Source organism: Pseudomonas sp. TMW22090 (genome assembly GCF_022496665.1).
Lineage (GTDB): Bacteria > Pseudomonadota > Gammaproteobacteria > Pseudomonadales > Pseudomonadaceae > Aquipseudomonas > Aquipseudomonas gregormendelii.
Genome location: NZ_SCFH01000002.1, coordinates 114,032 through 169,848 on the forward strand (window position 1 = coordinate 114,032; position 55,817 = coordinate 169,848).

The 55,817-nt window shown below is 61.1% G+C and carries 53 protein-coding genes, 1 tRNA gene and 1 riboswitch (2 of these 55 running past the window's edge); of the genes, 28 read left to right on the top strand and 26 right to left on the bottom strand.

Annotated elements, in window-relative coordinates:
- Positions 1-170, bottom strand: the beginning of a protein-coding gene (locus tag EQV97_RS06575; protein WP_201149744.1) for a hypothetical protein. It extends 274 nt beyond the left edge of the window; 170 of the gene's 444 nt are visible here — the first part of the coding sequence; it begins with the start codon at positions 168-170; its stop codon lies beyond the left edge, outside the window.
- Positions 171-518: 348 nt separating this feature from the next.
- Positions 519-619: riboswitch (guanidine-I (ykkC/yxkD leader) on the top strand.
- A gap of 61 nt (positions 620-680) precedes the next feature.
- Here EQV97_RS06575 and EQV97_RS06580 point away from each other — a divergent pair.
- The 13 genes from EQV97_RS06580 to EQV97_RS06640 all read left to right on the top strand — a co-directional run bounded on the left by EQV97_RS06580 (position 681) and on the right by EQV97_RS06640 (position 15,601).
- Positions 681-1,748: a putative urea ABC transporter substrate-binding protein gene (locus tag EQV97_RS06580; protein WP_122837805.1), complete on the top strand. Its 1,068-nt coding sequence runs from the start codon at positions 681-683 to the stop codon at positions 1,746-1,748.
- Positions 1,749-1,763: 15 nt separating this feature from the next.
- Complete coding sequence (locus tag EQV97_RS06585; RefSeq protein ID WP_201149742.1) at positions 1,764-2,579, top strand: ABC transporter permease; 816 nt, start codon at positions 1,764-1,766, stop codon at positions 2,577-2,579.
- Entirely contained in the window at positions 2,576-3,364 is a 789-nt protein-coding gene (locus EQV97_RS06590) for an ABC transporter ATP-binding protein (RefSeq protein WP_122837803.1), read from the top strand. Before EQV97_RS06585 ends, EQV97_RS06590 begins: the two co-directional genes overlap by 4 nt.
- Before the next feature lie 12 nt (positions 3,365-3,376).
- On the top strand, positions 3,377-4,102 hold the full coding sequence (locus EQV97_RS06595) for an urea amidolyase associated protein UAAP1 (RefSeq protein ID WP_201149740.1): 726 nt from the start codon (positions 3,377-3,379) through the stop codon (positions 4,100-4,102).
- An 11-nt stretch (positions 4,103-4,113) separates the two neighbouring features.
- Entirely contained in the window at positions 4,114-4,755 is a 642-nt protein-coding gene (locus tag EQV97_RS06600) for an urea amidolyase associated protein UAAP2 (protein ID WP_240888711.1), read from the top strand.
- 278 nt (positions 4,756-5,033) lie between these two features.
- Entirely contained in the window at positions 5,034-8,666 is a 3,633-nt protein-coding gene (uca, locus tag EQV97_RS06605) for an urea carboxylase (protein ID WP_240888712.1), read from the top strand.
- Between the two features lie 26 nt (positions 8,667-8,692).
- The gene (gene atzF / locus EQV97_RS06610) at positions 8,693-10,465 is read left to right on the top strand and encodes an allophanate hydrolase (protein ID WP_240888713.1); all 1,773 of its coding nucleotides are present in this window, start codon (positions 8,693-8,695) and stop codon (positions 10,463-10,465) included.
- Positions 10,466-10,637: 172 nt separating this feature from the next.
- The gene (locus EQV97_RS06615) at positions 10,638-12,137 is read left to right on the top strand and encodes a sensor domain-containing diguanylate cyclase (protein ID WP_240888714.1); all 1,500 of its coding nucleotides are present in this window, start codon (positions 10,638-10,640) and stop codon (positions 12,135-12,137) included.
- Entirely contained in the window at positions 12,130-12,348 is a 219-nt protein-coding gene (locus tag EQV97_RS06620) for a cysteine-rich CWC family protein (RefSeq protein ID WP_122837797.1), read from the top strand. Before EQV97_RS06615 ends, EQV97_RS06620 begins: the two co-directional genes overlap by 8 nt.
- A 31-nt stretch (positions 12,349-12,379) precedes the next feature.
- Entirely contained in the window at positions 12,380-13,072 is a 693-nt protein-coding gene (locus EQV97_RS06625; protein ID WP_240888715.1) for a pseudouridine synthase, read from the top strand.
- A 314-nt stretch (positions 13,073-13,386) separates the two neighbouring features.
- The gene (locus EQV97_RS06630) at positions 13,387-14,271 is read left to right on the top strand and encodes an alpha/beta hydrolase (RefSeq protein WP_045058799.1); all 885 of its coding nucleotides are present in this window, start codon (positions 13,387-13,389) and stop codon (positions 14,269-14,271) included.
- 165 nt (positions 14,272-14,436) lie between these two features.
- A tRNA-Gly gene (locus EQV97_RS06635) sits at positions 14,437-14,510 on the top strand.
- A 362-nt stretch (positions 14,511-14,872) separates the two neighbouring features.
- On the top strand, positions 14,873-15,601 hold the full coding sequence (locus EQV97_RS06640) for a class I SAM-dependent methyltransferase (protein WP_122837795.1): 729 nt from the start codon (positions 14,873-14,875) through the stop codon (positions 15,599-15,601).
- Between the two features lie 105 nt (positions 15,602-15,706).
- On the opposite strand, the gene tam is transcribed toward EQV97_RS06640, so the two are convergent.
- Both tam and EQV97_RS06650 read right to left on the bottom strand, forming a co-directional pair.
- A complete protein-coding gene (gene tam / locus EQV97_RS06645; RefSeq protein WP_240888716.1) occupies positions 15,707-16,477 on the bottom strand; it encodes a trans-aconitate 2-methyltransferase in 771 nt (256 codons plus the stop codon).
- A gap of 75 nt (positions 16,478-16,552) precedes the next feature.
- Positions 16,553-16,699, bottom strand: a complete 147-nt coding sequence (locus EQV97_RS06650; RefSeq protein ID WP_163019358.1) for a hypothetical protein — start codon at positions 16,697-16,699, stop codon at positions 16,553-16,555.
- A 175-nt stretch (positions 16,700-16,874) separates the two neighbouring features.
- On the opposite strand from EQV97_RS06650, the gene EQV97_RS06655 reads away from it, so the two are divergent.
- The gene (locus EQV97_RS06655; protein ID WP_122837793.1) at positions 16,875-17,285 is read left to right on the top strand and encodes a low affinity iron permease family protein; all 411 of its coding nucleotides are present in this window, start codon (positions 16,875-16,877) and stop codon (positions 17,283-17,285) included.
- A 48-nt stretch (positions 17,286-17,333) separates the two neighbouring features.
- Here EQV97_RS06655 and EQV97_RS06660 read toward each other — a convergent pair whose 3' ends face one another.
- The 4 genes from EQV97_RS06660 to yiaY all read right to left on the bottom strand — a co-directional run bounded on the left by EQV97_RS06660 (position 17,334) and on the right by yiaY (position 21,292).
- Complete coding sequence (locus EQV97_RS06660; RefSeq protein WP_122837792.1) at positions 17,334-17,837, bottom strand: DUF4142 domain-containing protein; 504 nt, start codon at positions 17,835-17,837, stop codon at positions 17,334-17,336.
- A gap of 167 nt (positions 17,838-18,004) precedes the next feature.
- The gene (locus EQV97_RS06665; protein WP_240888717.1) at positions 18,005-19,354 is read right to left on the bottom strand and encodes a GGDEF domain-containing protein; all 1,350 of its coding nucleotides are present in this window, start codon (positions 19,352-19,354) and stop codon (positions 18,005-18,007) included.
- A 19-nt stretch (positions 19,355-19,373) separates the two neighbouring features.
- Complete coding sequence (locus EQV97_RS06670) at positions 19,374-20,012, bottom strand: LysE family translocator (RefSeq protein ID WP_240888718.1); 639 nt, start codon at positions 20,010-20,012, stop codon at positions 19,374-19,376.
- Between the two features lie 131 nt (positions 20,013-20,143).
- Positions 20,144-21,292 carry an L-threonine dehydrogenase gene (gene yiaY, locus EQV97_RS06675; RefSeq protein WP_225570112.1) on the bottom strand — a complete coding sequence of 383 codons (1,149 nt, stop codon included), beginning with the start codon at positions 21,290-21,292 and terminating at the stop codon, positions 20,144-20,146.
- Between the two features lie 156 nt (positions 21,293-21,448).
- Here yiaY and EQV97_RS06680 point away from each other — a divergent pair, with 156 nt between their 5' ends.
- On the top strand, positions 21,449-22,468 hold the full coding sequence (locus EQV97_RS06680) for a DUF4917 family protein (protein WP_122837788.1): 1,020 nt from the start codon (positions 21,449-21,451) through the stop codon (positions 22,466-22,468).
- A 103-nt stretch (positions 22,469-22,571) separates the two neighbouring features.
- On the opposite strand, the gene EQV97_RS06685 is transcribed toward EQV97_RS06680, so the two are convergent.
- Positions 22,572-23,117, bottom strand: coding sequence for an XRE family transcriptional regulator (locus EQV97_RS06685; RefSeq protein ID WP_240888719.1), 546 nt, complete (start codon positions 23,115-23,117; stop codon positions 22,572-22,574).
- Between the two features lie 108 nt (positions 23,118-23,225).
- Between EQV97_RS06685 and EQV97_RS06690 the strand changes: the two genes are divergently transcribed.
- Both EQV97_RS06690 and EQV97_RS06695 read left to right on the top strand, forming a co-directional pair.
- Positions 23,226-24,008, top strand: coding sequence for an aldolase (locus EQV97_RS06690; RefSeq protein ID WP_240888720.1), 783 nt, complete (start codon positions 23,226-23,228; stop codon positions 24,006-24,008).
- A 29-nt stretch (positions 24,009-24,037) separates the two neighbouring features.
- Entirely contained in the window at positions 24,038-24,925 is an 888-nt protein-coding gene (locus tag EQV97_RS06695; RefSeq protein WP_240888721.1) for a dihydrodipicolinate synthase family protein, read from the top strand.
- A gap of 143 nt (positions 24,926-25,068) precedes the next feature.
- On the opposite strand, the gene EQV97_RS06700 is transcribed toward EQV97_RS06695, so the two are convergent.
- The 3 genes from EQV97_RS06700 to EQV97_RS06710 all read right to left on the bottom strand — a co-directional run bounded on the left by EQV97_RS06700 (position 25,069) and on the right by EQV97_RS06710 (position 26,413).
- On the bottom strand, positions 25,069-25,413 hold the full coding sequence (locus tag EQV97_RS06700) for a YegP family protein (RefSeq protein ID WP_240888722.1): 345 nt from the start codon (positions 25,411-25,413) through the stop codon (positions 25,069-25,071).
- A gap of 98 nt (positions 25,414-25,511) precedes the next feature.
- The gene (locus tag EQV97_RS06705; protein WP_045060258.1) at positions 25,512-25,817 is read right to left on the bottom strand and encodes a ribbon-helix-helix domain-containing protein; all 306 of its coding nucleotides are present in this window, start codon (positions 25,815-25,817) and stop codon (positions 25,512-25,514) included.
- Between the two features lie 14 nt (positions 25,818-25,831).
- Positions 25,832-26,413: a DJ-1/PfpI family protein gene (locus EQV97_RS06710; protein WP_225570115.1), complete on the bottom strand. Its 582-nt coding sequence runs from the start codon at positions 26,411-26,413 to the stop codon at positions 25,832-25,834.
- A gap of 374 nt (positions 26,414-26,787) precedes the next feature.
- Between EQV97_RS06710 and EQV97_RS06715 the strand changes: the two genes are divergently transcribed.
- Positions 26,788-27,678: a DMT family transporter gene (locus EQV97_RS06715; protein ID WP_240888723.1), complete on the top strand. Its 891-nt coding sequence runs from the start codon at positions 26,788-26,790 to the stop codon at positions 27,676-27,678.
- A gap of 97 nt (positions 27,679-27,775) precedes the next feature.
- Here the strand turns inward: EQV97_RS06715 and EQV97_RS06720 are convergent, their stop codons facing one another.
- The 4 genes from EQV97_RS06720 to EQV97_RS06735 form a co-directional block, all read right to left on the bottom strand.
- Positions 27,776-28,990, bottom strand: coding sequence for an SAM-dependent methyltransferase (locus tag EQV97_RS06720; protein ID WP_240888724.1), 1,215 nt, complete (start codon positions 28,988-28,990; stop codon positions 27,776-27,778).
- Between the two features lie 97 nt (positions 28,991-29,087).
- Positions 29,088-29,705 carry a TPM domain-containing protein gene (locus EQV97_RS06725; protein WP_122837779.1) on the bottom strand — a complete coding sequence of 206 codons (618 nt, stop codon included), beginning with the start codon at positions 29,703-29,705 and terminating at the stop codon, positions 29,088-29,090.
- 28 nt (positions 29,706-29,733) lie between these two features.
- The gene (locus tag EQV97_RS06730) at positions 29,734-30,483 is read right to left on the bottom strand and encodes a TPM domain-containing protein (protein ID WP_122837778.1); all 750 of its coding nucleotides are present in this window, start codon (positions 30,481-30,483) and stop codon (positions 29,734-29,736) included.
- 31 nt (positions 30,484-30,514) lie between these two features.
- Positions 30,515-31,123, bottom strand: a complete 609-nt coding sequence (locus EQV97_RS06735) for a LemA family protein (protein WP_045061101.1) — start codon at positions 31,121-31,123, stop codon at positions 30,515-30,517.
- 237 nt (positions 31,124-31,360) lie between these two features.
- On the opposite strand from EQV97_RS06735, the gene bglX reads away from it, so the two are divergent.
- On the top strand, positions 31,361-33,652 hold the full coding sequence (bglX, locus tag EQV97_RS06740) for a beta-glucosidase BglX (protein ID WP_122837777.1): 2,292 nt from the start codon (positions 31,361-31,363) through the stop codon (positions 33,650-33,652).
- 123 nt (positions 33,653-33,775) lie between these two features.
- Here the strand turns inward: bglX and EQV97_RS06745 are convergent, their stop codons facing one another.
- The 5 genes from EQV97_RS06745 to EQV97_RS06765 form a co-directional block, all read right to left on the bottom strand.
- The gene (locus tag EQV97_RS06745; protein ID WP_240888725.1) at positions 33,776-34,933 is read right to left on the bottom strand and encodes a phosphatidylserine/phosphatidylglycerophosphate/cardiolipin synthase family protein; all 1,158 of its coding nucleotides are present in this window, start codon (positions 34,931-34,933) and stop codon (positions 33,776-33,778) included.
- Between the two features lie 5 nt (positions 34,934-34,938).
- A complete protein-coding gene (locus EQV97_RS06750) occupies positions 34,939-35,529 on the bottom strand; it encodes a YceI family protein (RefSeq protein ID WP_122837775.1) in 591 nt (196 codons plus the stop codon).
- A gap of 205 nt (positions 35,530-35,734) precedes the next feature.
- A complete protein-coding gene (locus EQV97_RS06755) occupies positions 35,735-36,064 on the bottom strand; it encodes an amidase (RefSeq protein WP_122837774.1) in 330 nt (109 codons plus the stop codon).
- Complete coding sequence (locus EQV97_RS06760) at positions 36,061-37,155, bottom strand: serine hydrolase (protein WP_240888726.1); 1,095 nt, start codon at positions 37,153-37,155, stop codon at positions 36,061-36,063. Before EQV97_RS06760 ends, EQV97_RS06755 begins: the two co-directional genes overlap by 4 nt.
- A 366-nt stretch (positions 37,156-37,521) precedes the next feature.
- Complete coding sequence (locus tag EQV97_RS06765) at positions 37,522-38,394, bottom strand: acyl-CoA dehydrogenase family protein (protein WP_122837772.1); 873 nt, start codon at positions 38,392-38,394, stop codon at positions 37,522-37,524.
- A 154-nt stretch (positions 38,395-38,548) separates the two neighbouring features.
- On the opposite strand from EQV97_RS06765, the gene olsB reads away from it, so the two are divergent.
- Positions 38,549-39,304 carry an L-ornithine N(alpha)-acyltransferase gene (gene olsB, locus EQV97_RS06770; RefSeq protein ID WP_045061028.1) on the top strand — a complete coding sequence of 252 codons (756 nt, stop codon included), beginning with the start codon at positions 38,549-38,551 and terminating at the stop codon, positions 39,302-39,304.
- The gene (locus tag EQV97_RS06775; RefSeq protein WP_122837771.1) at positions 39,304-40,095 is read left to right on the top strand and encodes a lysophospholipid acyltransferase family protein; all 792 of its coding nucleotides are present in this window, start codon (positions 39,304-39,306) and stop codon (positions 40,093-40,095) included. The genes olsB and EQV97_RS06775 overlap by 1 nt, the downstream gene beginning before the upstream one ends.
- A gap of 119 nt (positions 40,096-40,214) precedes the next feature.
- On the opposite strand, the gene EQV97_RS06780 is transcribed toward EQV97_RS06775, so the two are convergent.
- Positions 40,215-40,793, bottom strand: coding sequence for an ACP phosphodiesterase (locus tag EQV97_RS06780; protein ID WP_240888727.1), 579 nt, complete (start codon positions 40,791-40,793; stop codon positions 40,215-40,217).
- Positions 40,794-40,964: 171 nt separating this feature from the next.
- On the opposite strand from EQV97_RS06780, the gene EQV97_RS06785 reads away from it, so the two are divergent.
- Genes EQV97_RS06785 through EQV97_RS06795 form a run of 3 tightly spaced genes read left to right on the top strand, consistent with a single transcriptional unit; the run spans position 40,965 to position 43,539 of the window.
- Complete coding sequence (locus EQV97_RS06785) at positions 40,965-41,267, top strand: metalloregulator ArsR/SmtB family transcription factor (protein ID WP_122837770.1); 303 nt, start codon at positions 40,965-40,967, stop codon at positions 41,265-41,267.
- A 33-nt stretch (positions 41,268-41,300) separates the two neighbouring features.
- Positions 41,301-42,467 (top strand): MFS transporter, encoded by a 1,167-nt coding sequence (locus EQV97_RS06790; protein WP_045061032.1) that lies wholly within the window; start codon positions 41,301-41,303, stop codon positions 42,465-42,467.
- Between the two features lie 22 nt (positions 42,468-42,489).
- Positions 42,490-43,539, top strand: a complete 1,050-nt coding sequence (locus EQV97_RS06795; protein ID WP_122837769.1) for an alkene reductase — start codon at positions 42,490-42,492, stop codon at positions 43,537-43,539.
- A 244-nt stretch (positions 43,540-43,783) separates the two neighbouring features.
- On the opposite strand, the gene emhR is transcribed toward EQV97_RS06795, so the two are convergent.
- Positions 43,784-44,416, bottom strand: coding sequence for an efflux system transcriptional repressor EmhR (emhR, locus tag EQV97_RS06800; protein ID WP_122837768.1), 633 nt, complete (start codon positions 44,414-44,416; stop codon positions 43,784-43,786).
- A 264-nt stretch (positions 44,417-44,680) separates the two neighbouring features.
- Here emhR and EQV97_RS06805 point away from each other — a divergent pair, with 264 nt between their 5' ends.
- The 4 genes from EQV97_RS06805 (at position 44,681) to EQV97_RS06820 (ending at position 52,096) form a co-directional block, all read left to right on the top strand.
- A complete protein-coding gene (locus tag EQV97_RS06805; protein ID WP_122837767.1) occupies positions 44,681-45,838 on the top strand; it encodes an efflux RND transporter periplasmic adaptor subunit in 1,158 nt (385 codons plus the stop codon).
- A gap of 3 nt (positions 45,839-45,841) precedes the next feature.
- The gene (gene emhB, locus EQV97_RS06810; protein ID WP_122837766.1) at positions 45,842-49,006 is read left to right on the top strand and encodes an efflux RND transporter permease subunit EmhB; all 3,165 of its coding nucleotides are present in this window, start codon (positions 45,842-45,844) and stop codon (positions 49,004-49,006) included.
- Positions 49,003-50,463: an efflux RND transporter outer membrane subunit EmhC gene (gene emhC / locus EQV97_RS06815; protein WP_122837765.1), complete on the top strand. Its 1,461-nt coding sequence runs from the start codon at positions 49,003-49,005 to the stop codon at positions 50,461-50,463. Before emhB ends, emhC begins: the two co-directional genes overlap by 4 nt.
- A 373-nt stretch (positions 50,464-50,836) precedes the next feature.
- Positions 50,837-52,096: an OprD family porin gene (locus EQV97_RS06820; RefSeq protein WP_122837764.1), complete on the top strand. Its 1,260-nt coding sequence runs from the start codon at positions 50,837-50,839 to the stop codon at positions 52,094-52,096.
- 135 nt (positions 52,097-52,231) lie between these two features.
- On the opposite strand, the gene pcaC is transcribed toward EQV97_RS06820, so the two are convergent.
- The 4 genes in view from pcaC to EQV97_RS06840 are tightly spaced (at most 45 nt apart) and all read right to left on the bottom strand, a layout consistent with a single transcriptional unit that may run on beyond the window.
- The gene (gene pcaC, locus EQV97_RS06825; RefSeq protein ID WP_045061037.1) at positions 52,232-52,624 is read right to left on the bottom strand and encodes a 4-carboxymuconolactone decarboxylase; all 393 of its coding nucleotides are present in this window, start codon (positions 52,622-52,624) and stop codon (positions 52,232-52,234) included.
- A gap of 10 nt (positions 52,625-52,634) precedes the next feature.
- Positions 52,635-53,426, bottom strand: coding sequence for a 3-oxoadipate enol-lactonase (gene pcaD / locus EQV97_RS06830; protein ID WP_225570123.1), 792 nt, complete (start codon positions 53,424-53,426; stop codon positions 52,635-52,637).
- An 11-nt stretch (positions 53,427-53,437) separates the two neighbouring features.
- Positions 53,438-54,802, bottom strand: coding sequence for a 3-carboxy-cis,cis-muconate cycloisomerase (locus EQV97_RS06835; RefSeq protein ID WP_201149574.1), 1,365 nt, complete (start codon positions 54,800-54,802; stop codon positions 53,438-53,440).
- A gap of 45 nt (positions 54,803-54,847) precedes the next feature.
- A protein-coding gene (locus EQV97_RS06840; RefSeq protein ID WP_122837761.1) for an MFS family transporter crosses the window boundary here: on the bottom strand, positions 54,848-55,817 show its 3' portion. It continues 335 nt past the right edge of the window; the window shows 970 of its 1,305 coding nt (coding positions 336-1,305); the start codon falls outside the window, past its right edge; its stop codon occupies positions 54,848-54,850.

A 55,817-nucleotide genomic window follows, 5' to 3' on the forward strand; every position in this document is an offset into this window, starting at 1 on the left:
CCGCCGCCTCCCGAGTAGTAAGTGCCGCCGGAATAGTAGGCAGGCGCGGGCGAGGTATAGACCTCGGAACTGTAATAGCTGCCTCCTCCATCGGAATAGGGCACGCAGGCGCCCACTGATAATCCCAACGCAGCAATCAGAAGAATTCGCAGTTTTATTCGAGAGAGCATGGCGGCCTCCTGGACCGCGAGTGAGCCACACCAGCGACGCTGGCAGGCGACAGTCAATTATTCGGTGACTGTCGATAGATCAGACATCGATTCCGGAATCTGGTGCGGTCTTGCAATACGTTGAAACATCTCGCCGATGAAAGGTTCTTCATCTATCTCCTGCCCTTTAACCGGCACCACCACGATCCATTGCGGTGCACCGCCGCACCATCACAATGCGCACACCTATCCCCTCCCCTGCATGAAATCCGGCAGAACCCCGGCCCAGAGCGGTCGGGCCGACTTGGCACGGCTCTCGCTTTAACAACCTCGTGCAGGAGTCATCACAGGTTCGCGGCACCACAATTTGCAATGGCTGACTAGGGTTCCGGCTCGCTAAGGCGAGTGGCTGGTCCGAGAGTTGGCGACCTCCAGTTGAGGTTACACGGCGGGACAAAAGCCCGGGAGACAAGCCACCGTTCGCGGTGCCGCGTTGCCTCCTGTCCGCCCATGATCAACTGGAGAACCACCATGTCCCAGCCTCGTTTACCCGTTCTGTTCGCCGCTGCCTTCGCAGCCATCGTGAGTTTCTCTTCCCAGGCCGCGCAAAAAGACCACTTCAGCGTCTGCTGGACCATCTACGCCGGCTGGATGCCTTGGGAATACGCAGGCAGCCAGGGCATCGTCGATAAATGGGCGAAAAAGTACGGCATCAAGATCGATGTGGTACAGCTCAACGACTACGTCGAATCCATCAACCAATACACCGCTGGCCAGTTCGACGGCTGCACCATGACCAACATGGACGCGCTGACCATCCCGGCAGCCGGCGGCGTCGACAGCACCGCGCTGATCGTCAGCGACTTCTCCAACGGCAACGACGGCATCGTGCTCAAGGGCGATGGCAAGAAAGTCTCCGACCTCAAGGGCATGGACGTCAACCTGGTAGAGCTGTCGGTATCCCACTACCTGCTGGCCCGCGCGCTGGACTCGGTGGACCTCACCGAGAAGGACCTGAAAGTGGTCAACACCTCCGACGCCGACATCTCGGCCGCATTCAACACCGATCAAGTCAATGCAGTGACCACCTGGAACCCGATGCTCTCGGACATCAAGGCAAAACCCGGCGTGAGCGAGGTCTTCAACTCCAGCCAGATCCCCGGCGAAATCATGGACATGATGGTCGTCAACAGCGCCACCCTCAAAGACAACCCGGCCCTGGGCAAGGCCCTGACCGGCGCCTGGTTCGAAGTCGTCGAGTTGATGAACCAGAAAAACGCCGCAGGCAAAACCGCGCTCGAACATATGGCCAAATCGTCCGGCACTGACCTGGCCGGTTTCCAGGCGCAACTGGACACCACCAAACTGTTCGCCACACCCCGGGAAGCACTCGACTTTGCCACCAGCAAACAACTGCCGGAAACCATGCGCAAGGTCGCTGAGTTTTCCTTCCAGCACGGCTTGCTCGGCGAAGGCGCCAAGGACACCAGCGCCGTCGGCATGGCCTTCGCCAATGGCGTGACCAGCGGTGACAAGGCCAACCTCAAGCTGCGTTTCGACCCGACCTATGTACAGCTGGCCGCCGACGCCAAGCTGTAACCAGGAGGACTGGCCATGCGCCTGATCAATCGTCACCCGGACCGCCCGAGTCGCCTTTTGCTGGTGATCCTGCCGTTCGCCCTGGTGCTGTTTGCCTACTTCATGGGCTCGGCCGAGCGACTGGCGGAAAACCCCAACGACAAGCTGCTGCCCAGCGCCGTGCAGATGACCGACGCGGTAAAACGCCTGGCGTTCAACGCCGACGCCCGCACCGGGGACTACCTGCTGTGGCAGGACACTGCATCGAGCCTGCGCCGCCTGGCCATCGGCCTTGGCATCAGCGCGCTGGCCGGCCTGTGCCTGGGAATTGCAGCCGGGACCCTGCCGCTGTTCGGCGCGCCGTTATCCCCACTGCTGACGGTGCTGTCGATGGTGCCACCGCTGGCGATACTGCCCATTCTGTTCATCGTGTTCGGGCTCGGAGAACTGTCCAAGGTGATGCTGATCGTCATCGGCATCACCCCCTGCCTGGCCCGTGACCTGGAACAGCGCGCCCGGGAAATTCCGCTGGAACTGCTGATCAAGGCCCAGACTCTCGGCGCTTCAACCTGGACCCTGATGCTGCGGGTGGTGCTGCCGCAATTGCTGCCGCGCCTGCTGATTTCCTTGCGACTGATGCTTGGCTCAGCCTGGTTGTTCCTGATCGCCGCCGAAGCCATCGCCTCGACCGATGGCCTCGGTTACCGCATCTTCCTGGTACGCCGCTACCTGGCGATGGACGTGATCCTGCCGTATGTGGTGTGGATCACCCTGCTCGCCTGGTTGATGGACTGGGGTCTCAAGCACCTGACCCGGCGCGCATTCCCCTGGTATGAAGGGGCACGGGCATGAGCTTTATCAGCGTAAAAAACGTCTGGCAGCAATATGCCGACCAGGTGGTGCTCGAAGGCCTGAACCTCAGGGTCAACGAAGGTGAATTCTGCACCCTGGTAGGCGCTTCAGGCTGCGGCAAGTCGACCTTCCTGCGCCTGCTGCTGGGCCAGGAACGCGCCAGTCGCGGCGAAATCCTGCTCGATGGCCAGGCCCTGGCCGGCGAACCGGATTCGAGTCGTGGTGTGGTATTCCAGCGGTACTCGGTATTCCCCCACCTGACGGTGCTGGACAACGTCGCACTCGGCCTTGAACTGCCGCACTCGCCGTTGTTCGGGCGATTGTTCGGCAGCGCAAAAAAAGAAGCCCGCGAACACGCCTCGGTGCTCCTGCACAAGGTGGGCCTCGGGCATTCGCTGGACAAGTACCCGGCGCAGCTGTCCGGCGGCATGCAACAACGGCTGGCCATCGCCCAGGCACTGATCATGAAACCGCGTGTGCTGCTGCTCGACGAACCGTTCGGCGCCCTCGACCCGGGCATCCGCAAGGACATGCACGGCCTGCTGCTGGAGCTGTGGCGTGAGACGCAACTGACGGTGTTCATGGTCACCCACGACCTGTCCGAAGGTTTCAGCCTGGGCACCCGCCTGCTGGTGTTCGACAAGGTTCGCGTCGACCCGCACGCCCCCGGCGCCTATGGCGCACGCATTACCTACGACATCCCTTTGAACAGCGACCGCCGCGTCCATCGCGCCGCCGTCGACGCTTTGCCGGCATCGCTGGCAGGCACGCTTGGAATCGCTTAGAGGAATTAGCACATGACTGACTCGACTCAACTGTTCCCCATATTCGCCGAAGAAACCCTGCCAGGCGGCGGCCACCGTTCGTTCATCCTCAAGCGCGGCCAACTGCTGCGCCTGACCGACCTGCGGGGCGGCGCCAACGTCAGCCTGACGCTGCTCAACGCCAACGAGAAAAGCGAACGCCTGAGCCTGCCCGACAGCCTCAAATGCCAGCACACCGCCAAGCTTACCAACGGCCATTGCCTGTACTCGGACATGGGCCGCGTACTCGCGGCCATCACGGCCGACACCTGTGGCTGGAGCGACAGCCTCGGCGGCGTGCTGTGCGCTGAAGAAGTCGCGCAAAAATACGGTGCAGGCCGCTATCAGGAACTGCGCAATGGCTTCTTCCGCAATGGCACCGACAACCTGCTGGTGGAGCTGGGCAAATGGGGGCTGGGCCTGTCCGACCTGCTGATGACCCTCAACCTGTTCAGCCGGGTGAACGTTGACGAGGCCGGGGCTTTTCACTTCGTGGCCGGCAACTCCAAAGCGGGGGACTACATCGAGCTGTATGCGCCGATGGACACGCTGGTGGTGCTGACCGCCCTGCAACATCCGATGGACCCGGCACCCGATTATGCGCCCCAACCCCTGAAGCTCAGCTGGATGAACGCCGACGCCAGCGTCGCCGAACACTGCCGCACTTCGCGCCCGGAAAACGAGCGCGGCTTCATCAACACCGACCGCCTGTTCGCCTGAGGATCGCTGCCATGTCACTCGCTATCGCCACCCCGCAACAGCTCCCTGAAACGGCGGTCTACCGCGCCACCATCCCGGCAGGCGAACCTTTCCTGCTGGAGGTCAAGGCCGGCCAGACCCTGCGCATCCTTGACCTTGAGGGTAACCAGGCGGTCGACACCTTGTTCTACAGCCTCGCCAACCCCAGGGAGCGATACGACGTACAGCGCACTCTGCGCCGGCAGAACAGCGTCTACCTGGGCACCGGGAGCGTGCTGTATTCCAACCTCGGCAGGCCGATGCTGACCATAGTCACCGACACCTGCGGCCGTCACGACACCCTCGGCGGCGCCTGCGCGCAAGAGAGCAACACCGTGCGCTACGCCCTGGAGAAACGCTACATGCACAGCTGCCGCGATAACTACCTGCGGGCCTGCGCTCACGACGGCCGCTTGAGCAAGGGTGATATCGGGCCAAACATCAATTTTTTCATGAATGTGCCGGTGACGGCGGACGGCGGCTTGACGTTTGAGGACGGCATTTCAGCGCCGGGCAAGTACGTTGAACTGCGCGCAGAGATGGACGTGATCATGCTGATCTCCAACTGCCCGCAACTGAACAACCCGTGCAATGCCTACAACCCGACTGCGGCGCAGGTGCTGGTATGGAACTGAAAATGAAGCAGTTGCGCAAATGGCTGTTCGCCCTGTGCCAGGCCCGTTCAGGCCAGTGCCTGAAAAAGTGAGAACGCCATAGCCCCTGAGGGAGCGGGCTTGCCCGCGATAGCGGTGGGTCAGTCGGCATCGATGTTGGAGTGCCGGCCTCATCGCGGGCAAGCCCGCTCCCACAGTGAACGATGGTGTTCTGAAGAAAATTGAATCTGCAGTCGGGGACGACCCCGGCGCCTGTCGAAAAACTGCGGGACGGCCCGCATCCCCTCCAGGGGTTTGCCATGTTCGAAAAAGTCCTGATTGCCAACCGTGGCGCCATTGCCTGCCGAATCCTGCGCACCCTGCGCGAGCTGAAGGTCAAGGGCGCGGCCGTTTACTCCGAAGCCGATGCCGCCAGCCTGCACATCCTGCAGGCCGACGAAGCGCACAGCCTGGGTGAAGGCGCTGCCGCCGGCACCTACCTCGTCGTCGAGAAAATCCTCGCCATCGCCAAGGCCAGCGGCGCCACGGCAATCCATCCCGGCTACGGCTTCCTTTCGGAAAACGCCGCATTCGCCGAGGCCTGTGAAGCCGCGCACATCGCATTCATCGGCCCCACGCCCGAGCAACTGCGGGTGTTCGGCCTCAAGCACACGGCGCGGGCACTGGCCCGCAAGCAAGGTGTGCCGATGCTCGAAGGTACCGAGTTGCTCGACAGCCTCGACGATGCCCTGCTTGCCGGCGAACAGGTGGGCTACCCGGTAATGCTCAAAAGCACGGCCGGTGGCGGTGGCATCGGCATGCGTGTCTGCCGCAGCGCCGCCGAGTTGAGCGAATCCTTTGAAGCGGTCAAACGCCTGGGCCAGAACAACTTCAGCGACGCCGGGGTCTTCATCGAGAAGTACATCCAGCGCGCCCGACATCTCGAAGTCCAGGTGTTTGGCGATGGTCGCGGTGAAGTGCTGGCACTGGGTGTACGCGACTGCTCGGTGCAGCGCCGCAACCAGAAAGTCCTCGAAGAAACCCCTGCACCCAACCTGCCTGAAGGCATGGCTGACGAGCTCTGCGCAGCGGCTATCAAGCTGGCGAAGGCGGTCAACTATCGCAGTGCCGGCACTGTGGAGTTCGTCTTCGATAGCGCAGACCAGCGCTTCTATTTTCTCGAAGTGAACACCCGCCTCCAGGTGGAACATGGCGTCACCGAACAGGTGTGGGGCGTCGATCTGGTGCGCTGGATGATCGAACTGGCGGCCGGTGATCTGCCGCCGCTGAGCGAGTTGAGCCGCAGCTTGCAGCCTCAGGGTCACGCGATTCAGGCGCGGCTGTATGCCGAAGATCCCGGCCGGGACTTTCAACCGAGCCCTGGCTTGCTCACCACCGTGAACTTCCCGGTCGCCGACGGCAAACACCTGCGTATCGACACCTGGGTCGAAGCCGGTTGCGAGATTCCACCCTACTTCGACCCGATGATCGCCAAGGTCATCTGCTGGGCGCCGAGCCGCGAAGAAGCGGCCGGCGATCTGCATCGAGTCCTGGGCGACAGCCAGCTCTACGGCGTGGAAACCAACCGCGATTACCTGCGCCAGATCCTGCTCGACGCGCCGTTCGCCAGCGGTCAGCCGTGGACCCGTTGCCTTGAAAACCTGGTGTATCAGGCCAACACCTTTGAGGTGCTTAACGCCGGTACCCAAACCAGCGTGCAGGACTATCCCGGACGTCTTGGCTACTGGGCGGTGGGCGTGCCGCCTTCAGGGCCGATGGACAGTCGCGCACTGCGCCTGGGCAACCGCTTGCTGGGTAACGACGAAGGTGCCGCGGCCCTGGAAATCACCATGAGCGGGCCGCTGCTGCGCTTTAATTGCGATGCCGTGGTGGCGGTCACCGGGGCGGCAATTCCAATGACCTTGAACGCAGAAGCGGTGGCGATGAACACCACGCTGCTGATCCCGGCCGGATCCACCCTGAGCCTCGGCACAATAGCCGGCGCAGGTGCTCGCAGCTATCTGTGCCTGCGGGGCGGGCTGCAGGTTCCGGACTACCTGGGCAGCAAAAGCACCTTCACCCTCGGCCAGTTTGGCGGCCACGGCGGTCGGGCATTACGCGCAGGCGATGTGCTGCACGTGCCGACGCTGCAGGAGCGCAGCACTGGCATTACCCTGCCCGAAGCACAGCTCGGCGAGTTGCCCGCCGTCCGGAAAATTCGGGTGATCTACGGGCCCCACGGCGCCCCGGAATATTTCACCGAGCAATACATCGGCACGTTCTTCGCGACTCAGTGGGAAGTGCACTTCAACTCCAGCCGCACCGGTGTGCGCCTGATCGGGCCCAAGCCTGAATGGGTACGTGCCGACGGTGGCGAGGCGGGCCTGCACCCCTCGAACATCCATGACAATCCGTACGCCATTGGCGCGGTGGATTTCACCGGCGACATGCCGGTCATCCTCGGGCCGGACGGGCCGAGTCTGGGCGGCTTCGTTTGCCCGGTGACCGTGATCGAGGCGGACCTGTGGCAGCTTGGGCAGCTCAAGGCCGGAGACAAAGTGCAGTTCCACCCCGTCGATGTCCAGACCGCCCGCTATCTCGCCTGCAAATGGGATACCTGTGGGAGCTGGCTCGCCCGCGATGGGGCTCGACCAGACACCGCATCAACTTCATCGCTGGCAAGCCAGCTCCCACAGGGCCTTATGTCGCCTGTGGTGTTGGAGTTGGGTGAGGGGGATACGCGGTTGGTTGCAAGGTTGTCGGGGGATACGCATCTGCTACTGGAAATCGGCGCGCCCGAGCTCGACCTGGTGCTGCGCTTCCGCGGCCACGCCCTCATGCAAGCCCTGGAAAGCAAACACCTGCATGGCGTGATCGACCTGACGCCCGGCATCCGCTCGCTGCAAGTGCACTACCAACCCGAGCAATTGCCCCTCGCCGATCTGCTGGGCATCGTTGCCGGCGAATGGGACGCCGTGTGCGCCGCCAAGGACCTGCAAGTGCCCTCGCGCATTGTCCACCTGCCCTTGTCCTGGGACGATCCAGCGTGCCAGTTGGCGATCGAGAAATACATGACCACCGTGCGCAAGGATGCCCCATGGTGCCCGAGCAACCTGGAGTTCATCCGCCGCATCAACGACCTGCCAAACCTCGACGAAGTGCAGCGCACGGTGTTCGACGCCAGCTACCTGGTGATGGGCCTGGGCGACGTGTACCTGGGCGCTCCCGTGGCCACCCCGCTGGACCCCCGCCATCGCCTGGTGACCACCAAGTACAACCCTGCGCGCACCTGGACCGCGGAAAATTCCGTCGGTATCGGCGGCGCCTACATGTGTGTCTACGGCATGGAGGGCCCTGGCGGCTACCAGTTCGTCGGCCGCACGTTGCAGATGTGGAACCGCTATCGCGAAGTCGCCGCATTCGATGGCAAACCCTGGTTGCTGCGCTTCTTCGACCAGATCCGCTTCTACCCGGTCAGCGCCGAAGAACTGCTGGGCATCCGGCGGGATTTTCCCTTGGGTCGCTTCGAGCTGACCATCGAGCACAGCCAGTTGAACCTTGCTGACTATCAGGATTTCCTCGCAAAGGAAGCACAGACCATCGCGGCGTTTCGCGCTCAGCAGCAAGGCGCATTCAGCGCCGAGCGCGAACGCTGGATAGCCAGCGGCCAGGCGCATTTCGACAGCGACGAGCCGGCCCCGCCAGTGACCGAGGACGCGGCGCTGGCCAGCGGCGAAATGAGCGTCGACAGCCATATCGCCGGCAACCTCTGGCAGGTTCAGGTCGAGGCCGGCAGCCGGGTTCAGGCCGGTGATGTGCTGGTGATCCTGGAGTCGATGAAGATGGAAATCCCGCTGCTCGCGCCGATGGCCGGCATCGTTCGCGAGGTCCGCGTGCAACCGGGTTCGCCGGTGCGCGCCGGACAACGCGTGGTGGTACTGGAACTCGACTGAATCCATTTTGCAAAAGGACTGACAGCATGAACATCAACCTGCAACTCGACGCCCTGCGCACGGCCTACCGCGACGGCAGCCTCACCCCTCGTCAACTGCTTGCGGGTCTGCGCGACAAGGCCGCAGCGCTGAACCCGGATTATCACCTGTTCATCCATTTGCTCAGCGCCGACGAGCTCGAACCTTACCTTGCCGCACTCGACGGTCGCGATATCGAGAGCCTGCCGCTGTACGGCGTGCCGTTCGCGATCAAAGACAACATCGACCTGGCAGGCATCCCGACCACCGCTGCGTGCCCGGCGTTTGCCTATGTGCCGGAGCGCTCGGCGACCACCGTCGAGCAGTTGCTGGCGCTGGGTGCGATTCCCCTGGGCAAGACCAATCTCGATCAGTTCGCCACCGGCCTCAATGGTAGTCGCTCGCCTTATGGAGCCTGCCCCAACAGCGTGTTGTCGGAGTATCCATCGGGCGGTTCCAGTGCCGGGTCTTCGCTGGCGGTCGCCCTGGGTGTGGCGAGTTTCGCGTTGGGTACCGACACGGCGGGCTCCGGACGCGTGCCGGCCGCACTGAACAATCTGGTGGGGATGAAAGCCACCAAAGGCTTGATCTCCACCGCAGGCGTAGTCCCGGCCTGTCGCACCCTCGATTGCGTCACCACTTTCACTGCTACCGCCCGGGAAGCCAGCCAGCTTTTGGCGCTGACCGCGCAGCTGGACCCACGGGATGCGTACAGCCGCAGCAATCCGCTTTGGAATGACGGCTCGGCATTCGGTACTGCGGGCCCGTTCCGCTTCGGCGTGCCGCGAGCGCAGGATCTGCAGTTCTTCGGTTGTCCTGAAGGGCCGCTGCTGTTCGGTGATGCCATCGACCGCCTCAAGGCGCTGGGTGGCGAGGCGGTCGAGCTGGATCTGTCGCCCTTTCTCGAAGCGGCGCGCCTGCTCTATGAAGGCCCCTGGGTCGCCGAGCGCTACAGCGTGGCCGGGGAATTGATGGAGCGCAATCCAGAGGCGGTGCTGCCGGTCATCCGCGCGGTGTTGGCCAAGGCGCCTGCGGTAGATGGCGTGCAAACCTTCCGCGCGCAGTACCGCCTGCAAGCCTTGAAAGCACTTTGCGACAAGGCGCTGGAAAACCTCGACTGCGTTCTTACCCCGACCATCGGCCGTCCTGTGACGTTGGCCGAACTGCATGCCGAACCGGTACAGCGCAATTCGGAGCTGGGGTACTACACCAACTTCATGAACCTGCTCGACTACGCCGCCGTGGCCGTGCCCAGCGCCTTCATGGGCAATGGCCTGCCCTGGGGCGTGACGCTGTTTGGCCGGGCGTTCACCGATCAGTACCTGCTAAGCGTGGCCGAGGGTTTCCAGCATCCCGACGAGGCCTCCACGCCCGCCCCGGTCGCCCGCAATGATCGCGCCAGGCTGGTGGTGTGCGGTGCCCACCTGGACGGGCTGGCGCTCAACTGGCAGCTCAAGCGCCGGGGAGCGACGCTGGTCGAGACCACTTTCAGTTCAGCGGACTATCGCCTGTACGCATTGGCCGGTGGCCCACCGTTTCGCCCGGGCATGGTGCGGGTCAAGGACGGCGGCGCGGCCATCGCAGTGGAGGTCTGGGAGTTGCCGAGCAGCGAACTGGGCTCGTTCCTCACCGGCATCCCGGCCCCTTTGGGCCTGGGTAAAGTGCAGTTGGCAGATGGCCGTTGGGAGAGCGGATTTATCTGTGAAAATTATGGCCTGGAAGGCGCAGTCGACATCAGCCATTTTGGCGGATGGCGTGCGTATCTGACCGATCGGCAGTGACCTCACGCTTCGCGAGCAAGCCCGCTCTTGCAGGAGCAAGGCTTGCCCGCGATGACAGCCTCCCTGCCACCACCCGTCCTGATCCTTACCAATTCACCCTGCAAATCCCACAGTTATTTCCCCGCAGTGCCTTTAGAATGTTTTGCACCGGATCATTGCCAACGGAATTGTCATGCCGCCTCGCTCGCCGCTGTATTCGCAACGTTCATTGGTGCTCACCCTGATCGCCTTGCTCGGCGCCGGCTTCCTGGCCACGTCCTTGCTCAGCTATTACGCCTCGCGCGCGTCGATCCGCGACAGCATCGTCAACACCGAGCTGCCGCTGACATCGGACACCGTCTACTCGGAAATCCAGAAAGACCTGGTCCGGCCGATCCTGATTTCCTCGATGATGTCCCGCGACACCTTCATGCGAGACTGGGTGGTGGACGGCGAGCAGAACCCCGAGCAGATGACCCGCTACCTCAATGAAGTGATGACGCACTACGGTGCCTACACCGCGTTTTTCGTCTCCAACGCCAGCCTCACCTACTACCATGCCAAGGGCGTGCTCAAGCAGATCAAGGTCACCGAGCCCCGCGATGCCTGGTACTTTCGCGTGCGCGACATGGCCGAGCCCTACGAGATCAACGTCGATCCGGACCTGGCCAACAAGGACAACCTGACCTTCTTCATCAACTACAAGGTCTATGACTACAACAACCGGTTCATCGGCGCGGCAGGCGTCGGCCTGACCGTCGATGCGGTGATCAAGCTGATCGACCGCTACCAGCAGCGCTATCAACGCAGCGTGTACTTCGTCGACACCTTTGGCCGCCTGGTGCTGACCGGCGCAGAAGGCGGCCCCCAAGGCGCGCACATTGGGCAGACCCTGAGCGAACTCGACAGCATGAAGAGTCTCGTCAGCCAACTGCCCAAACCCAACAGCGGCAGCTACGAGTACTCGGTCCAGGGCGAGGGCCATTTCCTCAACGTGCGGTTTATTCCGGAGCTCAACTGGTACCTGTTCGTCGACAAGCGCGAAGACGGAGCACTGAGCGAAATTCGCCATTCGCTGTACCTCAATTTGCTGATCTGCCTGCTCGTCACCCTCATCGTGCTGGCCCTGCTGAACCGTGTGATCAAGCGCTACCAGAGCCGCATCCACGCCCAGGCCACCCTCGACAGCCTGACCGACCTGCCCAACCGCCGCGGCTTCGATCTGCTGGCCGCGCAAGCCATGCATGAAGCGCAGCGCGAGCCGAAACCCCTGACCGCGTTACTGCTCGACCTGGACCACTTCAAGGCATTGAACGACACCTATGGCCACCTCGCAGGCGACCAGGTGCTGATCGGCTTTGCCCGGGACCTGGAAAGCTGCCTGCGCCATTCCGACATCGTCTGCCGCTGGGGCGGCGAAGAGTTCATTGTGTTGCTCAAAGACACCGATGGCGAGACTGGCCAGATGATCGCCGAGAAAATCCGCCGGCACGTCGAGCAGCAGGACTATGCCTATAACGGTCATTCGCTGAAGCTGACCGTGAGCATCGGCCTTACCACCCTGCAACCTGACGACACCTTGCACACATTGCTGTCCCGGGCGGATCATGCGATGTATCGGGCCAAGCAAACCGGCCGCAACCGCACCTGCATGCTGTCCCACTCAAGCAGTCCACACACCGTTCATGAATAAACCAGATACCTGTCCGGCCTGCGGTGCGCCCAACGACTGCACCCTGGCCGACCCGCTCACCGCCGCTCGGGCCTGCTGGTGCTACGGCGTCAGCATCGACCCGGCAGTGCTTGAAGCCTTGCCTGCCGAACTGCGCAACGCCACCTGCCTGTGCCCACGCTGCGCCGGCGTCGAGGCGCAACTGCAAGCGGGCGCCCGGCCGATCACGTAAGATACGCGGCCTTTTCCTGCCGACGCCCCTCATGCGTGTAGACCGTTTCCTCAGCAATCTGCCGTGCTTCAACCGCAAGCAGGTGCGCCTGTTGCTGGTGGAAAAACGCGTGCGCATCGATGGCAGTATCGTCAGCGACCCGCACGCCGAAGTCCGCGAGTTCAGCCGGGTCGAAGTCGATGGCGAGGTGTTGCAGCCTGGCAAGCCCGTGCGTCACTACATGCTGCACAAACCCCCTGGCTGCGTCAGCGCCACCCGCGACCCGGAGCACCCGACCGTCCTCGACCTGATCCACGAGCCGGACAAGGAGGACCTGCACATCGCCGGTCGCCTGGACTTCAACACCACCGGCCTGATGCTCATCACCAACGACGGCAGCTGGTCGCGGCGCCTGACCCAGCCCCAGACCAAACTGCCCAAGGTCTATTACGTCGAGACCGAGCAACTGATCGGCCCCGAATATGCGCGCAAGTTTACCGAGGGCCTGTACTTCGCGTTCGAAGACCTGACCACCCTGCCCGCCAACCTGGAGGTGCTTGGCCCCAGGTCGGCGCGCCTGAGCATTGTCGAAGGTCGTTATCACCAGGTGAAGCGCATGTTCGGCCACTTCGACAACAAAGTGCTGCGCCTGCACCGCGAGCGCATGGGTCCGCTGGTGCTCGACAGCTCGTTGAACCCGGGGGAATACCGCCCGCTGACCGCCCAAGAGATCGAAATGATCTAAGCGGGCTACCGCTGAGCAGAAGTTGTCGAACAATTTACCAAAGGCACTTGCGCGATGCCTTCGCCCCTGCTTGAATCAGGTCGTCAGCCGAAATGTGACTGACGAGTCACAACATACTTCTAAGAAACTTTTTGCCGGTTAGTGAACCCTCAGGTTCCGCCTCAGACCAGCAAACTGCCCGCCAATAATAATACCCGTCGACCTGCCTTACCGGATCGACATGGGCCTCGCAAAATTCCAGGCATATGCCTACCTGTCACAAAGCTCGTGCAATCTCATTTGCGCGCATACCCGCTTGCCAGGAGTCTTATGACATGAGGCCAGAAATCGCTGTGCTGGATATACAAGGTCAGTATCGGGTTTACACGGAGTTCTATCGCGCAGACGCCGCAGAGAAGACCATCATCTTGGTCAACGGCTCGATGGCCACGACTGCGTCGTTTGCACAAACCGTGAAAAACCTGCATCCGCAGTTCAACGTGGTCTGCTACGACCAGCCCTACGCGGGCAAGTCGAAGGCCCACAACCTGCACGAGAAATTGCTGACCAAGGAAGTCGAAGGGCAGATCCTGCTGGAGCTGATCGATCACTTCGCCGCCGAACACGTGCTGTCGTTCTCCTGGGGCGGCGCCGCCACCCTGGTGGCGCTCGCGCAGCAGCCACGGCGCATCGAAAAAGCCGTGATCAGCTCGTTCTCCCCGGAGATCAATGCGCACATGCTCGACTACCTCGAGCGCGGCATCGACTACCTCGGCAGCCGTGACGGCGACCGCGTCGGCAACCTGGTCAACAGCACCATCGGCAAGCACCTGCCAACGCTGTTCAAGCGCTTCAACTACCGCCACGTCAGCAGCCTGGCCGAGCACGAGTACGGGCAAATGCACTTCCACATCAGCGACCTGCTCAACAGCGACCGCCAGTGCTTCCTCAAAGCGTCAGAGAAGATCAAGGTGCCGGTGCTGTTCATGAATGGCGAATGGGACGAATACACCGCCGCCGACGGCGCGCAACTGTTCGCCAACCACGTGCAGCACAGCACCTTTACCACGCTGGAGGCGACCGGCCACTTCCTCGACATGGAACACAAGGCTGCCTGCCGCGACAGCCGCAACGCCCTGCTCGGCTTCCTCAAACCCGCGCAACATGAAAGCCGAACCCGTTACCACTACGTCCAGGATCACCATGCACTGGCAATCTGAAACAGAGTCATCGCGAGCAAGCCCCTCCCGCTTTGCAGGAGCAAGGCTTGCCCGCGATTGACCGCCGCATGTTGTTTTTGAACGGTTTCACCTGTACTAAAGCCTTGCACTTAAAGAAAAACTTCATTTCCGCGCGCACATCTGGTACAAAGTCAGCCGCTCTGAGCGGGTGTCGTATAATGGCATTACTCCAGCTTCCCAAGCTGATAACGAGGGTTCGATTCCCTTCACCCGCTCCACTCAGATTTCGCTCTCACGTCGGTTGTTGACGGGGGATGCACGGAAAGAAAAAAAAACCGGCCTTGATGGCCGGTTTTTTTGTTTCTGAGTTTGTTCCAAGCAGTGTTACTGGAACTATGAGTGCTTCTCTTGCAGACAGACTTCACGCTGTGCTCAATTAAGGGCGCTAACCGTTGACGTTCGGGTTCAGGAATACGAGCGCTCAAGTGGAAATTCATAGGCAACCTAAGGCGATTCCCCTTCCCACTATAGTATGCGGCACGGTTTGACCGGGTCTGCGCCGGCAGATGTAGCGCATTGCCATCTCGCCGACGGATGCACCAGCCGCCCGTGCTCACCAACGCGACAGAGCAGCTCGAACATGACTCAAAACATCTACGACGATCACGAATTTTTCCAGGCTTACAGCCAGTTGGGCCGCTCGGTCGGTGGCCTGGATGCCGCACCGGAGTGGCCTGCCCTCAAAGCGCTGCTGCCACCCATGACAGGCCTGAAGGTGGTGGACTTGGGGTGCGGTTATGGCTGGTTCTGCCGCTGGGCCAGTGAACAAGGCGCAGCTCGTGTGCTGGGGCTCGACGTCTCGGAAAAAATGCTCGAACGGGCCCGTCAGACTACCAGCGGCGCCACCGTGCAATACGCCCGCGCCGACCTGGAACACCTTGACCTGCCAGCCGCGCAATTCGACCTGGCCTACAGCTCGCTGGCGCTGCACTACATCAAGGATCTGCCAGCACTATTCGCCACGATTCACGCAGCGCTGAAACCCGGCTCGCGTTTCGTCTTCTCGATTGAACACCCGATCTTCATGGCGCCGCGCAACCCTGGCTGGCTGACCGACAGCGAAGGCCACAAGCGCTGGCCGGTGGACAGTTATCAACGCGAAGGCGAACGGGTCACCAACTGGCTGGCCGATGGCGTGATCAAGCAGCATCGAACCATCGGCACGTTGCTGAACACGCTGATCGCAGCGGGATTCAGCATCAGCCACGTCAATGAATGGGGCCCGAGCGACGCCGATGTGGTGGCGCTGCCGGCGCTCGCGGAAGAACGAGAGAGACCGATGATGATGCTGGTGGCTGTGGAGCGCTGACGAGCTCGCCGAATCACGACTCCCCCTGTAGGAGCAAGCTTTGCTCCCACAAGAGTCAGATCCAGATTTGCTCACAGTGGATTCAGGTCCGGAGAACCTGGCGCACTACCGGGTCGCGACAATAAACAACCGCGGAAACGGCAGCAGTACTGATCCATCTTCCAGCGCCGGATAAGCCTGCTCGACGCCCGCCAGATACTCCTGCAGAAAAGCTTCGCGTTCTTTCTCGTTCAGAGGCTCGAGGAAGGGTCGCAAACCACTGCCCTTGAACCACTCGACGACCCCCGAAGGCCCCGCAGTCAGGGGGTGATGATAAGTGGTCAGCCAGACGTCGACCCTTGAACAGTGCGGGCGCAGCACGGCGTAATAATCGCTGGCGCTGGCGACCTCGGTGCGTTGCGCGGCAGCCCCGGCCAGCTTTTTTGTCCACGGCCCCGTCGCAGCCACCTCTCGCATCAAGCGGTGAGATGGCTGGTTGAGCGTGTCGGGCATCTGCACCGCCAGGCTGCCACCCGGCGCCAGTTTGTCCACCAACGCGGGCAACAATGAGGCGTGATCGGGCAACCACTGCAACACTGCATTGGCGAAAATCACATCGAACGGACCGGTCTCGCTCCACTGATCGATGTCGGAAACATCGAACCGCACTTGGGGCAAGCGCTTGCGTGCGGCTTCGATCATGTCGCTGGAACTGTCCAGCCCGCGCAATGTGGCGTGGGGAAAGCGCTCCACCAGCAGCTCCGTGGAGTTGCCCGGACCGCAGCCGATATCGATGGCCGAATGCACATCCCCTGGCGGTAGCGCGGCCAACAGGTCGCGGGCGGGACGCGTGCGCTCATCTTCAAAAGCGACGTATTGTCTGGCAGACCAACTCATTGCGTTCTCCTGTAGGTGCGAAAGGGCCAGGCACAAGCTTCACGGCAAATTCGCACCCACAAAAATAGCACGAACCTATTTGTCCGCAGCCTCCTTGTCCTGCATCTGCACCGAAGACTTGGTGCCATCAGTGTTGTCCCGGGTTTCGTTATCGGAATTATCAAAGCAGCCTTGCAGGGCGAACAGGCAGCAGGAAAGGCAGAGGGTGCGCAGGATGTTCATGGGGGTGCTCCAACTCTAATGGGTTTAACTAGTGACTCTCCAGAGCGGGCAAAGGTTGCGACTGTCACGATCAACGTCGAGCGTGGCTTTTTTTGACTCGAGTAAAATGTAAGCAGAATTTTCCACGTGCCGGTGCTGTCACAAATTCAAGTGCACCCCAATAAGGAATCCGGCAATGAAATTCGCAAAAATCTCGCAGAAGCTCGCTCTGTGGGCCGGCAGCCCCAAGACGTTCATGGCGGCCTTGATCCTGATATTCCTCTGGGGCTTGAGCGGTCCGATATTTGGCTACAACGATACCTGGCAGCTGGTCATCAATACGTCCACCACGATTATCACCTTCCTCATGGTGTTCCTGATCCAGAACACGCAAAACCGTGACACCGACATTCTGCACCTGAAAATCGACGAGTTGCTGCGGGTCAACAAGGAAGCGCAAAACGCCATGTTGGGCCTCGAATTACTCGACCTGAAACAACTGGAAGCCTTGCGCAAACACTATCGGGCCATGGGCGAAAAAGACGTCCACGCCCTCCAAGGGCTGGCTGCGGCGAGCAAGCGCAAACAAGACCTGAACGAATGCTGAGCAAAAAAAACGGCGCCTGTGATGGGCGCCGTTTTGCGTTACTGGAAGTTATCGACTGGCTTGCAGGGCCCTGGCCATCTGTAAGTGATTCTGCAACTTGGGCAGAGTCTCTTCGGCAAACGCCTTGATTTCCGGTACCTGCGTGGACTGCGCCTGTTGCTGCAGTTGCTGGATGGCTTCTTCAGTAGTTTTCACCTGACTGGCCGCATAGGCCTGATCGAACGAAGCGCCGTCCTGCACCTCGGGCATCAGGGCCTTGGCTTTATCCACCACCACTTCCCGTGGCGCCACCGGCAAGTCCAGCTGCTTGGCTATCTTGGCCAGATGCTGGTTAGCGGTGGTGCGGTCGTTGATGACCACGATGGTGTAGTCCTTCACCTCCTTGGATTCGGTTTTCTGGTGCGCCAGGCGGCTGGCCTCGATGTCGGCCATGCCTTTGGCCGACGCATCGTTGATGAATTCGGCGGGTGACTGGGCGAAGGCATGGGTGGCAAACAACCCCAGTAACGTGGCAAAACTGATAGTGCGTAAACGGGTGGCCATCCGGCTCATGGTCGCGCCCTCCTCTTGAAGAATTCAAGCGCGAGCTTTCGCTCCCGCCTCTGGATGATGACTGCGGCAGACAGCAGCCCGCATCACATAGGAAGTTCAAGAGCTTGAAAGGTTTAGTAAAGCTGACGCCAGTGCGACGAACGGTGGCCAATACTGAGCGCTCAGGCTCAGACATCCAGGCGACGGCGATCTCTACGCTTGGCGCCGTACATCGCTTCGTCAGCATGGCGCAGCAGCTGCGACTCTTCGCTGCCATGCTCGGGGTAACGCGCGATGCCGATGCTGGTCTGGATGCTCATACCATGTCCGTCAAGGCGAAGGGGCTGAGCCAGCACCTGGCGTATATTAGCCGCCACCCGCTCGGCGTCTTGCCCGGCATCAATACGGTGCAGCAGCACGACGAACTCGTCTCCGCCCATGCGGGCCACTGTGTCCGAACCGGTTACGCAACTCTTGAGTCGATGGGCCACCGCCTGCAACAGCAGGTCACCAATGGCGTGACCATGGGTATCGTTGACTTCCTTGAAGCGATCCAGATCGACATACAGCAAGGCCATTCGGCCGTCATTGAAATGCGCCGCTGTCAGCGCGGTCTTCAGGCGCTCGCGTAACAGGGTGCGGTTGGGCAACTGGGTCAGGGCGTCATGCCGGGCCATGTGATGCAAACGCGCGTGCAGTTGCTTGCGTTCAATTGCTGTTGCGACCTGGGCGCAGACGAAATGCAGCAGTTCCTGGTCCTGTTCGGTGTAACGCAGGCCGTCCGGGCCGCTTTTGACCAGTACGGCGCCGATGGTGCCGTTCTGCGAGCTCAACGGCACACCCAGCCAGCACGGCGAATCCTGGCTCGACACCAGCGCTTCAAAGCCTGCCGCCGCAGTGTGTTGCCCGGGTGTCAGCAACAGCGGCTGGCCGCTGCGAATGACCTCAGTGCACAGACGCTCGGTCACCGCTCCCGGCAGATCAGGCGAACACCCTGCTTCATCGACGTGATAAGGAAATTGCAACGGTGCGCCATGCTCGTCGCACAGGGCCACGGTGAAATTCAGCGCCGGCAGCCATTCACCAATGATCGAGTGGATGCGCTTGAACAATGCCAGCAAATCTTCAGCCGCGTGGGCGGCCTCGGAAATCGCGTAAAGCGCGGCTTGTCGGGACTCGGCCTGCTTGCGCCCGGTAATGTCGCGGGCCACGGCGATGCGCAGCTGATCGACTTCAGACCAGCGCGCCGACCAGAGAAGGTGCACGACGCGGCCATCCTTGCGCACGTAGCGATTTTCGAAATTGAGTTTGGGCTCGCCGCCCATGATTTCCCGTGCGGCGTCCAGGGTGCGCTGCCGATCGGCCGGGTGTACCAGGTCGATCATCCGCTGGCCGATCAGCTCGTCGGCGGTATAGCCAAACACCTGTTCGCAGGCCGCGCTGATGAATACGAAGGTACCTTGCTTGTCGACGGCGCAAACCGCGTCCAGCAGCAGATCGATGTAACTCGCCAGGGGCGCGGAATTTCTGCTTGCCATGATGCTCCGGCGATTCGCCTCAAGTCCTGTCAGTCACCAGCCCGGGCAATGCATGCGCCAGGGCATTGATGGCGAAACCGATAAACATCACGCCACACAACCGGGTGATCAATAACTCATGGCGTTGGTACAAGGTCCGCACCTGACGGGCACCGACGATGCCAATGAGGATAGCGTAGGCTACCATGCCGCCGAGAAAACTCAGCACGATCAACCAGGGCAGCATCGACCAGTTGAGCAACTCTGCCCGGCTGGACAACAGCGCGGTGAATGTTGCCACCGCCACCGGATACGCCTTGGGATTGGTCAGCCCGAACATGATGCCGTGCCAGAACGGCTGCCGCGCCGCGCCCTGGGGCGCCTCGCCACTGCCACGCCTGGCCCGCACTGCGCGCCATCCGAGCCAGAACAGATACAGCCCGCTGAGCACGCCCAGCACGTCGAACGCGGTGCTGCCGATCTCCCGGGCACCCACTATGGCGATCAGTGCTGTACTGCACCAGACCACATCCCCGAGCAAATGCCCACACAAAAAACCTGCCCCGGCCCGCCGCCCTCGCGCTGCACCGATGCCAAACACCGCCAACACACCGGGCCCTGGTGTAATGCCGTAGATAAAACCCGAGGCGAGAACGGCCATGAGCAACGATGGGGTCATCGGTAAATCCTTTGAACGACGGGGTGACTGCACGCCAGTCTATCTCAGGTCTCGGGGCAGCCAATGTATTCTTCGTCGATACGCTCTCCTGTGGGGGCTCTGCGAGCCCCTGCACCCGGCCGAAAAACAACTTAAAACGCGCTGCGGAAAATCTCCTCGATCTGGCGCTGATCCGCTGGGCGCGGGTTGGTCAGGCCGCAGGCGTCTTTGAGGGCGTTGGTAGCCAGGATCGGGATGTCGCTGAGTTTGGCACCCAGGTCGCGCAGGCCGGCGGGGATCTCGACGTCACGCGCCAGGGTGCGGATCGCGGCGATGGCGGCCTGGGCGCCCTCCTCCGGACTGAAGCCGCGGATATCGGCGCCCATGGCGTGGGCCACGTCGGTCAGGCGGTCGGCGCAGACCAGCGCGTTGAAGCTCTGCACGTGAGGCAGCAGTACGGCATTGCAGACGCCATGGGGCAGGTCGTAGAAACCGCCCAACTGGTGGGCCATGGCGTGGACGAATCCCAAGGACGCATTGTTGAACGCCATGCCCGCGAGGAACTGCGCGTACGCCATGTTTTCCCGGGCCGCCAGGTCGCTGCCGTCGCGTACGGCCAGACGCAGGTTGTTGCTGATCAGGGTGACCGCTTTGAGCGCGCAGGCATCGGTGATCGGGTTGGCAGCGGTCGACACGTAGGCTTCGATGGCGTGGGTCAATGCGTCCATGCCGGTGGCTGCCGTGAGGCTCTTGGGCATCGCGACCATCAGCGCCGGGTCGTTGACCGACAGCAGCGGTGTAACGTTGCGGTCGACGATGGCCATTTTTACGTGACGGGATTCGTCGGTGATGATGCAGAAGCGGGTCATCTCGCTGGCGGTGCCGGCAGTGGTATTGATGGCGATCAGCGGCAGTTGCGGCTGGCTGGATTGATCAACGCCTTCATAGTCGCGGATCTGCCCGCCGTTGGTGGCGCACAGGGCGATGCCCTTGGCGCAGTCATGGGGCGAACCGCCGCCCAGCGACACCACGAAATCACACCGGCTTTCCTTGAGCAGGCCAAGGCCCAGTTCGACGTTGGCGATGCTCGGGTTCGGCTTGGCGCCGTCAAAGATCACCGACTCGATGTCCAGCTGCGCCAGCCTCCCGGCGATCATGCCGGCGACGCCGGCCTTGGCCAACCCGGTATCGGTGACGATCAGGGCCTTGCGAAACCCGTACTTGCCAATGGCAACCATGGCTTCGTCAAGGCAGCCGATGCCCATGATGTTCACGGCGGGGATAAAAAATGTGCTGCTCATGAGCCAATCTCCTGACAGGGGCCGAGCCGGTGATACCGACCCAGCGGGTACCCACAGGATCGACCCATCGGTGATGCGCTAACTTGATCTGGCTCAACGTCGGGTCGTGATAAAGTCACCGCCCATCAGACCTTTTGCTTCGAGACTCTCACCGCAATGACCGATTTCCAGGATGTTGATGCCCAACTTGAAGACTGGAATGCCTTGCGCGCCACCGCCACGCTTGATGGCCTGCTGGTGGGCAATGGCGCCAGTCGCGCCGTGTGGGATGATTTTGGCTATGACTCGCTGTTTGAAAACGCCCGCACGGTTGAAGAAAAACCCTTGAGCCAATCCGAGCTGAGCGTATTCGACGCGTTGCAGACCCGCAGTTTCGAACAGGTCCTCAGCGCGCTGAAAACCACCAGCCGGGTGAACAAGGCCCTGGCGGTGAGCTCCGCCGCCCCGCGCAATCGCTACTACGCAATCAAGGAAGCGCTGATCAACACCGTGCATGCGGTGCATATTCCCTGGCGCCTGATCGTGCCTGCCACACTGGCTGCCATCAGTCAGGAGCTGGGCCGATACCGGACGGTGTTCACCACCAACTATGATCTGCTCAACCACTGGGCGATCCAGCACCAGCCAGATGCGATCAGCGACCTGTTCCAGGGCACCGAGCCACGCTTTGACCTGAGTACCGCGGCCACGGACAAAACCCGCTTGCTGTACCTGCACGGCGGCCTGCACCTGGTACGCAACCAGGACGGCACGGCGCGCAAACTGATGACGACCGAGGGCACGTTGCTGGGCAGTTTTGCCATCAACAACACGATCAAGACCCTCGACGACGTGCCACTGTTCGTGAATGAGGGACAGTCCCAGGACAAGCTCAGGACCATCCGCAGCTCGGACTACCTGTCGTTCTGCTATGACCAGCTACTGGGGCATGGCGAGGGTTTGTGCATTTTCGGGCATGCGTTGGGCGAGCAGGACAACCACATCATCCAGGCGCTGCGCCAGGCGCAACCCCAGGTGGTGGCGATTTCGATTTATCCGCGCAGCAAGGCTTTTATCCAGCACCAGAAGCGGCATTACGCGAAGGTGTTCGAGGGGACGGGGTCAGCGTTGCGGTTCTTTGATGCCAAAACGCATGCGTTGGGCAGCCCCAAGCTCACCGTACCGGTGGAGGTTTAGCGCTGGGGCGGCCGACGCCATCGCGAGCAGGGCAAACTCCCACAAGGTGAGCGTATCCCCGTGTGGAAGCGAGCCTGCTGACGATGGCGTCAGCGCGGCTGACTCATTCTTCGTTGCTGTGCACCACCACCACCAGCAACTGCGCCTGAACCTCGCCAACCGAGCGAATCCGGTGCGGTTTCTGCGAGTTGAAGTGCAGCGCATCACCGCGATCCAGCAACACGCGCTCGTTCATGAAATCCACTTCTACCTGCCCTTCATGGACGAATAGAAATTCCTCCCCCGTATGTTCCTTGAACGCCTTGTCAACGAACTCGGGCGGTGGATAGATGATGAACGGCAGCAGGCTACGCTCACTGACCTGACGGGCCAGCACCGCATAACGCGGACTCTGGTCATTGGCGGCCAGGGATTGGCGCTCGTTGCTGCGTACCAGGCTGTAGCTGTCGAGGCTGACATTGTCTTCCGAGAACAGCTCCTCGACTTTCACGTTCAGCGCCTTGGCCAGTTTCAACGCGGCCGCGATCGAGGGCGTATTCAATCCGCGCTCGACTTTCGACAGATAACTCTTGGTCATGCCGGATTTTTCCGCCAGCGACTCCAGGGTCACCCCAAGTTTCTTTCTCAACAATTTCAATCGGATAGACATGCGCAGCGATTAATCCATCAAGGAGGCAACGATTTACCCTTGCCAATGACACAAGGTGTCATATAGCATCTTTCGTGTCATTTTAATGAACTGACCGAGGACACGCTCATGGCCAAGACATTAGCATTACCCAAAGAGCAACTGGTCAAGCAGGCGCTGACCCAGATGCAAAATACCCTGGCCGATAATACGTGGACCGACCGGCAAAAGCTGGCCATCACCTGCCGAATTCTGTTCGAGAACGGTCACGACTCAGGTCTTGCCGGGCAAATCACCTCGCGTGGCCCAACCCCAGGCACTTACTACACTCAACAGCTGGGCCTTGGCTTCGACGAAATCACCGCGAGCAACCTGTTGCTGGTCAACGAGGACCTTGAGGTGCTGGAAGGCCATGGCATGCCCAACCCGGCGAACCGTTTCCACAGCTGGGTGTACCGCGCGCGGCCTGACGTTAACTGCATCATCCACACACACCCGACCCACGTCGCGGCGCTGTCGATGCTGGAGGTGCCGCTGCAGATCTCGCACATGGACCTTTGCCCGCTCTACGACGACTGTGCATTTCTCGAGGGCTGGCCGGGCGTGCCGGTCGGTAACGAAGAAGGCGAACTGATTGCCGGAGCCCTGGGCGACAAACGCGCGATCCTGCTTTCCCACCATGGCCAGTTATCCACCGGAACGACCATCGAGGAGGCCTGCGTGATCGCCCAACTGATCGAGCGCGCGGCGAAGCTGCAATTGCTGGCGATGAGTGCCGGGACCATCAAACCGATCCTGCCGCATCTAGGCCGTGAAGCCCACGACTGGATCTCCAGGCCCAAACGCCACGCGGCAGCATTCAACTATTACGCCCGGCAGAACCTGCGCCAACACGCCGATTGCCTGAACTGAACCTGCTCAATTCGATACGGAGAAACAGCATGTCGACCCCAACCATTCACGGCATCATCGGCTACACCATCACACCTTTCGGCGCCAACGGCGAAGGCGTTGATCTCGACTCACTGGGGCGCTCCATCGACCGCCTGATTGACGCTGGCGTCCACGCGATAGCACCTCTGGGCAGCACCGGCGAAGGCGCCTACCTGAGTGATGCCGAATGGGATCAGGTCAGTGAGTTCAGCATCAAGCATGTTGCCAGGCGCGTGCCCACTGTGGTCAGCGTATCCGACCTGACCACCGCCAAAGCAGTGCGCCGTGCGCGGTTTGCCGAAGCCCAGGGTGCGGACGTGGTGATGGTATTGCCGGCGTCCTACTGGAAACTGAGCGAAGAGGAAATTCTCTCCCACTATCGCGCGATCGGCGAAAGCATTGGCGTACCGATCATGCTGTACAACAACCCGGCCACCAGTGGCACCGACATGTCGGTGGACCTGATCCTGCGAATCTTCAACTCCGTGGAAAACGTGACCATGGTCAAGGAGAGCACTGGCGACATCCAGCGCATGCACCGCCTGCAAATGCTCGGCGAGGGGCAGGTGCCGTTCTACAACGGATGCAATCCGCTGGCCCTCGAAGCTTTCGCGGCAGGTGCCAAAGGCTGGTGTACGGCAGCGCCGAACCTTATTGCGCAGCTTAATCTGGATTTGTACGAGGCTGTTCTGGCCAATGATCTGGACAAGGCGCGCAAGCTGTTCTACCGCCAGTTGCCGCTGCTGGACTTCATTCTCAAGGGTGGGTTGCCGGCGACTATCAAGGCAGGATTGCGTGCGACCGGGCTGGAAGTGGGTGATCCACGGTTGCCAGTGTTTGCGCTGGCTGAAGCGGGTGTCGGTCAGTTGACGGCGTTATTGAAAGAATTGAGCTGATCCGGACAGTCCACACCTACCCCGTGGGAGTGAGCCGGCTCGCGATGGGGCCTGACAGTCAACATCGATGTTGGATGTTATGGCCTCATCGCGAGCAGGCTCACTCCCACCGGGGGATGTGTATCGGGTTTGAGGGAGGGTGATCAGAGCACCGGCAAAGTCTTGTCCTTGATCACCGTGCTCGGGCCATTGGCCTTGACGCTGGCGATGCCTTTTTCCAGTGCCGAAGCGTTGGCGTAGGATTCGCTGCTGCCGATGACCTCGTGATTGCCGGCCTTTAGATTGAAGTAAGGATGGCCTTCTTTGGTGGTCTTCCTTTCGTAGCGTTCTTCCAGCGGGCTGTTGCTCTGCACTGCCGCAATGCCTTTGTCGGCAGCGACACGGGTGGTGTACAGCTCGCTGGTCAGAATGGTTTCGGCATTCGCGGCCTTCAGGACAAATCTGTACTGACCACTGCTGCTTTTGCTCACTTCGTACCATCCGGACATGCTGGTGCTCCTGGGCAATTGAGAGGTTTCGCGCTTCAGAGTAAAGACCAGCCGAGGTTTTTTGTCGCCTGTCCGCGATGGCGGCGACGCGGTTAACGCTACTTCACCGCCGCACGCACCACCGATAACTCCGGCGCCTGCCCCCGCCTCTGACTCAGATACCGCGTGCAACTCACCCGTAGAAACGAAGCAAAATTCACCACCTCGCCGCGGTAGTCCATCACCTCTTCATACAGCTTGGCGATCAACTGGTTGGTGGTCATGCCGTCGACTTCGGCGATTTCGCCCAGGATGTCCCAAAACTGGTTTTCCAGGCGCAGCGTGGTCACCACTCCGCAAATGCGTAGCGAGCGGGAGCGCGATTCGTAGAGGATCGGATCGGCTTTGACGTAGAGCTCGCACATCGCAATGTCCCTCGTTACAGCGTGATTTTGGTGCCCAGCAATCCGAGAAAACCCGCGAGCCAGCTCGGGTGCGCCGGCCAGGCGGGCGCAGTGGCCAGATTGCCTTGAACGTGGCCCTGCGTCACCGGGATATCGATGAACGTACCTCCGGCAAGACGCACCTCCGGAGCACAGGCCGGGTAGGCGCTACACTCGCGGCCTTCAAGCACCCCGGCGGCGGCCAGCAGTTGCGCACCGTGGCACACGGCAGCGATCGGCTTGCCGGCCTGGTCGAACGCTCTCACCAGATCCAGGACCTGTTCATTGAGGCGCAGGTATTCCGGAGCGCGGCCGCCGGGAATGACCAGCGCGTCGTAGTCCTGTGCCTTGACCTGGGCGAAGTCGAAGTTCAGGGCGAACAGGTGGCCGGGTTTTTCACTGTAGGTCTGGTCGCCTTCGAAGTCATGAATCGCCGTGCGCACGGTCTGGCCGGCGGTCTTGTCCGGGCACACCGCATGCACCGTGTGACCGACCATGAGTAATGCCTGGAACGGCACCATCACTTCGTAGTCTTCGACGTAATCGCCGACCAGCAGCAGAATTTTCTTGGCAGCCATGAGGGGCACTCCTTGGGGGTACAGAGGAGTATTGAAGGTAGTCTTTATCTGTGGGGGTGGGTAATAACCTGCTACTACGACCTGGCGTTGGGATGGGTTGGGTTGGTTCGGGGCGTAATGGGGGTTGCGGCTGCGGCTGCGGCTGCGGTTGTATGCGGACGGCGTAGGGGCTGGCGTAGCCTGCGATCTTTTGGCGGTGTTGGGGGGACTCAAGATCAAGATCGAGATCAAGAGATCGCAGCCTTCGGCAGCTCCTACGTTCGGGGATTACCCGAACTGTACACCCAACTCTGTGCCTATCTGTAACCGTCCAGGCGCGGTGGATTGTGGCTAGATGAAGCGACGCTCCATCATCCCTGATCCTGGTCCCCATCATGTCCTCGCGCGAAAATACCGGCATGGCCCTCGGCCTGCTAGGCGTAGTGATCTTCAGCCTCACCCTGCCCTTCACACGGATCGTCGTGCAGGAAATCCATCCTTTGCTCAACGGCCTGGGGCGAGCCCTGTTTGCGGCAGTACCGGCGGCGCTGCTTCTGCTGTGGCAGCGAGAGAAATGGCCCACCTGGAAACAGATCAAAGGCCTGACACTGGTGATCGCCGGGGTGATTCTGGGCTTTCCGGTGCTTTCTGCCTGGGCGATGCAAACGTTGCCGGCATCCCACGGGGCGCTGGTAAACGGGCTGCAACCCTTGTGCGTGGCGCTATACGCCGCCTGGTTGTCCCACGAGCGGCCGTCAAAAGCCTTCTGGGCCTGCGCCGCGCTGGGCAGCGCGCTGGTGCTCGGTTATGCATTGATCAGCGGCGCGGGTAGCATCCAGGCCGGTGACTTGCTGATGTTGGGTGCGATTGCCGTGGGCGGCCTGGGGTATGCCGAGGGCGGCCGGCTGGCCAAGGAAATGGGCGGCTGGCAAGTGATCTGCTGGGCGCTGGTGCTGTCGACGCCGCTGTTGATCGGACCAGTGCTTTACCTGGCGCTGCAACATCAGGGCGAGATCTCCGCCAGGACCTGGTGGGCGTTCGGCTACGTTTCACTGTTTTCGCAGTTCATCGGTTTTTTCGCCTGGTACGCCGGGCTGGCCATGGGCGGGATCGCCCGGGTCAGTCAGATCCAGTTGCTGCAGATCTTTTTCACCATTGCCTTTTCTGCGTTGTTCTTCGGCGAACACGTTGAGCCGATCACCTGGTTGTTTGCTGGCGGGGTGATTGTGACGGTCATGCTGGGACGCAAGACTGCGGTCAAACCTGCCCGCATCGCGACCTCATGAGGCCTCGTCGCCCGGAGCAGGCGCAACGCTTGCTCACGATATCGAGATCGCCATCGCCATCGCGAGCAAGCTTTGCTCCTACAGGCATGGTCACCCGTCAGAGGTAACCATCAGCCCGCAGCAAGGTTTCCAGGCAGTGCTCGCTGATACGGTAGAAGTCCTTCAGCTCCTGGATCTTTACCAGCAACTGCGCCGGGTCCACGGGCTCGGCGCGCTTGACTGCCAGGATCATCTTGTTTTTGTTGGTGTGGTCCAGCGAGATGAACTCGAACACCTTGGTTTCATAACCGCAGGCTTCCAGGAACAGCGCACGCAGGCTGTCGGTGACCATTTCCGCCTGCTGCCCCAAATGCAGCCCGTATTGCAACATCGGCTTGAGTAAAGCCGGGCTCTGGATCTGCAGGCGGATCTGTTTGTGGCAGCACGGCGAACACATGATGATCGAGGCGCCCGACCGAATGCCGGTATGGATCGCGTAGTCAGTGGCAATGTCACACGCATGCAAGGCGATCATCACATCCAGTTCGCTCGGCGCCACGCTACGCACGTCACCGCATTTGAACACCAGCCCAGGATGCTCGAGCTTGGCAGCAGCGGCATTGCACAGGGTCACCATGTCTTCGCGCAGCTCGACTCCAGTCACTTCGCCCTCGGCGTGCAGCGTGTTGCGCAGGTAATCGTGAATCGCGAACGTCAGGTAGCCCTTGCCTGAGCCAAAATCGGCGACCCGAACCGGCTTGTCCAGCGCAAGAGGCGAGGTGGTGAGGGCGTGGCTGAAGACCTCGATGAACTTGTTGATCTGCTTCCATTTACGCGACATCGCCGGGATGAGTTCGTGTTTCCCGTTGGTCACACCGAGGTCGGCAAGGAACGGCCGGCTGAGGTCCAGAAAACGATTCTTCTCGCGGTTGTGCTCGGCGGACGGCACTTCGCGCAGTTGCTGGGGTTTACTCTTGAACAGCGAACTCTTGCCCTTTTTACTGTATTCGAGCTGGGCTTCGTCAGTCACCGACAGCAAGTGGGCATTCTTGAACGAGGCCGGCAGCAACGCGCCAATGCTGGCCACGCCCTCGCCCAGCGCCAGGTTCCTGGTGATATCGCGGGTCTTGTAACGGTAGACAAAAGACAGGCACGGCTGATCCTTCACCGTCAGCTGCTTGATGATCACGCGCTGCAAATCCGGCTCGTCACCGACGTACTTGGCCAGTACCAACTTGATAAACGCATGCTGCTCCAGGCTTGAACGCAGCAAGTCGATGAACTGCGCGTGGTGATCCGGCGCGAGGCTGGCGGGGGTGGTGACAATGGACATGACAGAAACAGCCTCAGGCGGAGCAAACAGGGAATGCCGCTATTTTAAGGGGGATGGGCGCTTTGGGCACGGGGTTATTTGCCACAGGCCCTGAAACCTAACCCAATACCACCAGACGGTTGGGCAACTCGTTCCTGGCATGGGTAACCGGCACATGCACCTTCAGCAACTCGCCACAGGCCTCGACGCAGGTCACGAACCCCTGCAAGGTCTGACCCTGTTTCACCTGGTGGGTAAAGGTCGAGACAATCGCGTCCCAGGTCTTGTTATCCAGGCGACTGGAGATCCCTTCATCCACCAGGATTTCCACATAACGCTCGGCTTCGCAGACAAAAATCAGCATCCCGGTGCTGCCCACCGTGTGGTGCAGGTTCTGCTCCAGGAACTGTCGGCGCGCCAGGTTCGATGCACGCCAATGCCGCACCGACCGAGGGATGAGGTGGGTGGTGATGCGCGGGATGCGGAACAGCAGGCACAACACGATAAAGCTCGCCCATTGCACCAGCAGCAGGCTGTGCAGGGTCAGCCAGCCGGTCAGGTAATGCATGACACCCGGCACCACCAGGGCCAGCAGGCTGGCCCACAGCAGTGGAATGTAGGCATAGTCGTCCGCACGAGCGGCGAGCACGGTGACCAGTTCGGCGTCGGTCTCGCGCTCCACCCGCGCGATCGCTTCGGCGACCTTGCGCTGTTCGTGTTCATTCAGTAATGCCATATCAGAAACGCTCGCTCACTTATTGTCATCACCAGCCGCCCGACGAACCACCGCCCCCGAAACTGCCCCCACCACCACTGAAGCCACCGCCACCGCCGCCACCGAATCCACCACCGCCAAAACCGCCCGAACCGCCCCGCCCACCGCCACCACTGGGCAGGATGCCGAGCATCTGGCAGACGAATACAGTGAGGATGAACAGCATGACGAGGAACACCAATACCCCGGGATGCCGTGACAGGAAATCGCTGTCCTGATCCCCGCGGGGTTCGTAGACCGTGGAAGGTTCGTCCAGCGGATTGCCGCCCAGCACGACCAGCATGGCCGCAACGCCGTCGCTGATGCCCTTGCTGAAGTTACCGGTCTTGAACGATGGAGTGATCACCTGATTGATGATCACCGAACTCTGCGCATCGGTCAGGCGATCTTCCAGCCCGTAACCGACCTCGATACGCAACCGTCGATCATCCCGGGCCACAATCAGCAGTGCGCCGTTGTTCTTGTCCTTCTGGCCAATGCCCCAGTACCGACCCAGTTGATAGCCGAAGTCGGCAATGTCTGTGCCCTGCAAATCCGCCACTGTGACCACCACCAACTGTTCACCGGTGGCTTTTTCGTGAGCCTGGAGTTGCTGGGCCAGTTGCTCGCGAACCGCGGGCTCGATCATCTGGGCGTTATCAACCACCCGCCCGGTCAGCTGGGGAAACTTCAACTCGGCCTGGGCCGCCAGGGCAAACACCCAAAGCAGCAGCACCAGGCCAACTTTCAACACGCGCATTGGCAACCTCATCCGTGGTAATGCAGCCCGATCAGAACTTCACTTGAGGTGCTTTATCGGCATCGGGGCTGGTCGCCTCGAAGGTTTCACGCACAGGCAGATCGCTGTACATCACACTGTGCCAGAGGCGCCCAGGGAAAGTACGGATCTCGGTATTGTATTTTTGCACTGCCAGGATGAAATCCCGTCGTGCGACCGCGATACGGTTCTCGGTACCTTCGAGTTGCGACTGCAGCGCCAGGAAGTTCTGGTTGGCCTTGAGGTCCGGATAACGCTCGGACACCACCATCAGTCGACTCAGGGCTCCGGTCAGCTGATCCTGGGCCTGCTGGAACTGCTTGAGCTTTTCCGGGTTGTCGAGGGTGCTGGCATCTACCTGGATCGAAGTCGCCTTGGCCCGGGCTTCAATGACCGCAGTCAGGGTTTCTTCTTCATGTTTGGCGTAGCCCTTGACCGTTTCCACCAGGTTGGGGATCAGGTCGGCACGGCGTTGGTACTGGTTCTGCACCTGACCCCAGGCGGCCTTGGCCTGTTCGTCCAGGGTTGGAATATTGTTGATGCCACAGCCGGCCAACAGCGTGGTCAGCAACATCAGGGCGGCCACCTGCAGGCTCGACCGATAGTGGTGTCGTACATTCATCTGGTTGACGCTCCCTTGCACATTCCGTTGAAAAAACAACCTGCGAACTTTGAACGCGGCTCTTGGGGCATAATCGGCGCCGCCACTGGATTGCATCCTGCCGATGGGCTAAAAGATGCTCCAGGATTAAAACAGTTCAGAAGTTTGCTGCATTTACCTGAACAACAATAGTCGCTCCCTCAATTTTGGCTGACCGGCGCGAAGTCATCGCCGCTTAGGCTTTCGAGAAGACAATTCATGAAGAAGCTGTGTTTGCTGGGCCTGTTCGTCAGCCTGGCCAGTCATAACGTACTGGCCGCCGCGACGCCCGCACCTCTGGAAAACAAGGATGCCTTCGTCAGTAACCTGATGAAGCAGATGACCCTCGATGAAAAAATCGGCCAACTGCGCCTGATCAGCATCGGCCCGGAAATGCCGCGCGAGATGATCCGCAAGGAAATTGCCGCCGGCAACATCGGCGGCACGTTCAACTCGATCACCCGCCCGGAAAACCGTCCGATGCAAGACGCAGCGATGCGTAGCCGGTTGAAGATCCCGATGTTCTTCGCCTATGACGTGATCCACGGCCACCGGACGATTTTCCCGATTCCGCTGGCCCTGGCGTCGAGCTGGGACATGGACGCCATCGGCCTGTCCGGGCGCATTGCTGCCAAAGAGGCCGCCGCCGACAGTCTCGACATCACCTTCGCACCGATGGTCGACATCTCTCGCGACCCGCGCTGGGGCCGCACTTCCGAAGGCTTCGGCGAGGACACCTACCTGGTGTCGCGCATCGCCGGGGTGATGGTCAAGGCGTTCCAGGGTGCCGGCGCGAATGCGGCCGACAGCATCATGGCCAGCGTCAAGCACTTTGCCTTGTATGGCGCGGTAGAGGGCGGTCGCGACTACAACGTGGTCGACATGAGCCCGGTCAAGATGTACCAGGACTATCTGCCGCCGTACCGCGCCGCGATTGATGCTGGCGCCGGCGGAGTCATGGTGGCACTGAACTCGATCAACGGCGTACCGGCGACCGCCGACACTTGGCTGATGAATGACCTGTTGCGCAAGGACTGGGGCTTCAAGGGCCTGGCTGTCAGCGACCACGGGGCGATTTTCGAGCTGATCAAGCACGGCGTTGCTCGCGATGGCCGTGAAGCGGCGAAGCTGGCGATCAAGGCCGGCATCCACATGAGCATGAACGACACCCTTTATGGCAAGGAACTGCCAGGGTTGCTGAAGGCTGGGGAGATCGAGCAGAGCGACATCGACAATGCCGTGCGGGCTGTGCTCGGCGCCAAGTACGACATGGGGCTGTTCAAGGACCCGTACCTGCGCATCGGCAAGGCCGAGGATGACCCGGCCGACACCTACGCCGAAAGCCGCCTGCACCGTGCCGAGGCCCGTGACGTAGCACGTCGCAGCCTGGTGCTGCTGAAGAACCAGGGCGAGACCCTGCCGTTGAAGAAAACCGCGAAGATCGCCCTGGTCGGTCCGTTGGCCAAGGCGCCAATCGATATGATGGGCAGTTGGGCCGCTGCCGGCAGACCCGCGCAATCAGTGACCCTGTTCGACGGCATGAACGCGGCCATGGCCGACAAGGCAACGTTGATCTACGCCCGCGGCGCCAACATCACCAGCGACAGGAAGGTCCTGGATTACCTTAACTTCCTGAACTTTGACGCACCGGAAGTGGTGGATGATCCGCGCTCGGCCCAAGTGCTGATCGACGAAGCCGTGAAAGCGGCCAAGGACGCCGATGTGGTAGTGGCAGCGGTGGGCGAATCCCGTGGCATGTCCCACGAGTCCTCGAGCCGCACCGACCTGAACATCCCCGCCAGCCAGCGCGAACTGATCAAGGCCCTCAAGGCCACCGGCAAGCCATTGGTCCTGGTGTTGATGAACGGGCGTCCACTGTCGATCCTTGAAGAAAAGGACCAGGCAGATGCCATTCTGGAAACCTGGTTCAGCGGCACCGAAGGGGGCAATGCCATCGCTGACGTGCTCTTCGGCGACTACAACCCCTCGGGCAAACTGCCCCTGACCTTCCCGCGTTCGGTAGGCCAGATTCCGACCTACTACAACCACCTGAGCATTGGCCGGCCGTTCACGCCGGGCAAGCCGGGCAACTACACCTCGCAGTACTTCGATGACACAACCGGCCCGCTGTTTCCATTCGGTTTTGGCCTGAGCTACACCGATTTCAGCCTGAGCGACATGGCGTTGTCATCGACCACGCTGAACAAGACCGGCAAGCTTGATGCCAGCGTCATGCTGAAGAACACTGGCAAGCGTGATGGCGAGACCGTGGTGCAGTTGTACATCCAGGACGTCACCGGTTCGATGATCCGGCCAGTGAAGGAGCTGAAGAACTTCCAGAAAATCATGCTCAAGGCCGGCGAACAGAAAGTCGTGCACTTCACCATCACCGAGGATGACCTGAAGTTCTTCAACACCCGGCTCAAGTACGCGGCAGAGCCTGGCAAGTTCAACGTGCAGATCGGCCTGGACTCGCAGGACGTGACTCAGCAGAGTTTTGAGTTGCTGTAACCCCTCGGACACTGCGAAACACTGTGGGAGCGGGCTTGCCCGCGATGAGGCCATAACATCCAACATCTACGTTGACTGTCAGGCCGTCATCGCGGGCAAGCCCGCTCTCACAATAATTTACGACTACCCGCGCCGATCCAGCAAATTCACCACCAGCCGATCCACCCATCCCCACACCCGCTGCTTCACCCGCCGCCACAGCGGCCTGCGCCGCCAGGCCTCCAGGCTGACTTCCTGGCTCTGGGCAAAATCCTTCTCGAAACTGGCCACCACCGCTCGGGTCAACCCCGGGTCCAGGGCTTCAAGGTTGGCTTCCAGGTTGAAACGCAAATTCCAGTGATCGAAATTGCACGAGCCGATGCTGACCCAGTCATCGACCAGGACCATTTTCAAGTGCAGGAAACAGGGCTGGTACTCGAAGATCTTCACGCCAGACTTCAGCAACCGGGGGTAATAACGATGCCCGGCGTAGCGGACCGACGGGTGATCGGTGCGCGGCCCAGTGAGCAGCAGCCGCACATCGATCCCCCGCGACGCAGCGCGGCGCAGCGAGCGACGGACCTTCCAGGTCGGCAGGAAATAGGGCGTGGCGAGCCAGATGCGTTTCTGCCCGCTGTTCAGCGCACGGATCAGCGACTGCAGGATATCGCGGTGCTGGCGCGCATCAGCGTACGCCACCCGCCCCATGCCCTCGCCCGTGGAAGGCACCTTGGGCAGGCGCGGCAAACCGAAATGCGCCGCAGGCCTCCAGGCGCGGCGATGGCGGTTGGCGATCCATTGGCGGTCAAACAGCAACTGCCAGTCGATCACCAGAGGACCGGAAATTTCCACCATGACCTCGTGCCACTCGCTGACGTCCTCCCCCGGGTTCCAGAACTCATCGGTGACGCCAGTGCCGCCGACCACCGCCAGGCTCTGATCGACCAACAGCAGTTTGCGGTGGTCACGATAGAAGTTGCCCACCCAGCGCCGCCAGCTCAAGCGATTGTAGAAGCGCAACTCCACGCCAGCGGCTATCAGGCGCTGACGCAGGGCCTGGGTAAATGCGAGGCTGCCATAGTCATCGAACAGGCAGTGCACACGCACTCCGCGCTCGGCGGCCTGGGTCAACGCCTGCACCATGGCTTCGGCGCAGGCGCCCGCCTCCACCAGATACAGCTCCAGTTCGACCTGTTCCTCGGCGCGTGCGATCGCCACCAGCATTCGCGGGAAGAACTGCGGACCATCGATCAACAGCTCAAAGCTGTTGCCTTCACGCCAGGGGAAGATCGCACCGGCCATGGCAGTCAGCGCGCCGTGAAGATCAGTACCGCACCCACCGGTACCGACAGGCTGATCGCCGATAGGCCGGCGACCTTGCGCAAGCTTTCCAGCCCCGGCGCCAGGTCGAAGTCCGCCGCGTTGATCACCAGCGGCTCCAGCGTCACTACCTGAAATCGCCGGTCATCAAGACGAGTCGCCAACAGCTCGGCGTTGTATTCGTGGGTCTTGCCATGCAGGTTAACGGTCACCGGCAGGCGCAACTCGAGCTGGGCACCGGAGGCGAGATCATTGATCGGGCCCAGGTCAATTTGCGTAGTGATCAGGGCTTCGGGGAAGGTCTTGGTGTCGAACAGCTCCTTGCGCATGCGTTCGTCGCGCAATGGAATACCACTGTTCACCGAGTCCAGCTCGACTTCGACCTCCGCCAGGCCTTTGGGGCTGACCTTGCCGTGCAGCACGAGGAAGCGTTGCACTTCGGAAATGTTGGCGTTCTTGGTGCTGATAAAAGACAGCCGCGACGACTCGCCATCGAGGTACCAGTTGGCCTGCGCCGACGCAGTAGCGCCGGCCAGCAACAGAAAGGCGAGAGTTTTGCAAAGGGACCGCTTGAACATAAAGACTCGTGGGGCAGATAAACCTGAGCGAACCTTAACCGCCCCTGAGCGCATTGCAAACTGTGGCGTCGAAACATCGCAGTCGAAATCCTGTGGGAGCGAGCCTGCTCGCGATGGCGGTTTCACATCCAGCATTGGCAGTGGATGCCAGATCGCAATCGCGAGCAGGCTCACTCCTGCAGGGTTTCTCCAGTTGCTACCGGTTTCAGGGCATCAGGCGACAGCCCTGACGCGCGCCGAGCCACTGCGCGCTGCTGCTGCGACCCAAGCCACTGACGGAGACGGTCTTGCTGGCGGAGTCATCCGCGAAACCGCTGGTCGGCAGCCACTGCTTCACATAGCGGTGGCAATACTCGGCGGGTTTGTTCATCACGTAACGGCACGAGCAATATTCCTTCGCCGTGTAGGCGCTGATGATGTCAGGAAACGCCCACAGCGCCACCCGCTCCTGCCACACCCAGCCAAGCAGGGCGAAAAGCACAATCAACCACAGCGTGGTGAGAGGACGGCGGCGTACAAAGCTGCGGCGAATCACGGCTGCACCTGCCCGGCGACTGCCCGGCGCACCAGCCTGAGTAATGTGTTGTGGTTATAGCTGCCATCGCGATCATCACCATAGCGCACGATCACGAGGTTTTCGCTGGGGATCACGTACAGCGCCTGCCCCCAATGGCCGAGTGCTGCGAAAGTATCGGCAGGTGCATCGGGCCAGGGTCGCGCGGCACCCTCGACGGCGCGGTTAAGCCACCAATGTCCGCCCGGCACCGTGGCGTCCTGGTGGGCCTTGTACCGCGTGAAGGGCTCGCGATTGAAGGCAACCCAGTCTTTGGGCAGCAATTGCCGCTCGCCCCAGCGCCCGTCGCGCGCCATCAGCAAACCGATACGTGCCAGATCGCGGGCGGTGAGGTAGGCATAGGAGGATGCGACGAAAGTGCCACTGGCGTCGGCCTCCCAGGTCGCGTCGCGGATGCCCAGCGGCTCGAACAAGGCGGTCCATGGATAGTCCGGATAACGCGCCGGCCCGACGATGTTTTTCAGCGCGGCGGACAGCAGATTACTGTCGCCACTGGAATAGCGAAACACCTGGCCGGGCTCGGCGTACGCGTCATGGGAGGCGGTGAACGCGGCCATATTCGAATGACCGCGGGTATACAGCATCGCCACCACCGAGGACTTCAGCGGGGCGTACTCGTAGTCTTCCTGCCAGTCCAGGCCGGAGGCCCAGTGCAGCAGGTCAGCCATGCTGATGGCCGGATGCTTTCCCAGCGCCGGATAGAACTTCAGCACCGGGTCCGAAAGCTTGAACAGGCCTTCGCCATAGGCCACGCCGAGGACCGTGGCCATGAGGCTTTTGCTGATCGACCAGGTCAGGTGCGGCGTATCGGCAGTGGTCGGTGCGCAGTAGCGTTCGTAAAGCAATTGGCCGTCGCGGATCACCAGCAAGGCATCGGTGCGTATACCTGCCCGGGTGTTGTCATTACGGGGCGCGAATGCGTAGGCCTCCAAGGCTTGCAGCGTTGGCCCGCTCAGGCTCGGGCCGCTGGACCACTGTTCCCCGGGCCAGGTTTCGGCACGGGCGCAGACACTGAGCATCACCAGGAAACACAGGGACAAACCTTTGGACATGGTGAGGGCTCGGGAGGTTGGACCTGTTGAGCCTAGTTGAAGCTAATTACAGTTTTAAGTTGGGTGGGACCTTGGAGACGCCATCGCGGCAAGCCTTGCTCCCACAGGTCAGTGGCCACACCGCTGACTGGTCTGCCTCAAAATGTTAGACATCAATTATCACTTTTGGGGGGCAGACCAGACGGTAGGAGCTGACGAGTGAAACGAGGCTGCGATCTTTTGACCTGGTTTAGCCACCAGCAAGATCAAAAGATCGCAGCCTCGTTTCACTTGGCAGCTCCTACGTCGCGCAAGAGTCGCGTGTGCACTGCAAATCCCTGTAGGAGCAAGGCTTGCCCGCGATGGCGCCATTCAATCCAGCGCAGCTCACGCCAATGCCTTGGCCAACCGCTTGCCCCGCGCCACCGCTGCCAGATCCATCACCGCCTGATCGCGCTGCCACATCGCCGCCCAGTGCGGCGGCCCATCCGCCAGCGCCAGGCCGATCTCGACCTTGAGCCCATCGAACTGGGCGAACAAACCGCCCAGCAGCACATGCCCTGCCGGATTGTTCGGCGCCTGGCGGCTGACTTCCGCACATCCGGCGAGCAACGCCAGCAAGCGCAGTTGCAGGGACCGTGGCCAGTCACTGTCCTGCCCTATACCGTAAAGCCAGGCGGTCATTGCGCTCAGCACATAGATATCTTCCAGGGTGCGGAACGGTTTGACGTAGGCGTCCCAACCGTCCCCGGCCAGCAATTCGCATTGGGCGTTCTCCAGATACAGCCGACAGTGGCTGATATCCGGCATCAACGGGATCGACGGCAGGTGCTCCAGGCGTACTCCGGGCTCGCCTGGATACACCACCGCCAGGCTCAGGCGAGGCGCTTCGCCGGGCTGCTCGCTACGCGCGGCGACCAGCAGCCAGTCAGCGGCATTGCCCGCAGTGACGAAATCCTTGCGGCCACTCAGGCGTAGATCGCCCAGGCGAGTCTGCATGTCCGCCACCCGCAGGCTGCGCTGCTCGGTCGCACACATGGCACCCAGGCTCAATGGCGCGCTTGGCCAGAGCATGCGTAACGCAGCCTGATACCCCACCAGAAATGCCAGCCCCGGCGTCGCCATCAATCGCCCGCCCGCCACTGCCAGCTCGAAGGGCGTGACACTCCCCAGTTGCTGCAAAAGATTGGCAAAGCCTTCTGCCAGGTCCGCACTGGCCGGCACTCGATCACAACGTTTCAACAGGTTCTGCCAAGGCATTGAAGGCTCCTCAAGGGCTGTCATACAAGCATCACCAAAGCTTCATGGCGATGACACCGGGGCTACATAGCCTGACTTTGCACAACACGGCTGCATAAAGAAAGTCGATCGACTGCCACCCAAGACGGGTGACCAGCCCGCACGGAGATTCGCCATGACCCAGATCGCCCACATCCGCGACACCGGCAATGAACGTCGCCTGCAAGCCGAACGCCTGGTAGGTGCCGACGCGCTGCAGGAAGCCCAGGCTCTGCGCTTCAACGTGTTCAGCGGCGAATTCAACGCCAAGCTGAAGGGCGCGGAGTGGGGTCTGGACATGGATGACTACGACGTTCACTGCGCCCACATCGGGGTGCGCGACCTGAACACCGGCCGCCTGGTAGCGACTACCCGCCTGCTTGACCACCAGGCCGCGAGCAGCCTGGGCAGGTTCTACAGCGAAGAGGAGTTCAGCCTGCATGGCCTGGTCCACTTGCAGGGCCCGATTCTGGAAATCGGGCGCACCTGCGTCGACCCCGCCTATCGCAACGGCGGCACCATCGCCGTGCTCTGGGGTGAGCTGGCCGAAGTGTTGAACCAGGGCGGCTACAGCTACCTGATGGGCTGTGCCAGCATCCCGATGCAGGATGGCGGAATCCAGGCCCATGCGATCATGCAGCGCCTGCGCGAGCGCTACCTGTGCACCGAACACCTGCGTGCCGAGCCGAAAAAACCGCTGCCGGCACTGGCCATTCCCTCCAACGTCATCGCCGAAATGCCACCGCTGCTCAAGGCGTACATGCGCCTGGGCGCGAAGATTTGCGGCGAGCCCTGCTGGGATGAAGACTTCCAGGTGGCCGACGTATTTATCCTGCTCAAGCGCGATGAACTCTGCCCGCGTTACGCCAAGCACTTCAAGGCGGCCATGTGATGAGCCGGTTGCGGGTGTACGCGCGAATCGCACGAGTGCTGGTGGTGGTAACGCTGGGGTTGAGCATGGCTGGCGTGTTCGGGTTGTTCGAGCGCCTGGGGATCGCGCACTCCATGGCGCGCCGCCAGCGCTGGTCGCGTTTCTTCATGGCGCGCCTGGCCAATGCCCTGCCCTTTCGTGTGACCGTCCACGGCGAACTGCCGCAGCAGCCGATGCTCTGGGTCAGCAATCACGTGTCCTGGACCGACATTCCGCTGCTGGGCATGCTCACCCCGCTGTCGTTCCTGTCCAAGGCCGAGGTGCGCACCTGGCCGGTGGCGGGCTGGCTGGCGGCCAAGGCCGGCAGCCTGTTCATTCGTCGTGGTTCGGGCGACAGCCAGTTGATCCGCAAGCAGATGGCCCGTCATCTGCAGCAGGCCCATCCCCTGTTGATGTTCCCGGAAGGCACCACCACCGATGGCCGCTCGCTGCGCACCTTCCATGGTCGCCTGCTATCCGCGGCGATTGATTCCCAGGTGAAGCTGCAACCGGTGGCGATTCGTTATCTGCGCGGGGGTGAGCTGGATTCGCTGGCGCCTTTTGTTGGCGACGATGACTTGCTGTCGCACCTGATGCGTCTGTTCGGCAATGAGCGCGGTGATGTGGAAATTCATCTGCTCAAGCCAATCGCTTGTGAAGGCCGGGAACGCGCGGCGCTGGCGTTCGATGCGCAGCAGGCGGTGCAGAAGGCATTGTTTGGGGCGATTCCGGAACAGCAGCAAAGGCCGATGCGCCCTGCTATAGCTGCCTGACACCATTCCCCGAAACAACAAATCTCCTGTGGGAGCGAGCGCTGCTCGCGATAGCGGTGTATCAGTCGACAACTCTGTTGGATGACAGACCGCAATCGCGAGCAGGGTCTCCCCAAGGTCTATTTTGCTGGATGGTCCTGCACAAAGCGCTGAAGCTGAGGGTAGAACAACCGGAAATCCTCGCTCAGCGGCTCATACAGCACGCGCAATTCCTGCATCGCCCCGGCCAGCTCCTCTGGCCGGGTCAGCCGCCGTGAAATCCCGCGCAGTACCTGCTCCAGCACATCGAACTGGCGATAAGACCCCAACCAGTCATTGGCCATCATGTGCGGCGCAATCCTCGCCAGGCGTTCCGGCAGTTGCCGCTCACTGGCCAGCACCCGGTACACATCCGAAGTGAACAGTTCCAGCGGCTGCTCGGCATACAGGCCCCAGTCCCGCGCCAGGCAGTGATCGAAAAACACATCGAGGACGATCCCGGCGTAACGCCGGCGAGTCAGGGAAAAACGCGACAACGAAACATCGACCAACGGATGCCGGTCGGTAAACACGTCAATACTGCGATGCAACTGGATGGCCGCCTCGACCTCCGGATCAAACTGCCCCTGCAGCCGCCCTTTGACGAAATCGCCATACAGGCTGCCGAGCAGTTGACCGGGGCGCTGGCCACCGAGGTGCAGATGTGCGAGATAATTCATGTCGCCCAGCTTAGCACTGCGCACCCGAACCGTTACAGTCAACGTATCGTTATAACTCGATATAGCGAATTATGCGGTCATCAGACCAAAATCATATTTGTGTATCGCGAAATAGCGATTTAAAGTTCGCCTCATCGCGATATAGCGTTTTACTCATCACGAGCCCATACCATGCCTATCAATCTCGACGAAATAATAAAAGCCCTGGCACACCCAGTCCGGCGAGAAATCCTGCACTGGTTGAAAGACCCGACCGTCGAATTCCCCGACCAGACCCACAGCAACGAACACGGAGTCTGCGCCGGACAGATCGATCAACGCTGCGGCCTGTCGCAATCCACAGTTTCCGCGCACCTGGCCACCCTGCAACGCGCCGGCCTGATCAGCAGCCGCAAAGTCGGGCAATGGCATTTTTTCAAACGCAACGAGGAAACCATCCAGGAATTCCTCAGCACCTTCAGTAAAGAGCTCTGACCCTTCCAGTCGGCCAGCCCACAAGGAATCAACATGCCACTCTCGCTCCTCATCCTGGCCTTGAGCGCCTTCGCCATCGGCACCACCGAGTTCGTCATCATGGGCCTGTTGCCCGATGTGGCGGCCGACCTCGGCGTGTCGATTCCTGGCGCCGGCTGGCTGGTGACGGGTTACGCACTGGGCGTGGCCATCGGTGCGCCGTTCATGGCACTGGCCACCGCCAAATTGCCGCGCAAGGCCGCCCTGGTAGCGTTGATGGGCATTTTCATCATCGGCAATCTGCTTTGCGCGCTGGCCAGTGACTACAACGTACTGATGTTCGCCCGTGTAGTGACGGCGCTGTGCCACGGCGCCTTCTTCGGCATCGGCTCGGTGGTGGCGGCAGGACTGGTTCCGGCTAACAAGCGCGCATCCGCGGTGGCCCTGATGTTCACTGGCCTGACCCTGGCCAACGTCCTCGGCGTACCACTGGGTACTGCCCTCGGCCAGGAAGCCGGCTGGCGCTCGACCTTCTGGGCAGTGACCGTCATTGGCGTGATTGCGCTGATCGGCCTGATTCGGTTCCTGCCCGCCAAGCGCGATGAAGAGAAACTCGACATGCGCGCCGAATTGCGGGCACTCAAGGGCGCCGGCATCTGGTTGTCCCTGAGCATGACCGCGCTATTCGCCGCCTCGATGTTCACCTTGTTCACCTATGTCGCGCCGCTGCTCGGTGACGTTACCGGCGTCTCGCCCAAAGGCGTTACCTGGACCCTGCTGTTGATTGGCCTGGGCCTTACCGTGGGCAACATCATCGGCGGCAAGCTGGCGGACAAGCGACTGGCAGCGACCCTGATTGGCGTTTTCATCTCGATGGCCGTGGTCTCCACCGTGCTGACCTGGACCAGCGTGGCGCTGATCCCGACCGAAATCACCCTGTTCCTCTGGGCCACCGCCTCGTTCGCCGCCGTCCCGGCGTTGCAGATCAACGTGGTGACTTTCGGCAAGGCGGCACCGAACCTGGTGTCGACCCTGAACATCGGCGCGTTCAACGTCGGCAACGCGCTGGGCGCCTGGGTCGGCGGCAGCGTTATCGCCCACGGCTTCGGCCTGACCCGCGTGCCATTGGCGGCCGCTGCCCTGGCAGTCCTGGCCCTGTTGGTGACGCTGATTACTTTCCGCCAGAGCGGCAATGCCGAACTGGCCCCTGCTACCCATTGATCTCCCACGAGGCTTGTATTTCATGACGACTATTTTCGATCCAATCAAACTGGGCGACGTCGAACTCGCCAACCGCATCATCATGGCGCCTTTGACCCGCTGCCGCGCCGACGAAGGCCGGGTGCCGAATGCGCTCATGGCCGAGTACTACGTACAGCGGGCCTCGGCTGGCCTGATCCTCAGCGAGGCCACCTCGGTCACGCCGATGGGTGTTGGCTACCCGGACACCCCAGGTATCTGGTCCAACGACCAGGTACGCGGCTGGAGCAACGTAACCAAGGCCATCCACGGCGCAGGCGGCAAGATCTTCCTGCAACTGTGGCACGTCGGCCGGGTTTCTCACGAGTCGTACCTGAACGGTGAACTGCCTGTCGCACCCAGCGCCATTCAGCCAAAAGGCCACGTCAGCCTGGTGCGCCCTCTGGCCGACTACCCGACCCCACGCGCCCTGGAAACCGCTGAAATCGCCGACATCGTCGACGCCTACCGCACGGGTGCCGAAAACGCCAAGGCCGCCGGCTTCGACGGCGTGGAAATCCACGGCGCCAACGGCTACCTGCTTGACCAGTTCCTGCAAAGCAGCACCAACCAGCGCACCGACCACTACGGTGGCTCTCTGGAAAACCGCGCCCGCCTGTTGCTGGAAGTGACCGACGCCGCCATTGAAGTCTGGGGCGCCGGCCGAGTTGGCGTGCACCTGGCGCCTCGCGCCGACTCCCACGACATGGGCGATGACAACCTGGCGGAGACTTTCACCTACGTCGCCCGAGAGCTGGGCAAACGTGGTATCGCGTTCATCTGTTCCCGGGAAAAAGAAGGCGCCGACAGCCTCGGGCCACAACTGAAAGAAGCGTTCGGCGGTCCGTATATCGCCAATGAACGTTTCAGCAAAGACAGCGCCAACGCCTGGCTGGCGGCTGGCAAGGCTGACGCAGTAGCCTTCGGGGTGCCGTTCATTGCCAACCCGGACCTGCCGGCCCGGTTGAAGGCTGATGCGCCGTTGAACGAGCCGCGTCCGGAACTGTTTTACGCTAAGGGTCCAGTGGGCTACATCGACTATCCCGTGCTCTAAAACAGAACAGCGCCACGCACTACAACAAAGCCTCGTCTCGAAAGAGCCGGGGCTTTGTATTACTGGTGTATTGACCTTCAAGCAGTGAGGGTATTGGCGCGCTGACGGCTAGACCCGCTAGATCAATTGACACAAATCTCCTACAAAATACGTAGCCCGCTACCTGTCCACCTGGCGGCTCTACGTATATAAAGCAGTCTGCGGCGCTCGTCCCTTGACATCGCTGCTGCTTACGCATTTTGTTTCATTTGCGCAGGCTGGGACTGAAGCGCAGCATATCCAACCCTGTATCGGCCCAGCGCTCGGCCTCGGCGTGCAGCTCAAAGCTGTCCGGTGCCAGCAGCCACTGATACAGAATGCCGTCAATGTAGGCATGCAGGCTGATGGCGGCACGGACGGTGTCGAGGTCTGCCGGCAATTGCCCACGGTTGACTGCGTTACGCAAGGCGAGGCCGATCCGCACGTTGCAGTCCAGGCTGGCGGCCTGACGCTGCTGGCGCAGGTCGCACATTTCATCGGTGAATTCGCACTTGTGAAACAGGATCTCATTGAGACGCCGGGTTTTCGGGTCCAGGGCAATCTGATGAAACAAATGAATCAGCAGCTTGCGCATGCAGCCCAGGGGGTCGGGTTCGTCCTCGCTCTCGCTGGCCTTGGCCATGTCATCCAGTGGTTCGTGCAAGCTATCGAGCATCGCCTGCACCACATCGGCCTTGTTGCTGAAATGCCAATAGATGGCCCCGCGAGTGACGCCGGCCAGGGTGGCGATATCGGCCAGTGTCGTGCGCGCCACACCCCGCTCGTAGAAGGCTTTTTCTGCCGCTTCGAGTATCTGGCTGCGGGTTTCCTGGGCTTCCTCTTTGGTACGACGGACCATGGCAGTACAACCTCGATCAGGATGCTTCAGCAGTCTGAACATCCACTGAATAAAATTGCAGCGAGCGCTCTTGGGACTCGTCTGCGGCCTACAATTCAAACCTTCGCGGAGCATTTGTAACAGGATGAGTACAACGCCAAAGGTATTTACAAACAACCATGAACGTAAGTATATTCCTTAGCAAGCTACTTATCCACTCAGCGCACATTTTTTACCTTTCATACTTTCTAGTGCGCACTTAGCGCGCCTGACCCGAGGATTTTCATGCAATTCAAGCCAGCTGTTACCGCTCTGGTCACTGCCGTCGCCCTTGCATCGCTGCTCAGCGGATGTAAAAAGGAAGAGGCGGCCCCCGCCCCACCACCCCCTCAGGTCGGCGTCGTGACGCTGCAGCCACAATCGTTCACCCTGACTTCCGAGCTTCCGGGTCGTACCAGTGCGTTCCGCATTGCCGAAGTCCGCCCGCAGGTCAACGGCATCATTCTCAAGCGCCTGTTCAAGGAAGGCGGCGACGTCAAGGCCGGCCAGCAGCTGTACCAGATCGATCCGGCCGTCTATGAAGCCACGCTGAAAAGCGCCGAAGCCAACCTGCAGCAGACCAAGTCGATTTCCGACCGCTACAAGCTGCTGGTGAAAGAGCAGGCCGTGAGCCGTCAGGAATACGACACGGCGCTGGCCAACCGCATGCAGGCGGAAGCTTCGGTGCAGACTGCCCAGATCAATGTGCGCTACACCAAGGTCTACGCGCCTATCAGCGGTCGCATCGGTCGCTCCAACGTGACCGAAGGTGCCCTGGTCACCAGCGGCCAGACCGACGCCATGGCGGTGATCCAGCAACTCGATCCGATCTATGTCGACGTGACCCAGTCGTCCGTGGAGCTGCTGGAACTGCGCCGCGAACTGGAAAGCGGGCGCCTGCAAAAGGCCGGTGACACCGCCGCGGCGGTCAAGCTGACCCTTGAAGACGGCAGCCAGTACAAGCTGGACGGTAAACTCGAGTTCTCCGAAGTCTCGGTAGACCAGACCACCGGTTCGGTGACCTTGCGCGCCGTGTTCCCCAACCCTGACCACACCCTGCTGCCCGGCATGTTCGTTCACGCCCAGCTGCAGGCCGGTGTGAACAGCGCAGCGATCCTGGCCCCCCAGCAAGGCGTGACTCGCGACCTCAAGGGCGCGCCAACGGCACTGGTCGTGGGCCCGGACAACAAGGTCGAGCTGCGCCAGCTCAAGGCCAGTCGCACCGTGGGCAGCCAGTGGCTGATCGAAGACGGCCTGAAAGCCGGCGATCGACTGATCACCGAAGGGCTGCAGTACGTCAAACCTGGTGTCGAAGTCAAAGCCACTGAAGCGACTAACGTAGGCACCAAGAACCCGGTCCCCGCACAGGCAGCTGACAAGGCCTCCAGCGGCAAAGGGGAGTAACCCATGTCCAGATTTTTTATCGACCGTCCGATTTTCGCCTGGGTAATTGCCCTGGTGATCATGCTGGTCGGGGCACTCTCGATCCTCAAACTCCCGATCAACCAATACCCGAGCATTGCGCCACCGGCCATTGCGATCCAGGTAACCTACCCAGGCGCGTCCGCACAAACCGTGCAGGACACCGTGGTCCAGGTGATCGAGCAACAGCTCAACGGTATCGATAACCTGCGTTATGTCTCCTCGGAAAGTAACTCCGACGGCAGCATGACCATTACCGCGACCTTCGAGCAGGGTACCAACTCCGATACCGCCCAGGTCCAGGTGCAGAACAAGCTGAACCTGGCCACCCCGCTGCTGCCGCAAGAAGTGCAGCAACAGGGGATCCGCGTAACCAAGGCGGTGAAAAACTTCCTGTTGGTCATCGGTGTGGTGTCGCGTGACGGCAGCATGACCAAGGACGACCTGTCCAACTACATCGTGTCCAACATGCAGGATCCGATCTCGCGGACCGCCGGTGTCGGTGACTTCCAGGTCTTCGGTTCCCAGTACGCCATGCGCGTCTGGCTCGATCCGGCCAAGTTGAACAACTTCAACCTGACCCCGGTAGACGTCAAGGCGGCCATCGCGGCGCAGAACATCCAGGTGTCCTCCGGCCAACTGGGCGGCTTGCCTGCTGCACCTGACCAGCAGCTGAACGCTACCATCATCGGCAAAACCCGCCTGCAGACCGCCGAGCAGTTCAACAAGATCCTGCTCAAGGTCAACAAGGACGGCTCGCAAGTGCGTCTGTCCGATGTCGCGGATGTGGGTCTGGGCGGTGAGAACTACAGCATCAACGCTCAGTTCAACGGCGCACCGGCTTCCGGCCTGGCGGTGAAACTGGCCAACGGTGCCAACGCCCTCGATACCGCCAAGGCACTGCGTAACACCATCGAAACGCTCAAGCCCTTCTTCCCGCAAGGAATGGAAGTGGTGTTCCCGTACGACACCACGCCAGTGGTGACCGAATCGATCAAGGGTGTGGTTGAAACCCTGGTCGAAGCGATCGTGCTGGTGTTCCTGGTGATGTTCCTGTTCCTGCAGAATTTCCGCGCCACGGTCATCACAACGATGACGGTGCCGGTGGTACTGCTGGGTACCTTCGGGATTCTCGCGGCGTTCGGTTTCAGCATCAACACCCTGACCATGTTTGGCATGGTGCTGGCCATCGGCTTGCTGGTGGACGATGCCATCGTTGTGGTGGAAAACGTCGAACGGGTCATGAGTGAAGAAGGCCTGTCACCCAAGGAGGCCACCAAGAAATCCATGGGGCAGATCCAGGGTGCACTGGTGGGTATCGCCCTGGTGCTCTCGGCAGTACTGCTGCCAATGGCGTTCTTCAGCGGTTCTACCGGGGTGATCTACAAGCAATTCTCGATCACCATCGTCTCGGCCATGGCCCTGTCGGTACTGGTGGCCCTGATCTTCACGCCGGCGCTTTGCGCAACCATGCTCAAGGCGATTCCGAAAGGCGAACATGGCACCCCGAAACGCGGCTTCTTTGGCTGGTTCAACCGCAGTTTCGACCGCGGCGTCAAAAGCTACGAGCGCGGCGTTGGCAACATGCTCACGCACAAGGCCCCTTACCTGCTGGCCTACGTGATCATCGTGGTCGGCATGATCTGGTTGTTCACCCGCATTCCGACGGCGTTCCTTCCGGAAGAAGACCAGGGCGTACTCTTCGCCCAGGTGCAGACCCCGGCCGGCTCCAGCGCCCAGCGGACCCAGGTGGTGATCGACGAAATGCGCGAATTCCTGCTGCGGCCATCCAAGGACGGCGGCGAAGGCGATGCAGTGGCCTCGGTGTTTACCGTGAACGGCTTCAACTTCGCCGGTCGCGGCCAGAGTTCGGGCTTGGCCTTTATCATGCTCAAACCCTGGGGCGAGCGAAACGCCGATAACAGCGTATTCAACCTGGCCGCCCGGGCCCAAAAGCATTTCTTCTCGTTCCGTGACGCCATGGTGTTCGCCTTCGCGCCACCTGCGGTACTGGAGTTGGGTAACGCCACGGGCTTTGACGTATTCCTCCAGGACCGTGCCGGCATCGGCCACGAAAAACTGATGGAAGCGCGCAACCAGTTCCTCGGCATGGCCGCGCAGAGCAAGGTGCTGTCGCAGGTACGTCCCAACGGCCTGAACGACGAACCGCAATACCAGCTGGAAATCGATGACGAGAAGGCCAGTGCCCTGGGCCTCACGCTCAGCGACATCAACACCACCCTGTCGATTGCCTTGGGCAGTAGCTACGTCAACGACTTCATCGACCGCGGTCGGGTGAAGAAGGTGTACGTGCAAGGCCAGCCTGATTCGCGGATGAGCCCCGAAGACATCAAGAAATGGTACGTGCGTAACTCCGAAGGAACCATGGTGCCGTTCTCGGCCTTTGCCAAGGGCCAGTGGATCTACGGCGCACCTAAGCTGTCGCGTTATAACGGTGTAGAGGCGATGGAAATTCTCGGAGCCCCGGCGCCGGGTTATTCCACCGGTGAGGCCATGGCCGAAGTCGAAGCGCTGGCGAAGAAACTCCCGGCGGGTGTAGGGATTTCCTGGACCGGCCTGTCGTACGAGGAACGCCTGTCCGGCTCGCAGGCTCCGGCGCTGTACGCGTTATCGCTGCTGATGGTGTTCCTGTGCCTGGCGGCTCTGTACGAAAGCTGGTCGATTCCGATTGCGGTGATGCTGGTAGTACCTTTGGGGATCATCGGGGCACTGCTGGCGACCAGTCTGCGCGGGCTGTCCAACGACGTTTACTTCCAGGTGGGCCTGTTGACGACTATCGGACTGGCGGCGAAAAACGCCATCCTGATCGTTGAATTCGCCAAGGAACTGCACGAGCAGGGCAAGAGCCTGCGAGAGGCTGCGATCGAAGCGTGCCGCATGCGTTTGCGCCCGATCATCATGACCTCGCTGGCCTTTGTCCTGGGCGTAGTGCCCCTGGCGATTTCCACTGGTGCCGGTTCAGGTAGCCAACATGCCATCGGTACAGGCGTTATTGGCGGTATGATCACGGCCACGGTCCTGGCGATTTTCTGGGTACCACTGTTCTTCGTTACCGTGTCCTCCATTGGTCAGCGCAAAAAAACCGACCCGGATGACACTACTGAAACTCCTAAAGAGGCTGGCCAATGAGCAAGTCGCTACTCTCCCTGGCAGTCGCCGCGTTCGTACTTGGTGGCTGCTCGCTGATACCCGATTATCAGCAGCCTGAAGCACCGGTGGCGAGCCAGTACCCGCAAGGGCCGGCTTATTCGCCGGCCCAGGCGCCAGGTCAGGCCGCTGCTGAACAGGGCTGGAAGCAGTTTTTCCATGACCCGGTCCTGCAACAGCTGATCCAGGTGGCTCTGGAAAACAACCGTGACCTGCGAGTCGCCGCGTTGAACATCGACGCCTTTGCCGCGCAGTACCGCATCCAGCGTGCGGACCTGTTCCCGGCGGTGTCGGCCAATGGCACTGGCAGCCGCCAGCGCGTTCCGGCCAACGCTTCGCAAACCGGCGAGGCAGGGATCACCAGTTCCTACTCTGCTACGGTCGGCATCAGCGCTTACGAACTCGACCTGTTCGGTCGTGTTCGCAGCCTGAGCGAAGAAGCCCTGCAACAGTACTTCGCCACTGAAGAAGGCCGTCGCAGCACGCAGATCAGCCTGGTGGCCAACGTGGCCAACGCCTACCTGACCTGGCAAGCCGACAAGGAACTGCTCAAGCTGACCCAGGACACCCTTGGTGCGTTCGAGGAGAGCTACAAGCTCACTTCGCGCAGCAACGAGGTGGGCGTCGCCTCGGCACTGGACCTGGCGCAGTCGCGCACCTCGGTTGAAAACGCCCGGGCGCAACTGGCCAAGTACACCCGCCAGGTCGCGCAGGATGAAAACAGCCTGGTGCTGCTGCTCGGTACCGGCCTGCCGGCGAACCTGCAGCCCACCCGGCCCCTGGCTGACGACTTGCTGAGCGATGTACCGCCAGGCCTGCCGTCGGACTTGCTGCAACGGCGCCCGGACATCCTCCAGGCCGAGCGCAACCTCAAGGCCGCCAACGCCAACATCGGCGCCGCGCGGGCTGCGTTCTTCCCGAGTATCAGCCTGACAGCCAATGCCGGTTCCCTGAGCCCGGACCTGTCCGGCCTGTTCAAGGGCGGCTCGGGCACCTGGTTGTTCCAGCCGCAGATCAACCTGCCGATCTTCAACGCCGGCAGCCTGCGTGCCAGCCTGGATTACTCGAAAATCCAGAAAGACATTGGCGTGGCGAACTACGAGAAGTCCATTCAAACGGCGTTCCAGGAAGTCGCCGACGGCCTGGCAGCGCGCCAGACCTACACCCAGCAGCTGCAGGCACAGCGTGATTTCGTCACCGCCAACCAGGACTACTACCGTCTGGCCGAGCGTCGTTATCGCATTGGCGTCGACAGCAACCTGACCTTCCTCGATGCCCAGCGCCAGTTGTTCAGCGCACAGCAGGTACTGATCACCGATCGTCTGGCCCAGCTGGTCAGCGCAGTTAATCTGTACAAGGCACTGGGTGGTGGCTGGAATGCGCAAACCGCGCAAAACGAGCCGGTGAAAGAAGAAGCGCCTAAGCTAAAGCTGTTCTGATAGCGCTTGTCGCAATATCGAAGCCCACCTGACAGGTGGGCTTTTTGTTGGGCTTCAAGATCAACAGATCGCAGCCTTCGGCAGCTCCTACAGGCATTCGCGCACACCTGTAGGAGCTGCCGAAGGCTGCGATCTTTTGATTCTTTATCGTTCGATAATCGCCCAAAACTCTCAGTCACAGATTGAACCATCTAGTACATTCCGCGCACCATTCGCTTCACAAAACCAATAACCTCCAGGTTCGACCATGTCCCAGCGCCCTGCCCTGTCCGGCTGAAACCGTTTCTCTACCTCCCCGATACGCATCTTCAACTGCAGCCTCAGGTTGCGGCATTCCCCGTTGCATCCCCAATAAATAGAGAGACCCCTACCCATGACGCCTTCCACTGCGCACTACTTATATCCCAGCCTGATCGCCGTTGCCCTGGCCGCCGCAGCTGGCACCGCGTCCGCCGAGGAGTCGGGTTTCGTCGAAGGCGCCAAGGTCAACCTGAACCTGCGCAATTTCTACATCAACCGTAATTTTACCAACCCGACCAAGACCCAGGGCAAGGCTGAAGAGTGGACGCAGAGCTTTATCCTGGATGCGAAATCCGGGTTCACCCAAGGCACCGTCGGGTTTGGCATGGATGTGCTGGGGCTGTACTCGGTGAAGCTCGATGGCGGCAAGGGCACCGGCGGGACTCAGCTGCTACCCCTGGATCAAGACGGCCGCCCCGCCGATAACTTCGGTCGCACCAACGTGGCGTTCAAGGCGAAGCTGTCGCAAACCGAAGTCAAAGTCGGCGAATGGATGCCCGTGCTGCCGGTCCTGCGTTCGGACGACGGCCGATCCCTGCCGCAAACCTTCAGGGGCGGCCAGATCACTTCCAGGGAGTTGGCTGGGCTGACGCTGTACGGTGGGCAGTTCCGCGCCAATAGTCCGCGCGACGACAGCAGCATGATCGACATGTCGATGACCGGGAAGCCGTCTTTCACCTCGGACAGATTCAACTTCCAGGGCGGCGAATATGTGTTCAACGATAAACGCACCCAGCTTGCGCTGTGGAACGCCGAGTTGAAGGACATCTACAGCCAGCAGTTCGTCAATGTGATCCACAGCCAGCCCCTGGGCGACTGGACACTGGGCGCCAACCTCGGCTTTTTCTACGGCAATGACGACGGTAGCGCTCGCGCTGGCGAGCTGGACAACAAGACCTGGTCCGGCTTGTTCTCGGCGAAGTATGGCGGCCATACTTTCTACCTGGGCCTGCAGAAACTCACCGGCGATAGCGCCTGGATGCGGGTCAACGGTACCAGCGGCGGTACGCTGGCCAACGACAGTTATAACTCGAGTTACGACAATGCCCGGGAGAAATCCTGGCAACTGCGCCACGACTACAACTTCGTCGCCGTCGGTATGCCCGGGTTAACCTTGATGAACCGCTACATCAGCGGCAGCAACGTCCACACCGGCACGATCACTGATGGCAAGGAATGGGGTCGCGAAAGCGAACTGGGCTACACCGTGCAGAGCGGTGCGCTGAAGGACTTGAACGTCAGATGGCGCAATTCGACCATGCGCCGGGACTACAGCAATAACGAGTTCGATGAGAACCGGCTGATCGTCAGCTACCCGATCAGCCTGTTGTAAGCCTTACCAGCGTCATCGCGGGCAAGCCCGCTCCCACAGGTTTATGTCTTGCGTATGTTTGGGGAATGGCACAAAACCTTGTGGGAGCGGGCTTGCCCGCGATGGCGTCAGTTCAGGCAACAAAAATCACAAAAATCACTCCCGGGACTCAACGCCCAACTCATCCCACACTGACTCGGCCAGGTGGAAAGTCGCATTGGCGGCCGGGATGCCGCAGTAGATCGCGCTCTGCATGATCACTTCCTTGATCTCGCCACGGCTCACCCCGTTATTGGCGGCTGCGCGCAGGTGCAATTTGAGTTCTTCATTGCGATTCATGCCGATCAGCATCGCGATGGTGATCAGGCTGCGGGTATGACGTGGCAGGCCTGGGCGGGTCCAGATGTCGCCCCAGGCATGGCGCGTAATCATTTCCTGGAACTCCGAGTTGAACTCGGTCAGGGCGTTCAGGCTGCGATCGACATGGGCGTCGCCGAGAACAGCACGGCGAACTTTCAGCCCCTCATCGTAACGTTGTTGTTCGTCCACGAAATTCCCCTTATCGAGCTGACAGGAACGCCACGACGCGCTCGCTGAACGCTGTGCCGGCCTGGACGTTTGACAGGTGGGCGGCATGGAACTCGGCGTATTCGGCACCGGCCACGTGCTCCTGGATGAAGTGACTACCCGCTGGCGGCGTGACCGCATCTCCAGAGCCTGCAATGACCAGCAGCGGCACCTTGATCGAGCCCAGTTGATCACGGAAATCGGCATCACGCACAGCTGCGCAATTGGCGGCATAACCTTCAGGCGAAGTGGCTGCGAGCATGTCGGTAATGCGGCTGGCGACAGCAGGATTGGCCGTGGCGAAGTCCGGGGTGAACCAGCGCGCAATCGACGCATCCCGCAGGGCGACCATGGCTGCTGCACCATCACGCAGGACGGTTTCAATGCGCGGGTTCCACACCGACGGATCACCGATTTTCGCTGCGGTGTTGCACACCACCAGCTTGAGCAGGCGATCACCGGCATTGATCCCCAACCACTGGCCGATCAAACCGCCCATGGACAGGCCACAAAAATGCGCGCGCTCGATGTTCAGGGCGTCGAGCAGCGCCAGGACGTCGTGCCCCAGTTGCTCAATGCTGTATGGGCCCGGCGTCACCAGGGATTTCCCGTGACCTCGGGTATCGAACCGCAGTACCCGGAAGTGCTCGGTGAACGCGGCCATCTGCGCGTCCCACATGTGCAGGTCGGTGCCCAACGAGTTGGAGAGCACCAGCACCGGCGCATCCTGCGGTCCGTCGAGTTGGTAATGCAGTTCGCCCTCGGCGAGTTGTACAAAAGCCACAGCAATCTCCTTCAGGCAGTTAATGCAGAATGTTCAGCCACCGCTCGCTCGACCCAGGTTCGGGCCTGACCGAGGTAGTGGGCAGGGTCCAACAGATGATCCAGTTCAGCGCCAGACAGCTGGGCAGTGACTTGCGGCTCTTCGCCGAGTACTGCGCGCAGGTGCCGTTGCTGGGCGACAGCACGTTTGCAGCATTGCTCCAGCACATGGTGCGCGGTATCACGTCCCACCCGCTGGGCAAGGACAATGCTCACGGCTTCGGCGAGCACCAGCCCCTGGGTCAGGTCGAGGTTGCGGGTCATGCGTTCGGCGTCCACTTCAAGGCCGGCCGCCATCAGCAGCGCCTGCTTCAGGCTGCCGGACACCAGGCAACAAATCTCTGGCAGGGTTTCCCATTCGGCATGCCACAAGCCCAGGCTGCGCTCGTGCTCTTGCGGCATTGCACTGAACAGGGTCGAGATCAGGCCGGGCACCCGCGTCGCCGCACCGATGAGCACTGCGGCGCCCACCGGATTGCGCTTGTGCGGCATGGTCGAGGAGCCGCCTTTACCGGGTGCCGAGGGCTCGAAAACCTCCCCGGCTTCAGTCTGCATCAGCAGACTGACATCGCGCCCCAACTTGCCCAGGCTGCCGGCGATCAACCCCAGCACGGAACCGAACTCCACCAGGCGATCTCGCTGGGTGTGCCAGGGTTGATCCGGCAAGCCCAGTTGCAGTTCCTTGGCCAGCGCCTGGGCAATCGGCAACGCTTGGTCGCCGAGAGCAGCCAGGGTTCCGGAGGCGCCACCAAATTGCAGCACCAGCAGGCGCGGCTTGAGTTCTTGCAGGCGTTGACGGCTGCGGGTCACCGCCCCCAGCCAACCGGCGATTTTCATGCCCAGAGTGACGGGCGTGGCGTGTTGCAGCCAGGTCCGGCCAGCCAACGGCGTGGCAACATAGCGTTCGGCCTGAGTCGAGAGGGTCGCGCCCAGCTGTGCCAGGTCGCTTTCGATCAGCTCCAGCGCCCGACGCAGTTGCAGCACCAGGCCGGTGTCCATCACGTCCTGGCTGGTTGCGCCAAGATGCACATAACGTTCGGCGTCGGCATCGGTCGCCGCGATCTGTTTGCCCAGGGCTTTAACCAGCGGGATCGCCGAGTTACCCGCCGTGGCGATGGCCTCGCCGAGCGCTGCAAAGTCGTAGAGTCCGGCCCGGCAAGCCGCCTGGATCGGCGCCACAGCGGTCTGCGGGATCAAGCCGACTGTTGCCTCGGCCCGAGCCAGCGCCGCCTCGAAGTCGAGCATTGCCTGGACGCGCCCCTGATCGCAGAACACGTCGCGCATATCGCGGGCAGTGAAATAGGCATCGAACAACTGATTGCCCGGTCGCTCGTTCATAAACTTTCCCTGCAAGCGTGGGCCGTTCAGGCCCACGGGTAAATATCAAAGGTCGTGGTGCAGGTATTTCGCCTGTTTCGGCAGGCGCAGGCTGAACAGGAACGCCACCGCCATCATCACCGTCACGTACCAGTAAAAAGAGTTTTCCATGCCCACGGCCTTGAGGCTCAACGCCACATACTCGGCCGAACCACCGAAAATTGCATTCGCCACCGCATACGCCAGGCCCACGCCTAATGCGCGTACTTCCGGCGGGAACATCTCGGCTTTAACCAAGCCACTGATGGAGGTGTAGAAACTCACGATCGCCAGTGCCACGGTAATCAACACAAACGCCAGGAAAGGACTGCTGACACTTTTCAGGCTGAGCAGGATCGGCACGGTGCACAGGGTCCCGAGGGCGCCGAACCAGAGCATCGAGTTGCGCCGGCCGATCTTGTCCGCGAGCATGCCGAACAGCGGCTGCATGCACATGTACAGGAACAGCGCGCCGGTCATGATGTAGCTGGCCGTCTTGGCATGCATGCCGGCGGTATTCACCAGGTATTTCTGCATGTACGTGGTAAACGTGTAGAAAATCAGCGAACCACCGGCGGTGTAGCCCAGCACAGTGATAAACGCAGCTTTATGATCACGGAACAGCGCACGAATACTGCCGGCGTCCTTGTTCTCGCGCATTTCCTTGCTGGTGGTTTCCTTCAACGAACGGCGCAGGAAAAGCGAAATCAGCGCCGCCACCGCACCCACCACGAACGGGATCCGCCAGCCGTAGGCACGCAGGTCATCCTCGGTGAGAAATTGCTGCAGCACCACGACCAGCGACACCGCGAGCAACTGGCCGCCAATCAGCGTCACGTACTGGAACGAGGCGAAGAATCCGCGCTGGCCCTTGAGAGCGACTTCACTCATGTAGGTAGCGGTGGTGCCGTATTCGCCGCCAACCGACAGGCCCTGCAGCAAACGGGCGAACAGCAGCATGATCGGCGCCCAGACGCCAATGTCCTTGTAGGTCGGC

Excerpts from the sequence above, each read along its gene's own strand:
- EQV97_RS06580 (WP_122837805.1), top strand. The coding sequence starts at position 681 with ATGTCCCAGCCTCGTTTACCCGTTCTGTTCGCCGCTGCCTTCGCAGCC.
- EQV97_RS06585 (WP_201149742.1), top strand. The coding sequence starts at position 1,764 with ATGCGCCTGATCAATCGTCACCCGGACCGCCCGAGTCGCCTTTTGCTG.
- EQV97_RS06590 (WP_122837803.1), top strand. The coding sequence starts at position 2,576 with ATGAGCTTTATCAGCGTAAAAAACGTCTGGCAGCAATATGCCGACCAG.
- EQV97_RS06595 (WP_201149740.1), top strand. The coding sequence starts at position 3,377 with ATGACTGACTCGACTCAACTGTTCCCCATATTCGCCGAAGAAACCCTG.
- EQV97_RS06600 (WP_240888711.1), top strand. The coding sequence starts at position 4,114 with ATGTCACTCGCTATCGCCACCCCGCAACAGCTCCCTGAAACGGCGGTC.
- uca (WP_240888712.1), top strand. The coding sequence starts at position 5,034 with ATGTTCGAAAAAGTCCTGATTGCCAACCGTGGCGCCATTGCCTGCCGA.
- atzF (WP_240888713.1), top strand. The coding sequence starts at position 8,693 with ATGAACATCAACCTGCAACTCGACGCCCTGCGCACGGCCTACCGCGAC.
- EQV97_RS06615 (WP_240888714.1), top strand. The coding sequence starts at position 10,638 with ATGCCGCCTCGCTCGCCGCTGTATTCGCAACGTTCATTGGTGCTCACC.
- EQV97_RS06620 (WP_122837797.1), top strand. The coding sequence starts at position 12,130 with ATGAATAAACCAGATACCTGTCCGGCCTGCGGTGCGCCCAACGACTGC.
- EQV97_RS06625 (WP_240888715.1), top strand. The coding sequence starts at position 12,380 with ATGCGTGTAGACCGTTTCCTCAGCAATCTGCCGTGCTTCAACCGCAAG.
- EQV97_RS06630 (WP_045058799.1), top strand. The coding sequence starts at position 13,387 with ATGAGGCCAGAAATCGCTGTGCTGGATATACAAGGTCAGTATCGGGTT.
- EQV97_RS06640 (WP_122837795.1), top strand. The coding sequence starts at position 14,873 with ATGACTCAAAACATCTACGACGATCACGAATTTTTCCAGGCTTACAGC.
- tam (WP_240888716.1), bottom strand. The coding sequence starts at position 16,477 with ATGAGTTGGTCTGCCAGACAATACGTCGCTTTTGAAGATGAGCGCACG.
- EQV97_RS06650 (WP_163019358.1), bottom strand. The coding sequence starts at position 16,699 with ATGAACATCCTGCGCACCCTCTGCCTTTCCTGCTGCCTGTTCGCCCTG.
- EQV97_RS06655 (WP_122837793.1), top strand. The coding sequence starts at position 16,875 with ATGAAATTCGCAAAAATCTCGCAGAAGCTCGCTCTGTGGGCCGGCAGC.
- EQV97_RS06660 (WP_122837792.1), bottom strand. The coding sequence starts at position 17,837 with ATGAGCCGGATGGCCACCCGTTTACGCACTATCAGTTTTGCCACGTTA.
- EQV97_RS06665 (WP_240888717.1), bottom strand. The coding sequence starts at position 19,354 with ATGGCAAGCAGAAATTCCGCGCCCCTGGCGAGTTACATCGATCTGCTG.
- EQV97_RS06670 (WP_240888718.1), bottom strand. The coding sequence starts at position 20,012 with ATGACCCCATCGTTGCTCATGGCCGTTCTCGCCTCGGGTTTTATCTAC.
- yiaY (WP_225570112.1), bottom strand. The coding sequence starts at position 21,292 with ATGAGCAGCACATTTTTTATCCCCGCCGTGAACATCATGGGCATCGGC.
- EQV97_RS06680 (WP_122837788.1), top strand. The coding sequence starts at position 21,449 with ATGACCGATTTCCAGGATGTTGATGCCCAACTTGAAGACTGGAATGCC.
- EQV97_RS06685 (WP_240888719.1), bottom strand. The coding sequence starts at position 23,117 with ATGTCTATCCGATTGAAATTGTTGAGAAAGAAACTTGGGGTGACCCTG.
- EQV97_RS06690 (WP_240888720.1), top strand. The coding sequence starts at position 23,226 with ATGGCCAAGACATTAGCATTACCCAAAGAGCAACTGGTCAAGCAGGCG.
- EQV97_RS06695 (WP_240888721.1), top strand. The coding sequence starts at position 24,038 with ATGTCGACCCCAACCATTCACGGCATCATCGGCTACACCATCACACCT.
- EQV97_RS06700 (WP_240888722.1), bottom strand. The coding sequence starts at position 25,413 with ATGTCCGGATGGTACGAAGTGAGCAAAAGCAGCAGTGGTCAGTACAGA.
- EQV97_RS06705 (WP_045060258.1), bottom strand. The coding sequence starts at position 25,817 with ATGTGCGAGCTCTACGTCAAAGCCGATCCGATCCTCTACGAATCGCGC.
- EQV97_RS06710 (WP_225570115.1), bottom strand. The coding sequence starts at position 26,413 with ATGGCTGCCAAGAAAATTCTGCTGCTGGTCGGCGATTACGTCGAAGAC.
- EQV97_RS06715 (WP_240888723.1), top strand. The coding sequence starts at position 26,788 with ATGTCCTCGCGCGAAAATACCGGCATGGCCCTCGGCCTGCTAGGCGTA.
- EQV97_RS06720 (WP_240888724.1), bottom strand. The coding sequence starts at position 28,990 with ATGTCCATTGTCACCACCCCCGCCAGCCTCGCGCCGGATCACCACGCG.
- EQV97_RS06725 (WP_122837779.1), bottom strand. The coding sequence starts at position 29,705 with ATGGCATTACTGAATGAACACGAACAGCGCAAGGTCGCCGAAGCGATC.
- EQV97_RS06730 (WP_122837778.1), bottom strand. The coding sequence starts at position 30,483 with ATGCGCGTGTTGAAAGTTGGCCTGGTGCTGCTGCTTTGGGTGTTTGCC.
- EQV97_RS06735 (WP_045061101.1), bottom strand. The coding sequence starts at position 31,123 with ATGAATGTACGACACCACTATCGGTCGAGCCTGCAGGTGGCCGCCCTG.
- bglX (WP_122837777.1), top strand. The coding sequence starts at position 31,361 with ATGAAGAAGCTGTGTTTGCTGGGCCTGTTCGTCAGCCTGGCCAGTCAT.
- EQV97_RS06745 (WP_240888725.1), bottom strand. The coding sequence starts at position 34,933 with ATGGCCGGTGCGATCTTCCCCTGGCGTGAAGGCAACAGCTTTGAGCTG.
- EQV97_RS06750 (WP_122837775.1), bottom strand. The coding sequence starts at position 35,529 with ATGTTCAAGCGGTCCCTTTGCAAAACTCTCGCCTTTCTGTTGCTGGCC.
- EQV97_RS06760 (WP_240888726.1), bottom strand. The coding sequence starts at position 37,155 with ATGTCCAAAGGTTTGTCCCTGTGTTTCCTGGTGATGCTCAGTGTCTGC.
- EQV97_RS06765 (WP_122837772.1), bottom strand. The coding sequence starts at position 38,394 with ATGCCTTGGCAGAACCTGTTGAAACGTTGTGATCGAGTGCCGGCCAGT.
- olsB (WP_045061028.1), top strand. The coding sequence starts at position 38,549 with ATGACCCAGATCGCCCACATCCGCGACACCGGCAATGAACGTCGCCTG.
- EQV97_RS06775 (WP_122837771.1), top strand. The coding sequence starts at position 39,304 with ATGAGCCGGTTGCGGGTGTACGCGCGAATCGCACGAGTGCTGGTGGTG.
- EQV97_RS06780 (WP_240888727.1), bottom strand. The coding sequence starts at position 40,793 with ATGAATTATCTCGCACATCTGCACCTCGGTGGCCAGCGCCCCGGTCAA.
- EQV97_RS06785 (WP_122837770.1), top strand. The coding sequence starts at position 40,965 with ATGCCTATCAATCTCGACGAAATAATAAAAGCCCTGGCACACCCAGTC.
- EQV97_RS06790 (WP_045061032.1), top strand. The coding sequence starts at position 41,301 with ATGCCACTCTCGCTCCTCATCCTGGCCTTGAGCGCCTTCGCCATCGGC.
- EQV97_RS06795 (WP_122837769.1), top strand. The coding sequence starts at position 42,490 with ATGACGACTATTTTCGATCCAATCAAACTGGGCGACGTCGAACTCGCC.
- emhR (WP_122837768.1), bottom strand. The coding sequence starts at position 44,416 with ATGGTCCGTCGTACCAAAGAGGAAGCCCAGGAAACCCGCAGCCAGATA.
- EQV97_RS06805 (WP_122837767.1), top strand. The coding sequence starts at position 44,681 with ATGCAATTCAAGCCAGCTGTTACCGCTCTGGTCACTGCCGTCGCCCTT.
- emhB (WP_122837766.1), top strand. The coding sequence starts at position 45,842 with ATGTCCAGATTTTTTATCGACCGTCCGATTTTCGCCTGGGTAATTGCC.
- emhC (WP_122837765.1), top strand. The coding sequence starts at position 49,003 with ATGAGCAAGTCGCTACTCTCCCTGGCAGTCGCCGCGTTCGTACTTGGT.
- EQV97_RS06820 (WP_122837764.1), top strand. The coding sequence starts at position 50,837 with ATGACGCCTTCCACTGCGCACTACTTATATCCCAGCCTGATCGCCGTT.
- EQV97_RS06835 (WP_201149574.1), bottom strand. The coding sequence starts at position 54,802 with ATGAACGAGCGACCGGGCAATCAGTTGTTCGATGCCTATTTCACTGCC.